The organism is Halanaerobium sp. MA284_MarDTE_T2 (genome assembly GCF_003337245.1).
GTDB lineage: Bacteria > Bacillota > Halanaerobiia > Halanaerobiales > Halanaerobiaceae > QPJE01.
The window spans coordinates 57,672-115,342 of the sequence record NZ_QPJE01000003.1 but is presented as its reverse complement, the minus strand read 5'-3'; the positions used below and the strand labels follow the sequence as shown (position 1 = coordinate 115,342).

59 protein-coding genes and 2 other annotated features (2 of these 61 cut by a window edge) are annotated in these 57,671 nt (G+C 34.1%); of the genes, 6 read left to right on the top strand and 53 right to left on the bottom strand.

The annotated features are described in order from the left end of the window. The 20 genes from amaP to DFR78_RS02510 all read right to left on the bottom strand — a co-directional run. Window positions 1-141, bottom strand: partial view of an alkaline shock response membrane anchor protein AmaP gene (gene amaP / locus DFR78_RS02605; RefSeq protein ID WP_114457282.1) — the start only. 399 nt of this gene lie to the left of the window's left edge; only the first 141 of its 540 coding nucleotides appear in the window; it begins with the start codon at window positions 139-141; its stop codon lies off the left edge, out of view. Window positions 142-175: 34 nt separating this feature from the next. Further along, window positions 176-598 (bottom strand): Asp23/Gls24 family envelope stress response protein, encoded by a 423-nt coding sequence (locus DFR78_RS02600; RefSeq protein ID WP_114457281.1) that lies wholly within the window; start codon window positions 596-598, stop codon window positions 176-178. Window positions 599-640: 42 nt separating this feature from the next. Beyond that, entirely contained in the window at window positions 641-1,777 is a 1,137-nt protein-coding gene (locus DFR78_RS02595) for an NAD(P)/FAD-dependent oxidoreductase (RefSeq protein WP_114457280.1), read from the bottom strand. Between the two features lie 181 nt (window positions 1,778-1,958). Further along, window positions 1,959-2,522 carry an elongation factor P gene (gene efp, locus DFR78_RS02590; RefSeq protein WP_114457279.1) on the bottom strand — a complete coding sequence of 188 codons (564 nt, stop codon included), beginning with the start codon at window positions 2,520-2,522 and terminating at the stop codon, window positions 1,959-1,961. A gap of 103 nt (window positions 2,523-2,625) precedes the next feature. Further along, window positions 2,626-3,693, bottom strand: coding sequence for a Xaa-Pro peptidase family protein (locus DFR78_RS02585; protein ID WP_114457278.1), 1,068 nt, complete (start codon window positions 3,691-3,693; stop codon window positions 2,626-2,628). Continuing rightward, on the bottom strand, window positions 3,694-4,140 hold the full coding sequence (aroQ, locus tag DFR78_RS02580; RefSeq protein WP_114457277.1) for a type II 3-dehydroquinate dehydratase: 447 nt from the start codon (window positions 4,138-4,140) through the stop codon (window positions 3,694-3,696). Then, window positions 4,122-5,726: a 3-dehydroquinate synthase gene (gene aroB, locus DFR78_RS02575; protein ID WP_114457276.1), complete on the bottom strand. Its 1,605-nt coding sequence runs from the start codon at window positions 5,724-5,726 to the stop codon at window positions 4,122-4,124. Before aroB ends, aroQ begins: the two co-directional genes overlap by 19 nt. 194 nt (window positions 5,727-5,920) lie before the next feature. Beyond that, window positions 5,921-7,291, bottom strand: coding sequence for a type II secretion system protein GspD (locus tag DFR78_RS02570; RefSeq protein WP_114457275.1), 1,371 nt, complete (start codon window positions 7,289-7,291; stop codon window positions 5,921-5,923). Continuing rightward, window positions 7,288-7,992: a hypothetical protein gene (locus tag DFR78_RS02565; protein ID WP_114457274.1), complete on the bottom strand. Its 705-nt coding sequence runs from the start codon at window positions 7,990-7,992 to the stop codon at window positions 7,288-7,290. Before DFR78_RS02565 ends, DFR78_RS02570 begins: the two co-directional genes overlap by 4 nt. Next, window positions 7,982-8,470 (bottom strand): hypothetical protein, encoded by a 489-nt coding sequence (locus DFR78_RS02560; RefSeq protein WP_114457273.1) that lies wholly within the window; start codon window positions 8,468-8,470, stop codon window positions 7,982-7,984. Before DFR78_RS02560 ends, DFR78_RS02565 begins: the two co-directional genes overlap by 11 nt. Further along, window positions 8,457-8,927 carry a hypothetical protein gene (locus DFR78_RS02555; protein ID WP_114457272.1) on the bottom strand — a complete coding sequence of 157 codons (471 nt, stop codon included), beginning with the start codon at window positions 8,925-8,927 and terminating at the stop codon, window positions 8,457-8,459. Before DFR78_RS02555 ends, DFR78_RS02560 begins: the two co-directional genes overlap by 14 nt. Continuing rightward, window positions 8,921-9,670 carry a hypothetical protein gene (locus DFR78_RS02550; RefSeq protein ID WP_114457271.1) on the bottom strand — a complete coding sequence of 250 codons (750 nt, stop codon included), beginning with the start codon at window positions 9,668-9,670 and terminating at the stop codon, window positions 8,921-8,923. Before DFR78_RS02550 ends, DFR78_RS02555 begins: the two co-directional genes overlap by 7 nt. Beyond that, the gene (locus DFR78_RS02545) at window positions 9,663-10,064 is read right to left on the bottom strand and encodes a hypothetical protein (protein ID WP_114457270.1); all 402 of its coding nucleotides are present in this window, start codon (window positions 10,062-10,064) and stop codon (window positions 9,663-9,665) included. Before DFR78_RS02545 ends, DFR78_RS02550 begins: the two co-directional genes overlap by 8 nt. A 31-nt stretch (window positions 10,065-10,095) precedes the next feature. Next, complete coding sequence (locus DFR78_RS02540) at window positions 10,096-10,605, bottom strand: type II secretion system protein J (RefSeq protein WP_114457269.1); 510 nt, start codon at window positions 10,603-10,605, stop codon at window positions 10,096-10,098. Window positions 10,606-10,608: 3 nt separating this feature from the next. Beyond that, window positions 10,609-11,031 carry a prepilin-type N-terminal cleavage/methylation domain-containing protein gene (locus DFR78_RS02535; RefSeq protein ID WP_114457268.1) on the bottom strand — a complete coding sequence of 141 codons (423 nt, stop codon included), beginning with the start codon at window positions 11,029-11,031 and terminating at the stop codon, window positions 10,609-10,611. Further along, window positions 11,021-11,506: a prepilin-type N-terminal cleavage/methylation domain-containing protein gene (locus tag DFR78_RS02530; RefSeq protein ID WP_114457267.1), complete on the bottom strand. Its 486-nt coding sequence runs from the start codon at window positions 11,504-11,506 to the stop codon at window positions 11,021-11,023. Before DFR78_RS02530 ends, DFR78_RS02535 begins: the two co-directional genes overlap by 11 nt. Before the next feature lie 12 nt (window positions 11,507-11,518). Then, window positions 11,519-11,938 carry a type IV pilin protein gene (locus DFR78_RS02525; protein WP_114457266.1) on the bottom strand — a complete coding sequence of 140 codons (420 nt, stop codon included), beginning with the start codon at window positions 11,936-11,938 and terminating at the stop codon, window positions 11,519-11,521. Window positions 11,939-12,129: 191 nt separating this feature from the next. Continuing rightward, window positions 12,130-13,179, bottom strand: a complete 1,050-nt coding sequence (locus tag DFR78_RS02520; RefSeq protein ID WP_158531696.1) for a type II secretion system F family protein — start codon at window positions 13,177-13,179, stop codon at window positions 12,130-12,132. Window positions 13,180-13,181: 2 nt separating this feature from the next. Further along, complete coding sequence (locus DFR78_RS02515) at window positions 13,182-14,855, bottom strand: GspE/PulE family protein (RefSeq protein ID WP_114457264.1); 1,674 nt, start codon at window positions 14,853-14,855, stop codon at window positions 13,182-13,184. Window positions 14,856-15,069: 214 nt separating this feature from the next. Next, window positions 15,070-15,795: an outer membrane beta-barrel protein gene (locus DFR78_RS02510; RefSeq protein ID WP_114457263.1), complete on the bottom strand. Its 726-nt coding sequence runs from the start codon at window positions 15,793-15,795 to the stop codon at window positions 15,070-15,072. 125 nt (window positions 15,796-15,920) lie between these two features. Here DFR78_RS02510 and DFR78_RS02505 point away from each other — a divergent pair, with 125 nt between their 5' ends. Continuing rightward, window positions 15,921-16,703, top strand: a complete 783-nt coding sequence (locus tag DFR78_RS02505; protein ID WP_114457262.1) for a response regulator transcription factor — start codon at window positions 15,921-15,923, stop codon at window positions 16,701-16,703. Here DFR78_RS02505 and tkt read toward each other — a convergent pair. After that, on the bottom strand, window positions 16,678-18,642 hold the full coding sequence (tkt, locus tag DFR78_RS02500; RefSeq protein WP_114457261.1) for a transketolase: 1,965 nt from the start codon (window positions 18,640-18,642) through the stop codon (window positions 16,678-16,680). The genes DFR78_RS02505 and tkt overlap by 26 nt on opposite strands. A 185-nt stretch (window positions 18,643-18,827) precedes the next feature. On the opposite strand from tkt, the gene DFR78_RS02495 reads away from it, so the two are divergent. From DFR78_RS02495 to DFR78_RS02485, 3 genes are all read left to right on the top strand, one after another. Next, entirely contained in the window at window positions 18,828-19,328 is a 501-nt protein-coding gene (locus DFR78_RS02495) for a hypothetical protein (RefSeq protein WP_199505531.1), read from the top strand. 61 nt (window positions 19,329-19,389) lie between these two features. After that, window positions 19,390-20,561 (top strand): IS3 family transposase gene (locus DFR78_RS02490; protein ID WP_114457260.1). Its coding sequence is split into 2 segments (ribosomal slippage): window positions 19,390-19,648 and window positions 19,648-20,561, totalling 1,173 coding nucleotides; the frame shifts between segments, so codons are not numbered across the junction. Window positions 20,562-20,726: 165 nt separating this feature from the next. Continuing rightward, on the top strand, window positions 20,727-21,446 hold the full coding sequence (locus DFR78_RS02485) for a DDE-type integrase/transposase/recombinase (RefSeq protein WP_233486948.1): 720 nt from the start codon (window positions 20,727-20,729) through the stop codon (window positions 21,444-21,446). A gap of 188 nt (window positions 21,447-21,634) precedes the next feature. On the opposite strand, the gene DFR78_RS02480 is transcribed toward DFR78_RS02485, so the two are convergent. The 9 genes from DFR78_RS02480 to DFR78_RS02440 all read right to left on the bottom strand — a co-directional run bounded on the left by DFR78_RS02480 (window position 21,635) and on the right by DFR78_RS02440 (window position 30,252). Continuing rightward, window positions 21,635-21,916, bottom strand: a complete 282-nt coding sequence (locus DFR78_RS02480; RefSeq protein ID WP_114457335.1) for an HPr family phosphocarrier protein — start codon at window positions 21,914-21,916, stop codon at window positions 21,635-21,637. A 52-nt stretch (window positions 21,917-21,968) separates the two neighbouring features. Continuing rightward, the gene (locus DFR78_RS02475) at window positions 21,969-24,191 is read right to left on the bottom strand and encodes a BglG family transcription antiterminator (RefSeq protein WP_114457259.1); all 2,223 of its coding nucleotides are present in this window, start codon (window positions 24,189-24,191) and stop codon (window positions 21,969-21,971) included. 2 nt (window positions 24,192-24,193) lie between these two features. Further along, window positions 24,194-25,471, bottom strand: coding sequence for a PTS ascorbate transporter subunit IIC (locus DFR78_RS02470; RefSeq protein WP_233486947.1), 1,278 nt, complete (start codon window positions 25,469-25,471; stop codon window positions 24,194-24,196). Window positions 25,472-25,485: 14 nt separating this feature from the next. Next, the gene (locus DFR78_RS02465; RefSeq protein WP_073158756.1) at window positions 25,486-25,755 is read right to left on the bottom strand and encodes a PTS sugar transporter subunit IIB; all 270 of its coding nucleotides are present in this window, start codon (window positions 25,753-25,755) and stop codon (window positions 25,486-25,488) included. Between the two features lie 69 nt (window positions 25,756-25,824). Continuing rightward, the gene (locus tag DFR78_RS02460) at window positions 25,825-26,280 is read right to left on the bottom strand and encodes a PTS sugar transporter subunit IIA (protein ID WP_114457258.1); all 456 of its coding nucleotides are present in this window, start codon (window positions 26,278-26,280) and stop codon (window positions 25,825-25,827) included. Between the two features lie 452 nt (window positions 26,281-26,732). Then, the gene (locus tag DFR78_RS02455; protein WP_114457257.1) at window positions 26,733-27,482 is read right to left on the bottom strand and encodes an A24 family peptidase; all 750 of its coding nucleotides are present in this window, start codon (window positions 27,480-27,482) and stop codon (window positions 26,733-26,735) included. 205 nt (window positions 27,483-27,687) lie between these two features. Further along, the gene (locus DFR78_RS02450) at window positions 27,688-28,581 is read right to left on the bottom strand and encodes a shikimate dehydrogenase (RefSeq protein ID WP_114457256.1); all 894 of its coding nucleotides are present in this window, start codon (window positions 28,579-28,581) and stop codon (window positions 27,688-27,690) included. A gap of 79 nt (window positions 28,582-28,660) precedes the next feature. Continuing rightward, a complete protein-coding gene (locus DFR78_RS02445) occupies window positions 28,661-29,356 on the bottom strand; it encodes a Crp/Fnr family transcriptional regulator (RefSeq protein WP_114457255.1) in 696 nt (231 codons plus the stop codon). Between the two features lie 455 nt (window positions 29,357-29,811). Further along, window positions 29,812-30,252: a Fur family transcriptional regulator gene (locus DFR78_RS02440; protein ID WP_114457254.1), complete on the bottom strand. Its 441-nt coding sequence runs from the start codon at window positions 30,250-30,252 to the stop codon at window positions 29,812-29,814. A gap of 201 nt (window positions 30,253-30,453) precedes the next feature. Here DFR78_RS02440 and DFR78_RS02435 point away from each other — a divergent pair, with 201 nt between their 5' ends. Next, window positions 30,454-30,717 carry an AbrB/MazE/SpoVT family DNA-binding domain-containing protein gene (locus tag DFR78_RS02435; protein ID WP_114457253.1) on the top strand — a complete coding sequence of 88 codons (264 nt, stop codon included), beginning with the start codon at window positions 30,454-30,456 and terminating at the stop codon, window positions 30,715-30,717. Between the two features lie 71 nt (window positions 30,718-30,788). On the opposite strand, the gene DFR78_RS02430 is transcribed toward DFR78_RS02435, so the two are convergent. The 10 genes from DFR78_RS02430 to tyrS form a co-directional block, all read right to left on the bottom strand. Continuing rightward, entirely contained in the window at window positions 30,789-31,481 is a 693-nt protein-coding gene (locus tag DFR78_RS02430; RefSeq protein ID WP_233486946.1) for a cell wall hydrolase, read from the bottom strand. Window positions 31,482-31,652: 171 nt separating this feature from the next. After that, window positions 31,653-31,871 (bottom strand): DUF4911 domain-containing protein, encoded by a 219-nt coding sequence (locus DFR78_RS02425; protein ID WP_114457252.1) that lies wholly within the window; start codon window positions 31,869-31,871, stop codon window positions 31,653-31,655. After that, window positions 31,872-33,104 (bottom strand): U32 family peptidase, encoded by a 1,233-nt coding sequence (locus DFR78_RS02420; RefSeq protein WP_114457251.1) that lies wholly within the window; start codon window positions 33,102-33,104, stop codon window positions 31,872-31,874. Next, on the bottom strand, window positions 33,091-33,741 hold the full coding sequence (locus tag DFR78_RS02415) for an O-methyltransferase (RefSeq protein WP_114457250.1): 651 nt from the start codon (window positions 33,739-33,741) through the stop codon (window positions 33,091-33,093). The genes DFR78_RS02420 and DFR78_RS02415 overlap by 14 nt, the downstream gene beginning before the upstream one ends. A 90-nt stretch (window positions 33,742-33,831) precedes the next feature. Next, window positions 33,832-34,854 (bottom strand): endolytic transglycosylase MltG, encoded by a 1,023-nt coding sequence (gene mltG / locus DFR78_RS02410; RefSeq protein ID WP_114457249.1) that lies wholly within the window; start codon window positions 34,852-34,854, stop codon window positions 33,832-33,834. 107 nt (window positions 34,855-34,961) lie between these two features. Beyond that, entirely contained in the window at window positions 34,962-35,228 is a 267-nt protein-coding gene (locus DFR78_RS02405; protein ID WP_114457248.1) for a DUF1292 domain-containing protein, read from the bottom strand. Window positions 35,229-35,282: 54 nt separating this feature from the next. Next, window positions 35,283-35,720 (bottom strand): Holliday junction resolvase RuvX, encoded by a 438-nt coding sequence (ruvX, locus tag DFR78_RS02400; protein WP_114457247.1) that lies wholly within the window; start codon window positions 35,718-35,720, stop codon window positions 35,283-35,285. A gap of 329 nt (window positions 35,721-36,049) precedes the next feature. Beyond that, window positions 36,050-36,313: an IreB family regulatory phosphoprotein gene (locus DFR78_RS02395; RefSeq protein WP_369834879.1), complete on the bottom strand. Its 264-nt coding sequence runs from the start codon at window positions 36,311-36,313 to the stop codon at window positions 36,050-36,052. Between the two features lie 69 nt (window positions 36,314-36,382). Beyond that, window positions 36,383-39,016, bottom strand: coding sequence for an alanine--tRNA ligase (gene alaS / locus DFR78_RS02390; protein ID WP_114457246.1), 2,634 nt, complete (start codon window positions 39,014-39,016; stop codon window positions 36,383-36,385). 316 nt (window positions 39,017-39,332) lie between these two features. Next, a complete protein-coding gene (gene tyrS, locus DFR78_RS02385) occupies window positions 39,333-40,553 on the bottom strand; it encodes a tyrosine--tRNA ligase (protein WP_114457331.1) in 1,221 nt (406 codons plus the stop codon). Between the two features lie 149 nt (window positions 40,554-40,702). Here tyrS and DFR78_RS02380 point away from each other — a divergent pair, with 149 nt between their 5' ends. Further along, on the top strand, window positions 40,703-43,111 hold the full coding sequence (locus DFR78_RS02380) for a penicillin-binding protein 1A (protein WP_114457245.1): 2,409 nt from the start codon (window positions 40,703-40,705) through the stop codon (window positions 43,109-43,111). 150 nt (window positions 43,112-43,261) lie between these two features. Here DFR78_RS02380 and DFR78_RS02375 read toward each other — a convergent pair whose 3' ends face one another. The 13 genes from DFR78_RS02375 to DFR78_RS02315 form a co-directional block, all read right to left on the bottom strand. Beyond that, the gene (locus tag DFR78_RS02375; RefSeq protein WP_114457244.1) at window positions 43,262-45,643 is read right to left on the bottom strand and encodes an endonuclease MutS2; all 2,382 of its coding nucleotides are present in this window, start codon (window positions 45,641-45,643) and stop codon (window positions 43,262-43,264) included. A gap of 2 nt (window positions 45,644-45,645) precedes the next feature. Continuing rightward, entirely contained in the window at window positions 45,646-47,385 is a 1,740-nt protein-coding gene (gene polX / locus DFR78_RS02370; protein ID WP_114457243.1) for a DNA polymerase/3'-5' exonuclease PolX, read from the bottom strand. 120 nt (window positions 47,386-47,505) lie between these two features. Next, window positions 47,506-47,997 carry a CvpA family protein gene (locus tag DFR78_RS02365; protein ID WP_114457242.1) on the bottom strand — a complete coding sequence of 164 codons (492 nt, stop codon included), beginning with the start codon at window positions 47,995-47,997 and terminating at the stop codon, window positions 47,506-47,508. After that, a complete protein-coding gene (locus DFR78_RS02360) occupies window positions 47,998-48,354 on the bottom strand; it encodes a cell division protein ZapA (RefSeq protein ID WP_114457241.1) in 357 nt (118 codons plus the stop codon). A 77-nt stretch (window positions 48,355-48,431) separates the two neighbouring features. Next, window positions 48,432-50,849, bottom strand: coding sequence for a phenylalanine--tRNA ligase subunit beta (gene pheT / locus DFR78_RS02355; RefSeq protein WP_114457240.1), 2,418 nt, complete (start codon window positions 50,847-50,849; stop codon window positions 48,432-48,434). 34 nt (window positions 50,850-50,883) lie between these two features. Then, the gene (gene pheS, locus DFR78_RS02350) at window positions 50,884-51,909 is read right to left on the bottom strand and encodes a phenylalanine--tRNA ligase subunit alpha (RefSeq protein WP_114457239.1); all 1,026 of its coding nucleotides are present in this window, start codon (window positions 51,907-51,909) and stop codon (window positions 50,884-50,886) included. Window positions 51,910-52,082: 173 nt separating this feature from the next. Next, window positions 52,083-52,323: a binding site (T-box leader), on the bottom strand. 72 nt (window positions 52,324-52,395) lie between these two features. Continuing rightward, on the bottom strand, window positions 52,396-52,497 hold the full coding sequence (locus DFR78_RS02345; RefSeq protein ID WP_114457238.1) for a YqzL family protein: 102 nt from the start codon (window positions 52,495-52,497) through the stop codon (window positions 52,396-52,398). 89 nt (window positions 52,498-52,586) lie between these two features. Continuing rightward, a complete protein-coding gene (locus DFR78_RS02340; protein WP_114457237.1) occupies window positions 52,587-53,387 on the bottom strand; it encodes an RNA methyltransferase in 801 nt (266 codons plus the stop codon). Window positions 53,388-53,392: 5 nt separating this feature from the next. Next, window positions 53,393-53,752, bottom strand: a complete 360-nt coding sequence (gene rplT, locus DFR78_RS02335; RefSeq protein WP_114457236.1) for a 50S ribosomal protein L20 — start codon at window positions 53,750-53,752, stop codon at window positions 53,393-53,395. 38 nt (window positions 53,753-53,790) lie between these two features. Next, window positions 53,791-53,988 carry a 50S ribosomal protein L35 gene (gene rpmI, locus DFR78_RS02330; protein ID WP_114457235.1) on the bottom strand — a complete coding sequence of 66 codons (198 nt, stop codon included), beginning with the start codon at window positions 53,986-53,988 and terminating at the stop codon, window positions 53,791-53,793. A gap of 49 nt (window positions 53,989-54,037) precedes the next feature. Further along, entirely contained in the window at window positions 54,038-54,604 is a 567-nt protein-coding gene (gene infC / locus DFR78_RS02325; protein ID WP_114457234.1) for a translation initiation factor IF-3, read from the bottom strand. Between the two features lie 240 nt (window positions 54,605-54,844). Further along, the gene (gene thrS, locus DFR78_RS02320; protein WP_114457233.1) at window positions 54,845-56,755 is read right to left on the bottom strand and encodes a threonine--tRNA ligase; all 1,911 of its coding nucleotides are present in this window, start codon (window positions 56,753-56,755) and stop codon (window positions 54,845-54,847) included. A gap of 241 nt (window positions 56,756-56,996) precedes the next feature. Next, window positions 56,997-57,206: a binding site (T-box leader), on the bottom strand. 392 nt (window positions 57,207-57,598) lie between these two features. Next, window positions 57,599-57,671, bottom strand: the 3' end of a protein-coding gene (locus DFR78_RS02315) for a type II toxin-antitoxin system MqsA family antitoxin (RefSeq protein WP_114457232.1). It continues 161 nt past the right edge of the window; 73 of the gene's 234 nt are visible here — the last part of the coding sequence; its start codon lies off the right edge, out of view; its stop codon occupies window positions 57,599-57,601.

The following is a 57,671-nucleotide window of genomic DNA, read 5'->3' as shown; positions in this document are numbered from 1 at the left end:
CCAGCTTCCATAAAGAGCAGCAAAAAAATCAGGTACAGCTGATTGAGATAGGAGTCCAAAAAAGTAAAGTGAGACAGTTATAGAAACTGCCATAACTATTAATGCCAGTAAAAATGAAATCAAATTATTAATTATCTTCATCTGATAACCTCCAGTCTATTTCAAATCTGGAATACTATTCCTTTTCAACTTCTTCTTCAACCTCTTCTACTTCAACCTCTTCTACCTGATCTTCTTCCTCATCCGGAAAGTTAACACCCTGTACATGTACATTAACTGATTTAACATCCAGTCCTGTCATTCCTTCAATCGCCTGTTTTACATTATTCTGAATTTCCCAGGCTACTTCTGGAATAGAATTACCATATTCGATAATAACAAAAATATCCACTTCCACAGTTTCTTCAGTTACTTCTACTTTTACACCTTTGCTTAAATTTTTCCGTCCCAGAAGATCTGCTATACCGCCTGCAATACCACCACTCATCCCAACTACACCTTCTACTTCTGTAGCAGCAAGACCTGTAATAATGCTTACAACTTCATCGGCAATTTTTATTTTCCCTTTTTCTTCATAATTTTTCTTATTCTCTGTCATTTTATTACCTCCTTTTATTTTGATAAAACTTAACCCTTTAAACTATCCCTTAATAGCATCAATAAGTGATTTTTTGTCCTTATATTCACCAACAATTATGGCTCCCACCTTTTCTCCATTTTCATCTTCTATAACCTTAACATATATGTCATTATCCAAAATAATTTCTTCCCTGTAATCTCCTCCTTTATTCAATTCTCCAATTGAAACCACATCAATGCCGGCTATTTTTAGAGAGTGAGAAGGAATAAAACCATTAAATTCTGCTTTCTGCCCTGTCATAATCTTTCCCGCCACCTTTCCTTCTTCCATTGAAGGTGTCCAAATTCCATAAACTCTACCTTGATATTCTGCTGCATCTCCAGCTGCAAATACAGAGTCCACATTTGTTTTCATTTTGCTGTCCACCACAATACCTCTGTTTGTTTCAATCGGAGTATCTGCTACCAGATCTATATTAGACCGTACACCTGTGGAAAGAAGTACAAGGTCAGTATCAATAGTACTGCCATCTTCTAATTTGACTGTTTCTACTTTATCACTGCCGATAAATTCTTCTGTTGATGCTTCTATCATAATTTCTATATTTTTGTCCTCCAGTTTTTTCTGCAGCAGTTTTCCACCCTTTTCGTCAAGCTGTTGTGATAAGAGATAGGGGGATTTCTCCAGGACATACGGTTTTAGTCCTGCTTTAGCAAAATTGTAGGCTGATTCCAGTCCCAGCAGTCCTCCACCAACTACAACAGCTGTTGAACAATTTTTTACTTTAGAGTAAATTTCCTCTGCATCTTTACCATTCCGCAGTGTAAATACATTTTTGAGTTTACATCCTTTTATAGGTGGTACAAAAGAATGTGCACCATTTGCCAGCAGCAGTTTATCATAATAATATGTTTTTGCTTTATCGCTTTCTACAAATTTTACCGATGTATCTATACTGAGTATTTTTTCTTCCAGATGCAGTTCAATATCATTATTTTCAAACCACGACTTATCATTTATAATTATATCGTCCACATCGACTTCTCCAGACAAACACTCTATCAGTCTGGGACGGTAATAAAATGGAAAAGGTTCTTCTGTAAAAACTACAATTTCATCTTTTCCGTCTCTTACCTTTATCATCTCTTTGATAGCTGATGTTCCCGCTACACCAGCACCAACTACTAAATATCTCATTATATGCCTCCTCTTTAAATTAAAGTTATCTCTTTAATACTCGCTCCTCACATTAGTAAAACAGACCAACTATTATTTTGAATTTCTTTCACTACTTTTCTCATCTTTGTAATGAACTACTTATCTATTAATTTTTAAAACAAAAATCAATAGATAAATATTTTTAGATTTCTCAATTTGTTCAGCTATTAACCCGCTCTATATATTCATCAGTTCTGCTGTCTATCTTAATTGTATCACCTTCATTAATAAATAAAGGTACCTGTACTACAAGACCTGTTTCCATTGTTGCTGGTTTACTTCCACCTGATACGGTATTTCCCTTTATACCAGGCTGAGTTTTTTCTACTTTCAACTCTACAAAGGTAGGAAGATCAATATCTATGGGACGCCCCTGATATATAGATATATCAAGCTCCATATTTTCTTTTAGATATTTAATTTTATCTCCCAGCTGTTCCTGATTGAGGTGGAATTGCTCATAGGTATCATTATCCATAAATATATAATCACTGCCATCCCAGTACAAAAACTGCATTTTCTTTTTTTCTACATGGGCGGTCTCTACTTTTTCTCCTGCTTTAAAAGTTTTATTTATTATATATCCTTCTTCCACATTGCGCAGTTTAGTTCTGACAAAAGCACTACCTCTGCCTGATTTTGAGTGCTGAAATTCAACAACCTGATATACTTCACCATCCAATTCTATAGTTAATCCTGTATTAAAATCATTTGTTGAGATCACTATATACACCTCCATAAAAATATACTGTATTTAATTCTACACTGCATTTCAATTATAGCAGAAATATCTTTTATAGACAAATCACAATATTTTTCTTATTTTCTTATAATATAATCAGTTCTTTGGGAGCAGAGTTTAAAACCTGACAACCATCTTCTTTTATCAGCAGATCATCCTCTATTCGTACTCCACCCAGTCCGCTGACATATATCCCTGGCTCATCAGTTACAATCATACCTTCTTTGAGTACATCATTAGAGCTGTAAGAAAGCCTGGGAGCTTCATGAATCTGAAGACCTACACCATGTCCAAGTCCATGCCCAAAATTATCTCCATAACCTGAATTTTTAATAAAATCTCTGGCAATACTATCAGCTTCAACAGCTGTCATGCCTGCTTTAATTTCTTCAATCACTTTTTTTTGAGCTGTAAAAACCAGATCATAAATTTCTTTTAATTTTTCATCAGGTTCACCAAGAGCTACTGTGCGTGTTATATCAGAATGATAACCTCTGTAGACTGTACCAAAATCCATTGTTATCAAATCACCCACTTCCAGCTTTTTATCTGCTGCAACTCCATGTGGCATTGCACCTCTTTTACCTGATGCTACTATAAAATCAAAGGCATTTGCTTCTCCTCCACCTTTTTTCATGCTGAATTCCAGCTCAAGTGATACTTCTTTTTCAGTAATTCCCGGTCTAATGAAATTTAAAATATGAAAAAAAGCTCTATCAGAAATTTCAACTGCCTTTTTAATAAGCTCAACTTCTGATGCTTCCTTTATAGTTCTAAGTTTTTCAACAATATTTTTCTGGGGAATCAGCTTTCCAATAGGAAATTTTTCTCTGTATTCCTGAAATTCGCTGTAAGTAGTGTGCTCTGACTCAAAAGCAAGTTCATCCACATCAGATTTTTTCAGCAGTTTACCAATCCCTTCCACAACTCTGCTGTTAATCACTTCTATTCTGCAGGCTTCTGTCTGCGCTTCCGCCTGCTCTGTATAGCGAGAATCTGTAATAAATATATTATCATTTTTAGTAATCAAAAGTCGTCCAGCTGTACCCGTAAAACCTGTTAAATATCTCACATTTTTTCTGGATGTTATAAAAAAAGCTTCTATTTCTTTTTCTTTCATTTTAGAACGCAGTTTATTTATTCTCTTTTCCATTTAATATTTCTCCTCTCTGAGCAGTTCATTCATTGCTTGTAAAGCTAAAAAATAACCTCTGACACCGAGGCCAGCAATCTGACCAACTGCAGCTGAGGCAGTTATAGATTTATGCCTGTAGTCCTCCCTGCGATAAATATTGCTGATATGTACTTCTATTACAGGAAGCCTCAGGGCAATAAGTGTATCTTTCAGCACTACACTGGTATGTGTTAGTCCGGCTGGATTTATAATAACACCTGCTGAATCATCAATCAAACCCTGCAGATAATCAACTATTTCTCCTTCATGATTGCTCTGAAATATATCTACTTCAAGCTCCAGCTCTTCTGCTTTCTGTTTTATTTGTTTATTCATTTCATTATAATTTGTTGTCCCATAAACTTCCGGTTCTCTAACTCCCAGAAGATTAATATTTGGTCCGTGAACTACTGCCACTTTCTGCATAGATATTCCTCCATATATTTTTTTATTTTTTCCTGACCAATATCAAAGGTAACAAACGGATTCCCAATTCCATTTAAAAGTATCCAGGGTTGTCTGCTGTCCACAATTTTTTTGTCATGTGTAAGATAATCTGCAAGTTCTTCTACTTCTATATCTTTAGAGGGAAATAGTTTGAAATTAAAATAACTTATGAGTTCTATAATATCTTCAAACTCTTTTTGGCTGAGTTCAGCTTCTCTAGTAGAAATATAGGCGGTAAAAGCCAGCCCAACTGCAACTGCTTCTCCATGACTCATCTCAAAATTTTCTGCTGCTTCTACAGCATGACCGAAGGTATGACCTAGATTTAACATTCTCCTCAAACCCTGATCTTTAATATCTTCAGAGACAAAGTGATTTTTAAGCTTTAATGCCTTTTTTGATATTTTCAGCATAAAGTCATCATCAAGATCCAGCAGTTCTTCTCTATTTGCTTTGACAAGCTGATAAAATTCTCCTCCTGCCAGCAGAGCATATTTTATTATCTCTCCTGTACCTGACCTGCGGTCTCTATCCTCAAGTGTTGACAGCCATTTTAACGAATAATAGACCATTTCTGGCTGATAGAATGTACCGATTAAATTTTTGGTATTTCTAAAATTAACAGCTGTTTTTCCTCCAACACTGCTATCAAGCTGAGAGATAATAGTTGTCGGCAGCTGTATTAATTTAAGACCTCTCAGATATGTGGAAGCAATTAAAGCCCCCAGATCACCAATTGTTCCACCACCAAATACTATTACATAATCACTTCTACTGAAATTATTATCATAAAGAATGTTATATGCTTTTTCTAAATTTTTTAGATCTTTTACATGTTCTCCACCTTTTAAAAAGAATTCAGAAACACTGCTGGCTGATCTATTGAACTGTTCCAGTATTTTTTCACCGTGGAGATTAATAACCTTTATATCTGCTGCCAGAAATACTTTCCTATCTTTAATTTTCTTTAAAATAGTATTAAATGAATTAAAGCTGAAATCACTGCTTATCAGCACAGGATAGCTGTTTTTCTTTTCACTGAGATGGATCTCAACTTTTTCTATTTTAAGTTTTTTAATTATAATTTCTGCCACCTCTTCTGCTGAATATTTTTTTGTATTTATATGTACCGGTAATTCCTGATATGATCTTTCTCTTTTTTTCATTAAATCATTTATATCTCCTGGTAAATCTATATTCTTTAAAAGTGGGCGCTTTTCTGATCTATCTGCAGTTCTTTTCAAAACCTCTTCTGCTGTCAGATCAAGACAGAAAATCTCTGTGCTGTTAATCAATTTATCTCTTAAGGTTTTATCCAGTACTGCACCACCGCCTACTGACATCACAAAATCTTCCTCTTTATCAAGCAGGTTCAAAATTATTTCTTTTTCCAATTTGCGAAAATAATCTTCACCTTTCTGGGCAAAAATATTTTCTACTGACATGCCGCTCTGTTTCTCAATTTCCTTATCACTATCATAAAATTTAAATCCTGTTTTAGCAGCAAGTATCCTTCCTGTAGTTGTCTTTCCGGCTGCCATAAATCCGGCTAATACTATTATCAAAATGATACCTCCCTCTATATCTTTAATATATGCAAACTGCCGCATCGAACTACCAGATTACATTAAAATATATTTTAGTCATTTTAGAGCTGCAAAAGGGGTATACAGAAATATTGAAATTTTTAGATTTATTAAAAAGAAAATTCAGGGTTTCCCCTGAATTATGCTTCTATAAAACTGATAAATATCCTCTATTACTGTTTTTGCAGCAGTTCTTTTATTTCTTTTTCTGTTAAATCAATAAATTCTTTCTTGTTATTTTTTGTTTTTTCACTCTCTTTTTTATTTTTATATTTCTTTATTATTGTTTCTGCTTTTGATGCAGAAAAACCGCCTTGTTTATCTTTATTAATTTCCTCTTTTTTATTGGTTTTATTGACATCTACTATTTTTTTTGTTTCTATAATTTTCGGAGTAATAAATATCATAAGCTCTGTGTGCATTTCTGATTTTTCTTCAGAACTAAATAATTTTCCCAATACAGGAATATCAGAAATTACCGGTATATCTATTTTGTTTTTAACAATGTTTTCTTTAATAAGCCCACCAATAGCAAATGTCTGCCCATCTTCAAGTATTACTGTTGTTTCTGCTTTGCGAGAATTAACAGCAGGCAGTCCCTCACTAAGCGTCTGTCCAATGCTGTTGACAGCCGGCTGTATATTGAGCATTATCTGTTTTTTGTTAATTATTCTGGGCAAAAATTCAAGTATTATACCTGCATCTATGTATTCTATTGTGGAGACAGTTTTATCTGATTCTACCCTCTCCAATTTAACAGGTATTTGATCTCCAATCAAAAGTTTGGCTTTTTTTCTATCTACTGTCATCAGAGACGGGTTTGCTAAAAGAGTGGCTGCCCCTTTTTCTTCCAGCATCTTTAAAGTTTCCGGCCAGCTTAATTCTAATTTTTCAATCTTTTCATTTTTATCTTTAATAATATTTAGTTTTGTCAGCTGATCGGGCTGTACTCCCAGCTCCTTTATTTTATTTCTGCTTATTTCTTCTACACGAGCTGTTATAAGAACCTGTTTTAGAGGAATATCTATCTCTTTAATAATCTTCCCGCATCTTTTTACTGCAAAATCGCTGCCTCTCATCAATATTCTTCCGTTTCTCAGTTCATAAAATTCTATCTGTTCAAACTGCTTTTTAAGCAGTTCTGCTGCATTTTCTGCAGTTATATATTTTAAAGTAAATATTTTTTCGACAGCAGTATTTTCTTTTTCTCTTATTTTATCTTCTGTACTAATAAATATCGTATTGTATGCTGTAGAATAATCCAGATCAAAGCTGCCTACAATCATTGTCAGCGCATCTTTAAAACTAACATCTTTAAGCTGCAGAGTAATAGTTCCTTTCACTGACTTATCACATATAAGATTTATATCAGCCAGATCTGCCAGCATCATAAAAGCTGTTTCTAATTCTACATCTCTCAAATTTAAATCTATTTTTTTGTTAAAATTATCAGGAGCAGATTCTGCTGGTATAATAATCAGAACCTGCAGGAATACTGTAATCAATATTATTATAATATATTTCCATATTAAATCAGCCGTCATTTTTGATGCCTCCAGATAAATATTTCATGTTTGTAATCTTGATATTCAATTTCAATACTGCTGTCTTTTATTTTTGTTATCAAAAAATAGTCTATCTTTTCATTGGCTTTTTTAACTTCAGTTCTGTCTTTATAAGATATAACAGCATATCTTTTATCCTTATCTCCAATTATTCCTTTTAAAACAAAAGGAATTTCTATAATCTTTTTTCTGGTATTTTTATTTTCATTTTCAATTTTATTTGTTTCTTCTGTGGATCTGTTCTGTTCTGTATTGTTTTTATCTTCTTTAATTTTTTCTTCTGCATAATTTTTATTATAATTTTCTTTTTTACTTTTTTCTGTATCTGAATCTTTAAAAAATGGATCTTTTTCATTGTGGAATGTATAGATAGCTTTTCTTAAAACTGCTTTTTCTTCTGTTTTATTATTAGTATTTTTAATATTAGCTCTGCTGCTTTTATCTTTTTCTTTTAAATCTTCTGAATCTAAAAAGTTTTTATCTGTATCTAGTTCTGAAGCAGTACTGGTATTCATATTTTCAGTTTTATCTCTGGACTTTCTGCTAATTTTCAAATTATTTTCTGGTGGTTTTTCCTGTATTAAATATTTTTCGCTATTCGAAAAATTACTGTAAAACAGATATGTTACTAAAATGAAAATCAAAATTGTAATTGAAATTATAAGTTTTTTATTTTTCATCAGACATCAGCTCTAAATATTCCAGCTGCAGATATATGTAAAGCGAATTTTTACCTTTTTTTAATTTAACTTTCTTACACTGTAGATTATCTTTTTGTTTTTCTATTTTATGAAGAAATCTAAGTATACTATTAAAATTACCGCGCAAATTTAAAATCAGCAATTTCTTATCAGAATCATAGGATATTAACTCCAGGTTGTTGTCTTCCAGCAGTTTTAGTATTTCATTTAAGTAATCTGCCCTGCTCTGAGCTGGAGTGTTATTTTGATTGTTTTTGCTATTATGTGATTTGCTGTTTTTAATTTTTTCTTTATATTTTGTTAAAATTATTTTTTCTTTTGTTAATTTTTTCTCAAAATGTATTTTTTTAGCATAGCTTTCTTTAAAATTAAATATCATTATAATAAGAAATGCAAAAAGAGCTGCTATCAGAATATAAATCAGATATGTTTTTGTTTTCGTATTATTTCCTTTCATTCAATGCAGCCTCCAGTGTAAACTGATAGCTGGTATATTTGTTAATTTTCTTGAGTTTTACACTTTTTATCATAGTGTTTGATTTTAACTGTTTTGTGTAGTTTAATATTTCCATTCTATTAACTGTTTTTCCCTGTATTTCAATTAATTTTGAGTCAACCAGCAGATAATCAAAACTCATCTTTTCCGGTATATTTATTATACTTTCGATAATATCACTTTTATCTAAGGCTTCTCCTTTTTTTATAGATGTTTTCTTGTTATTTTTTAACATATAGCTGTATTTATTTTTTAATGTGGAAACATGAGAAATTTGATTTTTTAAATTATCAACTCTATTTGCTATTATGTAATTAAAGATAAATACTGCGGCTGTTAAAATAACGAGCAATAGCACAACTACTTTTGTTATTATATCATGATAAGATATTTCTCTGCTCTTTAAAAGAACTACCATTCATTTACCCCCCAGAGCAGTGATGCCAAAAATATAAACTCATCTTTATCAATATTTTTGAATTTCCCTAAATTAAAAAGCTCAGGGCCTCCTTCAATTACTGCCATATCAGTATTTTTTTTGTTCAAATAATATTTTCTAATTTTTTTGATTTCGCGTTCTATATTTTCTTCTTTAATCTGTGAATGAAGCAAATCAAGGGTATTTTTATAATCTGCAGTAATTGTATAACTGCATCCGATTTTATAATAAAATATGTAATTATTCTGCTTTATAAATTTTTTGTTTAGTGAATATAGAGCTGTCGGAAGTGCTGTTACCAAATAATTATTTGGATATTTATCTAGATTTTTTGTCAGACTATCTATATATTCTTTTTCCACTGCCAGCAGTTTCAAATTTAAATTGTTTTTATTTTCTGGATCAGCAAAATGAATTGAATCATAATAATAATCATTTATTAAATCGATATTGTTCTTATTATACTTTTCATAAAATGATTTTTCAGCTACTTTTATGTCTTCATTTTCTTTCTTTTTAATAATATGAGATGAAAGATAAATCTTTTCCGCAGGTATTAAAATTACATGCCGGCAGTTTAAGTTCAATATCTTTAACTTTTCTAAAGAATTAATATTTTTTATTCCTTCTATTGAAGTTATTTTTTTATCATCATACTTTGCAGTCAAATACTTAATATCATCATTCATAGGAATTATAATCGATATATTTTTTTTAAACATTTCTATCACCTCTAGTTATTTTTTTATCGATTATTTTAAGGTTCTTTTTATTAATTACCATAGTAAGCTGACAGCAGTTTTTAGTATTGTTTCTGCATTTAAATATATATACTTCTTCTCCATTTAAATTATCACTATCAAAACTGCAGTCCAGACTAATATTTTTATCAACTGTTAAACTGAAATTTTTTTGAATTTCTAAATCATTTTCAAGTAGATATAATATGTATTCACCTCCTCCTTCAGCTGCCTGTATTTCGCGGGCAGATATATCTTTATTTTTACTCAGCTGATAATTTATATAATTATTCTGTGCCAGAACTGGAATAAATATTCCCAGAAGAGAAATGATTAGCATATTAAAAATCAATATATATCCATACTGCCTGTGCAAATTAATCACCCTGCTCTTATTTAAAGTATTATTAAAAAACAGAAGCTATTTTTTTATATGTATATTTTCTATTTTTATCTCTGTATTCAATTTCTATTAATACCAGCTCTTTATTACTTAATTTTTTAAATTTTACTTCTTCAATATTATCAATTATTGATGTTACACGAGAATAATCCCTGTTTTCTATACTGGCTGAACCCTGGCTCTGGCCCAATTTTTTTATACCTTCGCTCTGATATATATAAAATTTAAGCCACCTTTTTTCTCCATCAATATATGTATATACTTCCAGTGTGTTTTTATCCGGTATATCTACTATTTCTGCCATTTTTATTTTTGTAAATATGTAGTCTACTGCTAAATGACCGTCCATCTGATGGCCCAGCCTTTTATTTAGGAGATTATGATCTCTGTAGATCAGTGAAATAATCTGCAGAAATGAAATCGTTAAAACAGCAGTAATAGTTAATGCCAACAGTATTTCTAGAAGAGTAAAACCTTTATTATTACCAAATTTTAATCCATTATTATTTTCCATATATCAGCCCCCTTCGTTTCTGAGCAGAGTTATAAGGTGATACTTTTTTTCTTTGTTTTTACACCTGTAATTTACAGTAATCTTAAGTTTATAAAGTCCGCTGTAAATTCTGCCATCTGCTCTATAAGGAGTCACTTTTAATGAAGCGGCATCAATATCTTTTTCCAGTCCTGCTTCTTCCAAAATTTTTATATTTCTTACAGCAGATAATTTGTTATCACCGGTGTATTTTTGTAAATCAATTTTTTCTTTTCTTAAAGTTTCAATCACTGACTCAGCAAAATTAACCGCACTGTTTTTGTTTTCTAAAAATGTCTGTACATTAAGTCCTGTTTTTATAGTTCTACTGAAAACAGTCATTACAATTCCAGCAAGTGAAATTGAAATTATTACCTCCAGCAGACTAAATCCTCTACTATTTTTCACTTCTAACCCTCCCCAGCTGATTTACTGTCAGCGAATATATTTCTCCTCCGGGATAAGAAAGCCCTATAGTACCTCCTCTGGCCATACCTGAACCCATAAATCTTATCCATTCATAATATTCATCTTCTATCAGCTGCAAATTTATAGTTTTATATAAGAGGAGCTCAGCTGAATAATATCCTCTTCTCTTTATGATTTTCTGATCATTTTCTTCAGTATAAAAATAATATGGTATTTTATCTCCATTAGAAATGGTGTATATTCTAAAAACATATTTTTTATTTTTTAAAATAGCTTCAGCTCTGGCCCATCTTAAATCTGCTTTTAGCACAGATATTGTTCTTTTTAGCTCATAATTTTCTCTGCTTTCTTTTAGATTCGGAATAAAAATGCTGACAGTTCCGATAATTATAATTACCAGCATAACTTCTAAAAGTGTAAAACCGCTGTTTTTATTTAGTTTATTTTTTATCATTATTTTATTTACTTAAATTGCTGGTGCAGTTTCTGCTGGCCCTGCTACACTAGCTTCTTCTGTAGAAGTATAGTAAAATTTGCTGTCTTCTGTTTCATAATAAACCAGATATTTATCGGCTCCAGATGATTCTGAAGCACTGTCTGTCTGATACTGATAATTTTCTGCACTTTTCTTTAATTTCAAATCATCCAGATCTTCAGCAACAGCCGAGAGGGAAGATGCAGTAGATTGGACAGGGTAAGATTCATTATCAAGATAATATAATTCCAGACTATGCATAATATTGTGCAGATCGCTTTTTACCACAGCTAGATCTGCCCTTTTTTTAACACCTGTTAATCCAGGCACAGCAATACTGACAAGAATACCCAGCACAACAATTACAATTAATAGTTCAATCAGAGTAAAACCATTTTCTTTTTTTATCAATTTTATTCCATCCTTTCTTTTACATGAGTTTCTCCAAAATTAATTTTAGAACTATAAAAGAAATTTCGTTAAGATTCATATACTGAAAAATTCAATATTACTTCAACTTTTTTACAGCGTAGTTTGAAAAGCAGTAAACTTTAAATTTTTTACTATTGACTGCTAAATAAAATGATTAAAAAACATAGGAATTAAATAATCAAATAAAGCTGAAACATTGGCATAATTACTGCAGCTGATATAAGCCCAACACAGACTGCAGTAATAAATATAAGTGATGGTTCTAGATATTGTAATAAACCTTCAGTTTTTTTGCTTAAGAGTTCATAATAATAATCACCTGCCTTTTCCATCATATATTCTAAATTTCCGGTTTCTGCCCCCACTGCACTGAAATAATAAAATATATCGGGTATTAAACTGCTTTTTGCAAATATTTTAACAGGAGAAACTCCCTGTGAAATTTCTGCACTGCTTTTATGCAGAAACTCTCTATAAGCCTTGTTGTCTGTCATATCTGCAGCCATTTTTAATGTCTCAACCAGGCCAATACCACTGCCTAAAATAACTGCCATATAGGATGATAAACGAGCTATTATAGAAATTTTATAAATTTCTCCGATAATCGGTATTTTTAACAGATAAATTTTAAGTATATCTTCTGTTTTTTTGTCTGCAGTTAGCAAAATTAGCAGAATAATAATCAGGAATATAAGCAGCAGAATAATTAAAATATTGCCTTCCAGTAAGTCTGCAGTTTTAAGCATTATCTCTGTCAGCAGGGGAAGTTCTCCTTCAAACTCGGAAAATATATCAGAAAAAACCGGTAAAATATATGTCATCAAAAAAACCGCTGCTGTAAAAACAGTTATTAATACAGTTACAGGATAAAAACTGCTCTTTTTAATTTCTGATTTTAGTTTTTCCTGTCTTATATAGTAATTTTCTAAATTATGAAATACTTCTGCCAAACTGGCTGTTTTTTCACCAATTTTAACTATTTTTAGGTAAAAATTTGGAAAATTAAAGCTGGAACTCTGCAGAGAGATATTCAGTGACGACCCTGCCTCAACATTTTTGAGTATTTCATTGATTATCTTTTTTTCTTTATTGTTTTTAAACTGCTTTTTTAAAGCAAGTAAAGCTCTCCTGAGGTCAAGACCTGAATCAAGCAGAATATACATCTGTCCAGAAAAAAGCTTTAAATTAAATTTTTGTTTGAACAAATTTTTCAGATTCATTATTAACATCCTTTGGCTGCAATTACACGCATTAATTCCTGTCGAGAAGTTTTTCCATCTGCTAAAATATCCACACTGCTTTCTAATAATGTCTCCATACCATTAAGTTCTGCAGCTTGCTGAATAGCTGCTTCTGAAGCATTATTATTTATCAGTTTTCTTATCTTTTTATCAACTATTAATATTTCTGCTGCTGCAGTTCTACCTGTATAACCACTGCCTCCACATTCTGAACATCCTTTTTTTCTGTATATAATCTTTTTTTTTAAATGTGGAAATTTTTCACTCAACTTATCATCAACTTTATCTTTTATTTTACAGGCAGAACACAAAGTTCTTAACAGCCTCTGAGAAATAACTGCTGAAAGAGCTGTAGAAATTAAATAAGCAGGAATGCCAATATCAAGCAGCCTTTTTACTGCAGCAGCAGAATTAATTGTATGTATAGTACTGAAAACAAGATGCCCTGTTACAGCAGCCCGAACAGCTATTTCTGCACTTTCCTGATCTCTTATCTCCCCAATCATAATTATATCCGGATCCTGCCTCAAAAGAGATCTTAAAGCTATGTGGAATGTCATACCTCTTTTTTTATTTACCTCTATTTGATTTAAATTCTTCAACCTGTATTCAACAGGATCTTCAACTGTCATTATATTAATCCCTTCAGCTGTCAGTGCTCTAAGCATGGTAAATAATGTGGTGGTTTTTCCACTACCGGTTGGACCTGCAAAAAGAACAATACCTGATCCTATCTGTAATATTTTTTTCAGCTGCTTAATCTTTTTATTATTAAATCCAAGTTTTGAAAAAGACAGAAGTGAAAGGTCTTTGGATAAAAGACGCAAAACAGCTTTTTCTCCATATATAGTGGGGATTACTGAAATTCTTAAATCATAATTCATATTGTCAATAGGAATCTCTAATCGACCGTCCTGAGGGAGATGTCTTACAGTTATATCCATTCCAGAGATCACTTTTATGCGCGAAATCACTGCAGCAGCAATTTCTAATGGCAGCTCATAGTATTTTTTTAACATTCCATCTATTCTATATCGTATTTGAAATATATTTTCCTGTGGTTCAAGGTGAATGTCACTTGCCTTTAATGCAGCAGCTTCTTTTAAAATTCGATCCACAAGTTTTACAACAGGTGTATCTTTTATCATTTCTTTTAACTGTTCTATATCTGGATCACGGATATTTTTCATGCTGCCAAATTGATTTATAAGTTCAGATTGATCTATACTGAAATAATTTCCATATATTTTTTCTTTCATTTTTTTATAATTTTCTTCTGAAACTAAAACCTCTTCGATCCAAAAGTCGGTCAAATACTTCAGATTTTCTCTGATCTTTAAATCCAGTGGGATTGTCACAGCTAAATAAAGGGTGTCGTCTTTTTTATTTAATGGTAGTACTCCATATTTTTCTGACATTTCTAAAGATATATGTTCTGAACAGCTTTCTTCAAGGTTGAATTTTTCACTATTGTAAAGATATATATCAAAATAATTTGCTGTCAGAATCAGCAGCTCTTTTTCTTCTAAAAATTTATTCTTTTTAATAAAATTAATAATATCTGCAGGATCATTATAATGATTATCTTTTATTTTTAGATAATTTTTCTTTTTCATATCTGTGCTCTGATATAAAAATTCCAAAAAATTCTTCATATAATATTACCTCCCAAGTAAATTTATGGAACTATTATTTATATTATTCTTCCTGTATATGGAAAATCCTGCAAATAAATCAATATTTTTTTACAATATAATTGGTAATATCTTCAATTTTATTGATATAACAGTAAAAACAGGCATAAAAAAACTCCTCAAAAAATTTGAGGAGTCGGTTAAATTATTAATTTTTTAAGTTTTATTCCACTACTTAGAACTTATATGCCAGAGCTAAAGTGAATTTACTGTATTCAATATCAATATCAAAATCTTCTGTTGTTGGATTTCCATTATTATATACTGTATATTCACCTTCAACATTACCATTATTAACTGAATACATTAATTCCAGAGCTGTATTTGCACTTATATTTACTCCTGCCCCCAAACCATAATATAAGCCTCCTTCTTCATCAATTCCATTATTAGCATATCCAGTATCTTCTAAAGCATTTAAGAGGTCTATATTAAAAAAATTATAGCCTAAATGACCAAATAAATAAGGTTTATATTTATTTTCAGCTGCAAAATTATATTTAGCTGTTCCATAGACAGGTATAAAATTCCAGTCAGACATTCCCATCATAATAATTATATCATCACGTAAGCCTTCTAATACATCTTCATCGAAATTTTCATGCTCTTTTAATTCAGTAACTTCAGTTATATTTCTGTCCAGATGATAAGAAACTCCAAAACCAAATTCCCATCTTTCATTATATGGTCTGAAATACTCAAATCCTAAACTTATCTGATCTTCTACATCTGTCTCACCAGTAATTGACCCACTATCTGGATCGCTAAAATCACCATCCAATTCTGCTTCACCGGGAAAATCAAACTGCAGTTTAAAAACCGGATATCCCTCTGCTGCTGACAGGCCATTAACTAAAAACATTACAAAAATTAAAACACCTATAATATACACTTTTTTCATGCTAACTTCTCCTTTCCTCTTGCAGGATAATTTTTAATTCCCCAGAAATATATATTAGTATAGCATTTTTCGAATAATATTAATATTACCCAGAAGTATAATATTTGGCAGAGAGGGGGATTTCTTTGTATTCCTTAAATAAAAAAGACTGGGAAAAAATCTATATGTTTATTTTAAAAACCGGTCAGATTATAAATTATGAAAAATATCCCTATTTGTTTTTAAAAGAAATAGAAAAGATCATTCCATATTATGCGGCCAATTTCTTTCTTTTTGATGAAAAAGAAAATCCTGTCTGTGATCCAATCTGTATTAATATAAAAAAAGATACTGTAAATATGTATGAAAAATATTATTACAAACTTGATACAATAAGAGCAAAAGCATTTAATCAGCCAGACCCAATTCGCAGTACTGATCTGCTCAACTACAATCAATGGGTAAATACTGAATATTTTACTGATTTTATCTCACCAAATAATTTTTATTTTTCCTGTGGTATTGATATTATTTACAGAAATCAGCTTTTAGGTGCAGTAAGCCTTTTTAGAGAAAAAACAGATAAAAACTTTTCTTTAAAAGATCTTCTTGTCCTGGAATTTATAAGTAATCAGGCTGCCAATCAGCTTTTTAAACTGTCTGCAATAAATAAGCTTAATAAAACTGCACAAAGAAAAAAAGAGCAGTTAATTGCTCTCAGTGAAAAAAGATATAATTTAACTGCCCGGGAATCAGAGGTTCTTAATCTACTTATCTCAGGAAAAAACAACCGCGAAATCGCCGCTGAACTTTATATTTCCATTAATACTGTTAAAAAACATTTAAGTCATATTTATATGAAAACTAATGTTGACAACAGGACTGAACTTACTTCTGCTGTTTTTAAATGTGAAAAATATATTTTTTGATTTTTACTGCTAACTTTTCCGCCGTTATTCCAAATTCTGCTGCTATTTCTTTGCCAGCAGCACTAAAACCAAATTCTTCAATACCAAAAACTAAAGCACTTCCTCTCAGAATTCTGTACCAGCCAGTTGGATTACCAGCTTCTACCGCCACACTTAATTTAACATTTTGGAGCAGCAGCTCCAAATAATTTTGATTTTGATATAATTTTTCTTTTTCAGGTACAGAAATTATTCGGACTCTGTAATCTCTTTTTAGCAGTTCTTTAACCTCCAGAGCGGTTTCAATTTCACTACCGGAAGCCATAACAGCAATATCAGGTTCATCTTCATCCGAAACCACAAAAGCACCTTGATCAAATTCTGCTGCAGTTAATTCTTTTTTATAACCCTTTACACTCTGTCTAGCCATTACTAAAATTACTGGCCTATTCTTTTCCTCAACTGCAGCCTTCCAGGCAAACTTTACTTCAGCTGCTGTGGCCGGTCTAATAACTCTTATTCCAGGAATCATTCTTAAAGATTCAAGCTGCTCTACCGGCTGATGAGTAGAACCATCTTCACCAACATAGATAGAATCATGTGTAAACACGTAAATTACCGGTAACCCCATCAGAGCTGCCATCCTGATTGAAGGCCGCATATAATCAGAAAAGGTTAAATAAGTTGCAGTCACAGGTCTTAAACCGCCATGCAGCATTATTCCACCTGCTGCCGCTGCCATTGCATGTTCTCTAATTCCAAATTTAATGTTCCTGCCGGCAAAATAACCTCTTTTAATATCCGGATACTGATCCAGATTGATTCTTGTCGAAGCAGAGAGATCAGCTGTTCCTCCAACTAAATAAGGAAGCTTTTCGGCCAGCAGTTGATAATATTCACCTGCATAATTTCTAATCGGCTTCCCCTCTTTTTCCTGAATATCTAAAACATCTAAATCGAAATCTGCCTCAAGCTCAATTCCCGACATTAATTCCTGATATTCTTTCTCAAATTCTGCCTCATAGTTACTTTCAAGTTCCTTCCACTCAGCAAATTCTTTTTTCAGTTCAGCCAGGTAATCACTAAAATATTCATAGACCTTTTCTGGAACCTCAAAATCTCCTGTCGGCAGTCCGGCTTTCTTCTTCATTTCAATTATCTCTTCTTTCCCGAGTGGTGAGGCATGGGCGGAACTGTCACCTTCTTTGCCAGCAATTCCTTTTGCTATAACAGTATCTGCAACTATTAAAGTCGGTCTCTTCTGTTCTACTTTTGCTTTTTTAAATGCAGCTTCTAAATCAGAAAAGCTGCTCCCATCAACATCAGAAATAACCTGCCAGTTAGCAGACTCAAACCTTTTTTTAATATCATCTATAAAAGTTATTTCAGTTGGTCCATCAATTGAAACCCCATTATTATCATAAATAACAATTAATTTATCAAGCTCCAGACTACCTGCCAGCGAGGCTGCCTCATAGCTTATTCCTTCCATTAAATCTCCATCACCAGCTACCACATAGGTATAATGATCAATTAACTTATAATTCTCTTTATTGTATTTTTCAGCTAAAATTTCTTCAGCAAATGCAATTCCAACAGCATGAGCAAGCCCCTGACCTAAAGGTCCAGTAGTCATTTCAACTCCAGGAGTTAGTCCATATTCCGGATGTCCTGGAGTTTTAGAATGAAATTTCCTATACTTTTTTAGGTCTTCAAGACTCAAGTCATAACCGCTGAGATGAAGCAGTGAATAAAGCCAAATTGAACCGTGTCCGGCAGATAAAATCAGACGATCTCTATTAAACCAATCAGGGGCTTCAGGATTATATTTCATTTCCTCTGCAAAAAGATAGGCACCAATTTCTGCACATCCCAGAGGCATTCCAGCATGTCCAGAACCGGCATATTCAACTGCATCTGCAGAAAGAGCTCTAACTGTATCAGCAATTTTTTGCAGCATTTATTTCCCTCCTCTATTCTTCTGCATTACGTCAAATCTAATAGCTTTTTTAAAAATATTAATAGTTATCATAATTGTCAGGTTAGGAATCTGTATAAAATGCAGGAATCCCTCCCCCTGAGCTCGTAAATAGTAATTAAGAGAACCACAACTTACTACACCCAGAAAGGAAGGGATCCTAAGTTATGTTTTCTCGAAATTTACCTAATTTCCTGCTTAAACCTCTTATGAATTTTGTTCTTTTGGTCTATCTCTTTTTCTCCAGACTCTTTCACGTGGATTTTGAACCTAAAGAAAAACTTGATGACAATTATACTAAATTTAACAGTTTTGATGATCCACTGCCTGATATCGAGTATAATAATCCTGATTATCAGGAAATTCTAGCTGAAGCTAAAGAAAATGGTGAACCTATTAAAGCTGTTAATCGCCGCAAACCTCTAACTGTAGATGTTGAAAAGTGCTCTAAATGTGGAGCTCCCAAAGAATATCTCTACAGCTTTGGCCATGATAAAGATGGTTACCAGAAGTTCCAGTGCAAAGTCTGTGATCATCAATGGGCTCCTGAAAAGCCTGAGCAACCTAAAAATCATCCTACCTATCGCTGCCCTTTTTGCGGCTATGCTCTCTCTAAAGAGAAAGAACGCAAGAATTTTACCAAGTATAAGTGCCGCAATGATGACTGACCCTCCCCCAATTTGTAAGACACTGAGTTAAGATATATAATAAACTCAGGAGGTGCCCAAAATGGGAAAAAGAAGAAGTTACACTGAAGAATTCAAAAAAGATGCTGTTGAACTCAGTATAAATTCAAATAAGACAGTAAAAGAAATTGCTGATGATCTTGGGATAAATTACAGTAATTTAACCCGCTGGCGCAGAGAATATAGAAACAAAGGAAAACATGCTTTTCCTGGTAATGGAAAACAAAAATTAACACCTGAACAACAAAAAATAAAAGACCTTGAAGATGAACTTAGAGAAACTAAATTAGAACGTGATATATTAAAAAAAGCAGTGGGCATCTTTTCGAAAAAACCGACGTAATCTATGGTTTTATCCGGGATCACAGAAATCAATTTCCTGTGACGAAAATGTGCCAGGTATTAGAAGTTTCCCGGTCTACTTTCTATGATTGGCTGGATAGAGAACCCAGTCAGAGAGAACTTGAAAATGAGAAACTAAAACTAGAAATAGCTAAAATATACTGGCAGCATAAAGGCCGCTATGGAAGCCCTAGAATACACCGTCAACTGTTGAAAGAAGGCCACACTTGTAATATAAAAAGAGTTGTGAGACTTATGCAAGTAATGGGTCTTAAAGCAGTTCAGAAAAAGAAATTCAAAAAAACAACTGATTCAAATCACAACCTGCCCCTAAAAGAAAATTTGCTTAACAGAAATTTTGATATATCTAAGCCTAACAAAGTTTGGGTTTCAGATATTACATATATACCCACAGCCGAAGGCTGGCTTTACCTGGCTGTTGTAATAGATCTTTATTCCCGAAAAGTAGTTGGCTGGTCGATTAATAAAAGAATGACCAGGAAGCTTGTTATAGATGCTCTTAACATGGGAATTAAAAATAGAAATCCTAAAAAAGGTTTGATCTTTCATTCTGATAGAGGCAGCCAATATGCAAGTCATGATTTTCAAAAAGAACTATGGAAAAGTGGTATGAGGTCCTCAATGAGCCGCAAAGGAGACTGCTGGGATAATGCAGTAGCTGAAAGTTTCTTTTCCACCATAAAAACAGAATTAATTTATCAAAAAGATTACAAAACAAGAAAACAGGCAAGACAGGATATTTTTGAATATATCGCTGTTTATTACAACAGAATCAGAATGCATTCGACGTTAAATTATAAAAGTCCAGAAGACTACGAAAACGAGAGAAAACTATCTAAACTATGTGTCTAATTTAATGGGGGAAGCTCAGACTGTTCTAAATGGAAAAACGAACACAAAAGATATCGCTATAGAGCTTATGATTTTGATGTTGAAAACCTTGAAGTTTCAAGACCTGATAAAGAACCAGTTAATCTTGACTATTCCCAGTATGGGCAATTCATAATCTCCAAAGCTATGGACTTTTATGTCGGTCTTGGTCTTTCTTTAAGGCAGACTAAAAGGGCGCTTAAACTGGCCTATAATGTTTCACCATCAGCTCAGACTATCCAGAACTGGACTGTCTCTTTAGCCTACAGACTGGGTCCTAAAATTAATGACCTTGATCTGCCTTTATCTGGTATTGTTGCTGTTGACGAAACATATATCAAAATCAAAGGCAGCTGGCATTATCTCTTTACTGCCATTGATGGTAAAAATGGCTGTATCATTGCTCAGCATCTCTCAAAACATCGAGATGCTAAAGGTGCAATCACCATCCTCAAAAGGATTATTGACCAATATCAGGGTCAGAATTTTGTTCTTGTTTCTGATATGGCACCAATCTATAGAGCTGCTGTCCATGCTGCAAAGGCCTTTTTAAAGACCGATGTAGATCACAGACAGGTTAAAGGACTTTTTACTGATGATGATAATTCAGATGAAGTTTACAGACCCTATAAAAACATCATTGAGCGTTTCTTTGGCACCTATAAAGCTCATTACAAGCGTCATAAAAGCTTTAGTTCCTTTGATGGTGCTCTTGCTCATATAACTTTATATCAGCTTTATTTTAACTATATAAAACCTCATAGCTCTTTTGATAACAAAGCTCCTCTAGTAGTTGAAGATTCAAGAGGTCAGCCCATTGAATCCTGGGCTCAACTTATCAGGTGGATCAACAAAACTGATAAGTAACTAGATATTTTTTCTGAATAACTTTTAGAAAATCCTGTTTAAGTCTTTTAGATTTCTATATTTATTTGATTCCATTTTTTAGCATTATTTACATCTTCAAACTTTTGACATTCTGAAAATTTTTATTATAATTAAAATTAGTGGTGCTCTATTACTGTTTACTTACATTTTATGGTAACTATCATATTTTATTTGACGTTATCTTCTTCTGCCATCTGTTTATGAAGAAAGTTAACTAGTTCTTCCAGTGCAGTTTCTGCATCTTCACCTTTACATTTAATTATTATTTCATTACCCTGACTTACTCCCAGACTCAAAACCCCCATTATACTTTTGGCATTAACTTCTTTTTCTCCATAAATAATCGTTACATCAGATTTAAAAGTCCCTGCTTTTTGAACAAATTTTGAAGCAGGTCTGGCATGAAGTCCGGTTTCATTAGTTATTTCAACATTTTTTTCTACTGTCATTTTAACATCCTTTCTAGATTTAATTGAAGATCTCCATATTTTTAACATTATCTTATTTATTAAAATTATTCTGCAGCAGTTTATATGCAGCACCCTCAGATTCTGCCGCTAAAAGATCATCCATTAATTTTCTGTTGTTTGCAAATTCCATAATATCTGTCAGTGCCGGCATATGAGATTTTTTATCTATTGGTGCCAGCACAAAAATAAATTTTATTGGGTCAAATTGATGGCCGAGTTTAATTCCTTTTTTAATTACCAGCAGACTAATCGCTGACTCTTTGACACCATCTTCTATTCCAGCGTGGGCCAGACAGATTTCGGGAGCAATTGCAATATAGGGCCCCTTATCTTCTACAATTCTAATCATTTTTTTAATATAACGAGCTTTAATGAACTCTTTGTCTAAAAGCAGCCGACCGGCTTCCTCAATTGCCTTTTTCCAATCTGCTGTAGTTTTAATTATTTTAATCTGATCTCTTTTAAGCAGAGTTAAAAGATTCTTTTTCTGGTTTTCAACTTGACTTTCAGCCTGCTTACTCCTTTTTTCTGAAGCAAAATATGCCTTTAATTTCTCCAAGGCCGCAGATATCTGCTCCTGGTCTAAAAATGGACTTAGTAAATCTATAATTTCTTCCGACTTTATCTTATGATTTTTTGCAAGCATATTCTCAGAATTTAAAGGCATTTTATCTGCCCTGGTTTTATTTTTTGCTTCTGAAAAAATTCCATATTCCATTTTTCTCTGCTTAAGATAGGCTTTAATTTTTTCAATATCATTTTCCTCTAAAAATGGATTAACCTTAATCACATCAATCTCTTCCAGGCTCAGAGGAATAGTAGAAATCACAAAATCTATTTCTTTTAAAATATCATTGTCCTCCAAATCCAGACTGGATAGGCTGTCAATTATTTCAATTGCTTTAAACTCATTTTTAAGGCGAACTTCTAATAGATTGGTTGTTCCAACACCACTGGAGCAGACAATTGCCACCTTTGCCTTTGTCTTTTTCTGAAAATTAATTCTCTCCAGAGCAGCCCCAAAATGTATGGTTAGATAACCAACCTCGTCCTCACTAATTTCAACATAAAATTCACTCTGAATCAGCCTCGCTGCCAGTTTTGAAGCCTTAAAAACCTCGCTGTATTTTTCTTTAATATCTTCCAGCAGCGGATTTTGAATTGGTAGATTAAAAATGATCCGGTTGACAATTGCCTGCAGGTGGACAAGAAGACCTGAATATAGTTTCTGATCTCCAGCAAAACTGGTAGAAAAATATTTTTCTACAACTTTAATCATTTCTTTTACTAAGTATTCAAGATTATTTTCGCTTAACTCACTGTCAGCCTTTCCTTCTCTCATTTTTGCACCCAGCAAATGGATAGTAATAAATCCAATTTCATCTTCTGGAATTGCAACAGAAAATTTTTCCTCCAGTAAAAGAGATATTTTTTCAGCAGTCTTAAATTCTTTTTTCTTTTTAATAATCTTTAATCTTTCAGTTTCAATTTTTATATCTTGGTCTGCCAGCAGTCTTGAAATAGCAAAAGCAATATGAATAATCAGACCGGTAAAAGCACTATCAGTAAAGCGAATACCAAGCTCTTTTTCTGCCACTTTTACAACTGACTCAATTTCTTTTAAGTTGAGTTCTCCCAAAAGGTTTTTAATTTCTTTATTATAACCATGTTCCAGACGACTTTTAAAATTCACTTTTTTATTACTCTTATTTAAAAGCTCAATCATATTACCTGCCTCGTAAGATTCATTTAAAAGACTTTTCATTGCATGTCTGATATCAATTTCTGCACCTTCAATTTGTACTCCATAATTTCTTCGCCTAATTAAGGCAAGATCTCTTCTATTAAGCCACTTTTCTACTTGATCTAAATCCTTGCTGACCGTTGCTGAACTGACATCTAAAAGATCTGCCAGTTCAAAAATCAAAATTGGTTCTTTCTTTTGAAATAATCTATACAAAATTAAATATTTACGCATTTTGGCAGAACGAAAATGACGGCTGTTGTAAAAATCATTAAACTCTGCAAAAACTTTAAACTGCTCTTCTGCTTCTCCTTCTAAAAGCACACCGAAATTTGGTTTTTTAGTCAGCTTTAATTCATATTTTTGAATCAAATCTTCAATCTCATTCAGGTCATAGCGAATTGTTCTGCTGCTTACTTTTAAAATTTCAGAAAGAGCCTGTATCGATACAGGCTCTTTCTGATCAACTAGGTATTTGTATAACTCAAATAATCTGGTACTTTTTTTCATGTTTAAGCGAACAGCTTCGCTAGATAACCAATTATTATACCAACAACTCCGAAGTCGGCATCACCAAAGGTTGTATTTGCAAAACCAAGTGATCCTAAGACCGGTAATAAGAGCGCTGGTAAAAATGAGATTAAGACACCATTAACAAAGGCACCGAGCATTGCTCCCTTTTTACCACCTGTGGAATTACCAAATACTCCCGCAGTTGCTCCGGTAAAGAAGTGGGGAACCATGCCGGGAATAATTAAGGCCAGACCTAGAGGTCCAAGGAAGAACATGCTGACAAGCCCACCTAAAAAGCTGAATAAGAAACCAATGATTACCGCATTTGGTGCATAGGTAAAGGTTATCGGGCAGTCCAGTGCAGGCTTTGCATCGGGAACTAACTTTTCACCAATACCCTGGAAGGCAGGAACAATCTCACCAATGATCATTCTTACACCAGTTAAGATAATATGAACACCTGCTGCAAAAGTAATACCCTGCATCAGTGCAAACATAAAGATACTCTGTCCACCCGAATACTGAGAATAAATGTCACGACCAGCAATTAAAGAAACTATAAAGAAAATAATGATCATAGTCAGCATAGTAGAAAGAACTGATTCTTTTAAGAAGTTCAAATATTTAGGAACTTTAATATCTTCAGTGCTGTCTTCTGGATCTCCAACTAGCCTACCAACAAGACCTGCTGCAACATAGCCAGTTGTTCCAAAATGTCCAAGTGCAACATCAGTACCACCGGTAATTTTTTTCATAAATGGTTCTGCTAGAGCCGGGAAAAGCACCATTACAAAACCTAAAATTACAGCTCCAGAGGCTATTAAAGGTACTCCAGTTAATCCTGCTGTACTTAAAACTGCTGATAATAAGGCTGCCATAAAGAAAATATGGTGGCCGGTAAGAAATACATATTTTAATGGAGTAAACCTTGCAAAAAGCAAATTAGCTATAAAACCAAAAGCCATAATCAAAGCAGTTTCAGTACCAAGTGTCTGCTGTGCCAGAGCCACTATTGCCTCATTTGTAGGGATAACCCCTTGAATATTGAAAGCATCTTGAATCATTGGTCCTAAATTATTAAGACTGCCTATCAATACATTGGCACCGGCTCCTAAGATTACAAAACCTAAGATACTCTTTAAAGTTCCTGACATGATCTTAGAAAATGGTTTTTTCAATAAGGTCAGTCCTAAAAATGCCATTAAACCAACTAAAGTTGCCGGTTGATTTAAAACTTCATAAACTAAAAAATTAATAAAAGACATTAAAAAACCCATAAACTACTCCCTCCTTAAAGTTTTTTGTATGCTGCCAGAACTTTTTCCTTAATCTCTTTTTTATCTGTCATATTTTTGACACTTATTACTTCTGCCGGATGCTCAATTTTTTCCCCGATTTCTTCACTGGCAAAAATGTAATCTGCCTGTTCCCCCATAATAGATGAAAGATCCTTAACCTCAACTGAGCCTTCGATACCTTCCTGCTCCATAATTTTTTCTATATTCATTTTTAAAACCAGGCTGCTTCCCAGGCCCATTCCACATACTGCTAGTACTCTCATGCTTTTCTCCTCCTATTTTTTGTTGATTGATCAATAAATTTAAGAATCTTAAAATTATTTTAATTAAAATCACTGCTGTGCCAGAATATCCTCAATATAGTTTAAGATTTCTTCTGCACTTTCCTTTTCTGCAATATTGTCCACTGCAGATTCTTCCATTAAAACCACTGATAATTCCGAAATTGTTTTGACATGTTTTTCATTATCCACTGTGCCAAAAGCAAAGGCAATTTTTACAGGATCATTATTTTTATTTCCAAATTCTACCGGCTCAGCCAGAGTAATTAAGCTGAGACAGTTTTCTTTAACTCCATCTTCCGGTCTGGCATGTAAAAGAGCAATTCCCTTTCCAATAACTACATAGGGTCCATTATCAATTATTGACTGCTTCATTGCTTTTATATATCTCTCTTCAATTTGATCAGCTTCTAACAAAAGTTTCCCAGTTTCATCAACCACTTCTTCCCAATCATCTGCTTTTATATTTACTGCAATATTTTTCTTTTTCAAAAGGTCTAAAATCAAATCTTTTCACCTCCGAAATTGATTGCTTTTCTTAACTTCTATCTCTATTATACGCACATGATTCCTTAAATAGCAATTGTTAATAAACTACTTTTTTTCTGCCTATTGTGGCAAAAGACTTTATTTATTCAAAAAAGCACTTAAAAACTGATTAATTTCAAGTTCTAAGTGCTTTTTTAATCTTCGAGTATTAATTTGATTTAAGTTTTTTAAAAATATAGACTTTAAGTGTTTTTATTCTCGAATTTTCAATATTTTTTTTAAAAAATAAATTCCCAGTTTTAGCCGTTTCTTAAGAAAAGCATATATTTAAGCATCAAGTGATATTAATATGTTTTTAATTTTTAAAATGCTAATAGTTATCATAATTGTCATGTTTATAGGTAATCCACTACTATTTACTTGTGTTTTATGATAACAATCATATTTTTTTGACGTTATCCAGTAATCAGCTAGAAAAACAAGGACAAATACCAGTCGAATAATACATCACCAAAAAATATAATAATTACAGTTCCAATACAGATAAATGGACCAAAAGGAATTCTGCTCTTTCTGTCAAGCATACCTAAAGCCATCATGGTTAATCCAATAATAGACCCTAAAAAAGAACCTACAAAAATACCAGCTAAAGCAAATTCAAATCCTAAAAATGCACCAAGCATTGCCGCTAACTTAACATCTCCCATTCCCATACCACCTTTGAAAATAAATGCAACTAGTAAAAGTAATAATGAAGGAATAAAGATTCCAAGCAGTGAATCATATATACTAATATAATCTAATACAATTGAAGATAAAAACCCGATCACAATACCTGGATAAGTAATATAGTTTGGAATAATCATATATTTATAGTCTATAAAAGAAATAACAATAAGAGCAGAAATCAATAAAAACATAATAAATAATTCAACAGAAATACCTAATTTTAGATAAGTAAATAAAAAGAAAAAACCAGTCAGTAATTCAACAAAAGGATATTGAAAAGATATTTTAGTATCACAATAACGACACTTCCCACCTACTGCCAAATAACTTAGAACCGGTATTAGATCAAATGTTTTTAATTTAGTTTTACAGTGAGGGCAGTGAGATGGAGGTTTTACAATTGATTTTCCTTCAGGCAATCTAAAAATAACAACATTTAAAAAGCTGCCAACTATTAGTCCAAATATAAAAATGTATATTACTGTAAACATAAACTCACCTACTCATCCGGAAATCATCTTTCAAAAATTACTGGAATTAAAACTAAATTCCTGGTGGATGAGTCTCCATTTAAAATAAATGGAGACTGTCACACTAAATAAAAAACGTAAATAATTTACATAGTATAGTTTTATTGCTATATTTTTAAAATTTTTTATGGTAAGATAATATCATAAAAATGGATAAAAATCAATATCAACCATCATCTTTCGTCATTTTTTTTATTTCCTCTTCTGCAATTTTATGCCAGTCTTTTTTGTCCGGCATTTTCTGTATCCAGAGTTTAAAAGCTGCTTCTGCCTGATATATAAGAGTTGGCAAACCATTTGCGGTTTGTGCACCAATTTCTTCTGCTTTTTTGAGCAGTGGTGTTTTAAGAGGGTTATAGACCATATCAAAAACAAATTGATTTTCATTTAAGTAATCAGTATTAATTACTATTTCTTTTTTAGTAATATTATCATACATTCCCACTGGTGTTGTATCAATAATTAAATCAGCTTTTTCGACCATTTCAGCATAATCTTCCTCGTTGAGGCTTGCTGACTTGTATATTATATCAGTTTCCCTATTTTCAAAAATACTAACCAGTTCTTCTGCTCTGCTAACATTTCTATTTATCACTGCTACTTCAGCTAAATTTAACTGTTCTAAGGCAACTAGTACTGCCCTTGCCGCTCCACCAGCTCCTATAACAGCTGCTTTTCTTCCTTTAACAGGAAATCCACCTTCTTCTATCTGTCTCTGTATTCCAATGACATCTGTATTATAACCTGTCAGCCTCCCTCTTCTATTTAAGACAGTATTAACTGCTCCCGCATCACGGGCGAGAGAAGAAAATCCATCTAAATGAACCATAATTTCCTCTTTATAAGGAATGGTAACATTCCAGCCGCTGAAATTTAAGGTCCTCAGTGCAGACACATATTTTCCCAGGCTACCTTTTTCCACCTCAAGCATAAGATAAACAGCATTATAATCAAGCTTTCTAAAACCATTATTATGGAAAACTGCTGAAATTGAATGACTCAGTTTTTCGCCAATCAGTCCATATAATTCGGTTTCCGTGTCAGGTATAAAAGTATTCATTTTTTGCCTCCTTTAAACAGTAAAACACGTTGGTGATCTTCCAACGTGTCTTCTGTAATTTCTATGTACTATCATCAAACTAAAACAATGTCTGTAGCTTATCCCCCAATTTTTCGTGATCTGTTATAATTATTTTTCTCTTTACTATCTTAATTATTCCATCATCTATAAATCTATTTATCAGTTTTGTAACAGTTACTCTGGAAGAACCTATCAAATTGGCCAGTTCCTGGTGAGTAAGCACCAGATCAATTACTGTTCCCTGATCTACTTCCCGGCCAAAATCATCGGAAAGCCTTGCCAGCAGACTAGCTAATCGCCCGGCTGCATCCTGAAATACAAGCTCTCTCACCTGACTTGTAAGAAGTCTTGTTTTTTTAGAAAGAGCCTCAATAATTTTAATTGCTAAACTCGGCCTTTCCAGAATAATATTTTCCATATCTTTCCATGGAATAATCAGCAGTCTGGCATCATCTAACGTCTCTGCTGTCAGAGGATGAGGATCTTCATCAAACAATGATATTTCACCAAAAATATCTCCTTCCTGCAAAATGGTAAGAACTTTTTCTTTCCCTTCTTCAGAAAGCATAGTAAGCTTAACTTTACCATTTATCAGCATATAGAGTTTCTTGACACTGTCATTTTCAAAAAAAATAACTTCACCTTTTTTATATATTTTGGCATAAGATTTTTCGCATATCAATCGCAGCTCTTCAGGATCAAGTCTTGCAAAAACAGTAAGTTCTTTTAAACATTTTTCTGTGTTTTCTTCCATATTCAACCTACCTCTCTGAACTTCTTAAAACTATAATATAAAATATTTTCTTTACTATTTATTATTATATTCTCCAAATACCAATAAAAACCTTTTAAAATTTTTAAAGTTAAACTTTTTAAATATCAAGACTAAATAAATATCAGGCTTTCCTCATTTTTATATTACTCTGCAGAAAAGGAAGATTCAGGAATATTAAATTTTTTAGATATATCTAAAATTTAGTTCATGGCAATATATGATTGAACTGCGAAAAGTCAATTTTGGTCATTTTAACAATTTGACACTCTTGTCATAATAGGGATTGTGAAATTCAAAAATTGCTGATTAAGACTTTTCGCAGTGTAGCCATATATTCTTTTTGCAATTCTAAAGATAACTTGACAGAATTTCAGAAAATAAGTAGTTTATTTGTATCATCAGTATAAAAGTACCAGTTCTTATATGTTTAACAGCTATTTTTTAGATATGCACTCTTTACATAAACCATAAAATCTCAATTTATGTTCTGTTATCCTAAAATTATATTTTATTTCCAGTTTTTTTTCAAAATATTCAAGATCCTGATCATTGAATTCTATCAGTTTACCGCATTTTTTGCATATTAAATGATGGTGATGTTGGGTTTCTAAAAAACTCAGCTCATATTGTCTGGAACCTTCACCAAAATCGAGCATATGTACAATCCCCAGATTTTGGAAAAGCTCTAAAGTTCTATAGATAGTAGCCATACCAATATCCGGATAATTTTCTTTTACAGCTGAAAAGAGTTCTTCTGCAGTAAAATGCCAGTTTTTTCTTGAAATTATAGTTCCCAGTATAATTTCTCTCTGCTTGGTCAATTTATAATTGTTTTCCATCAAAATATTTTTAAACTTTGATTTTAATTTTTCCATATTATACCCCTTTTTGCTGTCATACAACTATTTTATCATATCTTTTTACAATTTTTAATTTTTTTTTATAGTTTAACCATTATAATTATCCAAAAATTACTTGAAAAAATAACTTTTTACTATTGACTACTTTTCTAATAAATAGTATAATGTAATAAATAAGAATAATTTGTCGAAAATTGTTAAGAAAGGAGAATTAACATGAAATCCACTGGTATTGTCCGCAAAATTGACGATCTGGGTAGAATGGTAATTCCAATTGAACTCAGGAAAACTATGAATATCAATAAAAAAGATCCTATGGAGATATTTGTTGATGAAGAGAAGATTATTCTTAAGAAGTATGAACCGGCCTGTATTTTTTGTGGAAGTGCAGATGACACAATAGAATTTAAAGGAAGAACAATCTGCGGTGAATGCATGGAAAAAATGCAGGATCTTAAGAAAAAATCGGAAAAAGAATAATGCTTAACAAAAAATGTAAATAATGTTCGCAAAAAAATAGCACCTGCAATGGTGCTATTTTCTTTATTTAATTAGCGGAGAAAAACATGTTCTCCTATTCTTTTTACATAATTTCTTCTGGAAATCCAGCCTATATTTGTTGCAACTTTCGGATTATAAAAATACAGTGACCCCAAGGATGGATCATAACCTATTAGAGCTGCTCTTGCTGCAGCAACCTCTTCTTTCCCTGGATAATAGTTTGCCTGACCATCCATTAAACTGCTAAATTGACCTTTCTGCAGTATAACTTCTCTTATTGTATCTGGAAACAGGCTGCTTTTTACCCTGTTCATTATAACTGCACCAACTGCAACCTTACCCAAAAAATCTTCCCCTCTGGCCTCTCCATGAATAACACGGGCCAGCAGTATAACATCATCTCTAGAAATAGAATTGCGGTCAAATAGTTCCTGCCTTGGGAGACTGTTAAAACAGCTTTCCCTAAATATTCCATCTGCTTTTATATTATTGGCCTCCTGAAATTTCCGTACTGCAGCCACAGTCTTTCCTCCATAAACTCCATCAATATGACCCTGATAAAAATTAAGCTTTTTTAATTTTTTCTGTAAAATAGCTACATCTGTTCCTTCATCACCTGGACGAAGAATCCTGCTGCCAAACTCATCAATATAGGCAGCTTCTACCTTATCCGGATTTATCAGTGTAATCATAAAAAGGAGCATGATAACCGAGATATAAACTTTCCATTTACTCAGCACCATAATATCCCTCCTTAGCTAAAACCTAAAAACTTATCAATAATTATTATCAAAAATCTAACTATATTAATAATAAACAAAAAAAGCTCAAAAGTCAAATTTTATTTAATTATACAATTTTACTTAAAGGAATTTCTCCATTTTAAAATTACGCTGTTAAATATAAGATACAGATCAGTAAATTTTCTCTATTTTAAACTTTTTTCCCAAATCTTCCATTATATCTCTTACTTCTTTTTCTGTACTTTCTGTTACCATTATCCATATTTCCCCCGGGTTATCTTGATCAACCTTTACAGTTCCCAGACCTTCATATGATTTTATTACCATATCTATAAATACTATTTCCTCTTTTGGAACCCGGTATTTTATCTTTTTTGTATCAATTTCCATCTAAGTCCTGCTCCTTTCTCTTCTCAGCAGAGAACCTGCTTTAATTTCCTTTTCATATGGAATTTTTATCAATTCTTTCGGATGGGGAGCTGTTTCTACCTCTTTACCATCTGAATTGATTATATAGTCAACTTCAAGCTCCAGTCCATATTCTCCTGGAGCAATAATTTCCAGCTTATCACCAGTGAATATCTTATTTCTAACCTCAACCAGTACTTCACCATCTTTCGGAAAATAATCTTTTACAACTCCCATAAAATCATATGTTCTCATGTAGGAAGAGCTTTCATATCTCTGGCCTTCTTCTCCTGGCTTTCCATAATAAAATCCAGTTGTATAATCTCTGTGGCTTATCTTCCTCAGCTCTGAAAAAAGTTCAGGCTCATATTCATAACCATCCGGATCTTCACAATAGCTATCTATTGCTTTTCTGTAAGTATTGACCACTCCAGCAAGATAATGTATACTCTTCATTCTGCCTTCGATTTTTAAACTCATAATACCTGACTCTATAATTTCGGGAATTTCTTTTATCAAACACAAATCCCGCGAATTCATTATAAAGGTACCTTTTTCTTTTTCTACTACAGGATAATATTCTCCAGGCCGCTTTTCTTCCACTAGATGATATTTCCATCGGCAGGAATGGGCACAATCACCGCGGTTGGCATCTCTACCCACAAAATAATTACTCAAAAGACAGCGTCCGGAATAAGATATACACATCGCTCCATGTATAAAAACTTCCAGATCCAGCTCCCCCCCTACTTTGGCTGCAATTTCTCTCATTTCTTTTCCAGAAAGTTCCCGGGCCAGAATTATCCTGTCAGCTCCAAGCTCTTTCCAGAACAGTGCAGAGCGCCAGTTAACATTATTTGCCTGTGTGCTGATATGAATCGACATCTCTGGCATTTTTTCCCGTACAAGTTTAAACACACCTGGATCAGAAATAATAAGGGCATCCAGATTCAGCTTTTTAAGGTCTTCAATATATTTAGGCAGCTTTTCCATATCATCATTGTGAGGAATCATATTAAGTGTTAAATATACCTTTTTGCCTCTGGAATGAGCAAATTCACTCCCTTCTTTCAGTTCTTCTATCGTAAAATTATCTGCTCCAGCTCTGAGACCAAAGTTAGCACCACCACAGTAGACAGCATCTGCACCAAAAAATAAAGCAGTTTTAAGTTTTTCCAGGTTACCTGCAGGGGCCAGCAGTTCAACTTTTTTCATTTTCTAATTTCCTCCTACTTAGAGCTATTCCATCACCTGCTTCAATTATAGTGGAATCCAGCTCCGGATGATTCATAATTATTTTTAAATATTTTCTTAAATTATTGACAATTGTTCTAATCTTATGTCTTACTTCATCATCTGTCAGGACTTCTGCTTTATAGAGCACATTATCTGATACAAGCAGACCACCAGGTTTTAGCAGCTCAAATATATAATCAAAAAGATAAAGATACTGCCCTTTAGCAGCATCCAGAAAAATAAAATTAAACTTTCGCCGCAGATACTGAAGAATATCCAGTGCATCACCAATTTTGACATCAACTTTATCTGTAAAACCATATTTCTTCAAAAATTTCCTGGCGGTTACTGCCCTCTGCTCATCAATCTCTATTGTGGTTATCCTGCTAGATGCAGGAGTATATTTTGCCATAAGAAGAGCAGAAAATCCATATGCTGTACCAATTTCAAGTATATGTTTGGGGTTTAAAATCTGCAGCTGAATTTTTAAAAAATCGGCTGCATCTCGATTAATGATAGGAATATAATCTTTTCTGCAGAGCTGTTCCAGCTCCGCAAACTCCGGCTCTATTGTCTGTTTTTTGGAAAATAAGCTGTTGAGCTCAGTTTTTATCATTTTAACTCCTCAACTTTGGTACCAGGTACTTATACCGCTTTTTGTACCGGGTACATGTGATTTTATTCATTTGTTCATTTGTACCAGGTACTAAAGCAGCTTTTTGTACCCGGTACCCTTTTTTTGCTTCTGCAGGTGTTCTTCATAACTATTTGTAAATACATGGCTTCCATCTTCTCTGGCAAAATAAAACAAAAAATCGCTTTCAGCAGGATATGCTGCAGCTTCTATGGCTGCAGCACCAGGACTGCTGATCGGTCCTGGTGGTAGTCCACTGTATTTATAGGTATTATAGGGTGAGTCAATCTCTAAATCACTGTACAGTATTCTTGCTTTCCTCTCTGTAAAGACATACTGTACAGAAGCATCTATCTGCAGCAGCATATCTCTTTCCATACGGTTATATATTACAGATGCTATAATTGGTTTTTCTTCATCCAGTTTTGCCTCTTCTTCGATTAAAGAAGCAATAATAAGCAGCTCATAATAATTATACGGACTTTTTTCAGCATATTTTTTCAGCTTCGGCAGTCTATATTTAAAGAATACATCCAGCAGTTCATCTATGATCTGTTTTTCTGTATAGCTTTTAGGGAAATAATAAGTTTCAGGTACTATCAGACCTTCAATAGGGTTAACAGTAATTTCCAGCTCTGATAAATATTCTATCTTATCACTTAAATCAAGATTAAGTATCACACTAACAAATTTACCATATTCATAAAGACCGCCGGAAGCAGAATTTATTCTGTCCAAAATTTCTACAGAAGTCAACCCTTCAGGAATAGTAACTTTAAACCTTTCCTCACTGCCGGAAATTATCTTAGAAAGTATATCCTGCATTGTATCAGCTGTGGAAAAGGAATAATAGCCTGCCTTTAAGTTTTGATCTTCCTGCATTAGCCTGAGCAGCACATAAAAAGCAAGAGAAGATTTAATAATTCCCTTTTCTTTCAGCTTTTCTCCAATAGCCATTCCACTCATTCCTGGTTTGATCTTAACCATATGCTTTTCTGGATTAGCACTATCAACCGGCTGAATAAGAGAATAAGATTTAACTGCAGCTGCTGTTATTAAGATAAATATAAGAAAAATGACGGCTGTTTTTTTCAAAATAAACTCCTTTTAAAATTAATTAAATTTATTTATAGGTTTGTCACCCCGCAGAGGAGGTGTTTGCAGGTAAGATCTTTTTGAATATAAAATCCTCTAAAATTAGATTAATCATTTTCTTCTTCGAATTTTTTTCTTACCTTAGCAAATTCATCTTCATCAGTAACCGGTTCTATATATTCTTTTCCATTTTCATTGACTATTTTGATCGGCAGAGCTTCGGTATTTTCATCTGCATCAGATTCTATAACTATTAAATATTTAACACCATCTATAACAAAATCACTTTCAATATAAAATCTGGATTCCCCCTTATCATCCTTAAGAACCAGCTCCTTACTATCCTTATCAACCCAGAACGTTGCATCACTCATAATTAACAGCTCCTCATATAAATATTTAGAGATATTTTAAATCTCAATTAAATTTTAATCCTTATTAAAGTTCAATAATTTATTAGAAAGTGAGTCAAGATAGGACTGAAGTATCAGTGCTGCAGCCAATTTATCGATCACTTTTTTTCTCTTCTGACGGCTCATATCAGCTTTAAGAAGTACATTTTCTGCCTGACTTGTGGTAAGTCTTTCATCCCAGCGTATAATGGGCAGATCCAGATTGTTTTCTAAAAATCGGATAAAAGCCTCAGTAATCTCAGCTCTTTTCCCACTTGATCCATCCATATTATATGGCATTCCAACCACTATTTTTTCTATTCCGTATTCATTTATATATTTATTTATTTCTTTAAGCACCTCCTGATGACCGTGCATATCTATCACAGTCAGCGGCTGAGCAGTCCAGCCCAGCTCATCACTCAAAGCAGCACCTATTCTCCTGTTGCCGTAATCCAGCCCTAATATTCTCAATATTTCTCCTCCATTAAAATAATTAATTGACTCAATATTATCTTCAATTACTTATTATATAATTATATCATTTTATAAGCAAGTAGTCTGCTTTTTAAAAAAAGTTTCCCTATTGTTAAATTCAGCTGCAAAAAAGGGAGAAACGGGAATATAATTGAGTTTCAGATAAATTTAAAATTTCAGTTATAACGAAATCCCCTTTTTTATAACTCTAAAATAATTTTAACAAAACTCCTTGTATACCTTAAGCTGACCCTTTTAATATTTCCCATTTTACACAAAAATACGCCTACTTCAGCTGTAGAAATAGGCGCATCAAAATATATTTTTTAATCTCTATCGAGATATTTTCTCAAAAGTTCCTCAATTATCTTATCTCTGTCTATAGTTCTTATCATCATCCTTGCATCTTTATAACTGGTTATATAAGCAGGATCACCGGAAAGAAGATAACCTACAACCTGATTAATAGAATTATAACCCTTTTCCTCAAGTGCCTTACAGACTTTTTTTAGTACAAATCCAGCTTCACTAAGTTCTTCTTTTTCAATTTTAAAACGCATCGTTTTATCATTAATGTCTTCTCGGGCCACCTTGATCACATCCTGTCTATTTTTTAGTCTTAAATATATAATTCTCCAGGAAGAGGTTAAATCCTGTTTTTATTTCATATTTTTCACTAATTCCTCGGCAGCAGCAAGTGCTTCAGTCAGTTTTTCCGGGTTTTTCCCACCTGCCTGGGCCATATCTGGACGGCCACCTCCTCCACCACCTACTATTTTGGCAATTTCCCCAATTAGTTTGCCGGCATGATAACCTTCTTTAACCAGATCATCTGTCACAGAAGCAACAAAAATAACTTTGTTTTTATCTCTGCTTCCCAGCACAATTATTCCCGAATCCATTTTTTCTTTCAGCTGATCAGAAATATTTCTCAATCCCTGGTTATCCATGGCTTCTATTTCCTCTGCCAGCAGTTTTACACCATCAGCATCTTTAACTCTGGAAATAAGGTCATCTTTTTTAAAACTGGCAAGCCTTTTTTTGAGAGAATCTATTTCTTTTTCCATCTCTTTTTCCTTAATCTGAAGCTGTTTAATCCTGTTTAAAAGATTAGATCTGTCTGTTTTTAGCTCAGCAGCAGCACTGTCGAGCAGATTAAGCTGATAATTGAAGTAATCAAGGGCATAATCTCCTGTGACAGCTTCAATTCTCCTTACCCCTGCAGCAATACCACTTTCACTGGTGATCTTAAATGGACCGATATCACCGGTTCTATCAACATGGGTTCCTCCACATAATTCCATACTAAAATCACCCATAGAAACAACTCTCACTTCTTCTCCATATTTTTCTCCAAATAAAGCTGTAGCTCCCATTTCTTTTGCTTCATCAAGCTCTTTAATATCGGTTTCCACTGCATAATTTTCCATAACAGCCTGATTTACCTCTGCTTCTATTTTTCTCAGCTCTTCAGCTGAAACTGCAGAAAAATGGGTAAAATCAAAACGCAGTCTTTCTGGTGCTACAAGAGAACCTGATTGATTTACATGGTCTCCAAGTACATCTTTTAAAGCTTTATGAAGCAGATGGGTTGCTGAGTGGTTACGTGCTGCTGCCATTCTTTTATCTTTATAAACAACTGCTTCAACTTTATCTCCAGTACTTACCTCACCTGCATTTACAAAGATTCTGTGTACAGTAAGCCCTGCCCGCTGATAGGTATCAAGAACTTCAGCTTCAAAATTATCATTTTTAACCGCACCTTTATCACCGATCTGTCCACCACTTTCAGCATAAAATGGTGTTTTATTAAGTATCAGTTCACCTTCCTGACCCTCACTTAACTTTTCTTTTATATCATTATCTTTAACAAGTCCAAGTATTTCTGTTTTTTCGGAAAGAGATTTATAGCCGGTAAATTCAACCTCTGTTATTTTATCCTTAAATTCAGCATAAATTTTTTCCATTTCTCCACTGCTGAAAGAAGTTTCTTCCCGGGCTTCTCTGGCTCTTCTTCGCTGTTCTTCCATTTTTTCGTTGAATTTCTCTTCATCCAGGGCCAGCCCCTGTTCATTAAGCAGATCCCTGGTTATATCAAGCGGAAATCCATAAGTATCATAAAGACGGAATGCATCTTCACCGGAAAGTATATCTTCACCTTCCTCTTTAAGTTCTGCCACCATAGTTTCCAGAATTTCAAGTCCCTGTTCCAGTGTCTGCAGGAAACTATTTTCTTCTGATTTAATAACATTTTTTATATGCTCTATTCTATCAGCTACATTAGGAGAAATCCCCTTTACAACTTCTGCAGCTGTATCAGCAAGTTTATATAAAAACGGCTCTTCAAAGCCGAGCTTTCTTCCATAGCGGGATGCTCTCCTAATAAGTCTTCTAATAACATACCCGCGGCCTTCATTAGAAGGTAGTGCTCCATCTGCCACTGCAACAGACACCGAGCGGCTGTGGTCGGCAATAACTCTGTAGGCGGTCATAACTTCTTCATTTTCTTTATATGGTATGCCTGTTTTTTCAACAGCAGCATCGATAATCGGTTTTATGAGATCTGTTTCAAAATTAGAATCAGTATCCTGTAGAATAGAAGCTACTCTTTCCAGCCCCATTCCTGTATCAATGTTTTTGCTGGGCAGGTTTAAATATTCTCCATCTTCTGTAAAATTATACTGTGTAAATACAAGATTCCAGATTTCTAGAAATCTATCACCTTCACCACCAATTACATCTTCTTCGGAATTACCGTATTCTTCTCCTCTATCATAATGTATCTCAGAGCAGGGACCACATGGACCGGTGCCAATCTGCCAGAAATTATCTTTTTTACCCATTCTGACTATCTTTTCTTTTGGAATACCTATTTTATCATGCCAGATATTAAATGCTTCGTCATCATCTTTATAAATGGTAATCCAGAGTTTCTCTTCTTCCAGATTTAAGACTTCTGTCACAAATTCCCAGGCCCACTCTACAGCCTCTTCTTTAAAATAATCGCCAAAAGAAAAGTTTCCAAGCATCTCAAAAAATGTATGGTGTCTGGCCGTCTTACCTACATGTTCTATATCATTTGTACGGATACACTTCTGACTTGTAGCAATACGGGTATGTGGTGGTTCAAGACTGCCGTCAAAATATGGTTTAAATGGAGCCATCCCGGCATTGATCCAGAGCAGACTCGGATCATTTTTGGGAACTAAAGGAGCACTGTCCAGTATAAGGTGGTCTTTGCTTTCAAAAAAATCCAGATATGCTTTCCGTATTTCATCTCCACTTTTTATCATCTATTTACCTTCCCTTCTGCATATATCTGCGGTTTTATCGATAAACTTAATTATCATATACGTCCTATCAGTTTGTGAAATTATTAATCATTTTTCTATGATTTTATTAATCAACCAACTTTTTATTATTATATTCTTATTTAAAAACAATTTCAACTTTAACTTAAAAAGAAGTTTCTCCTTTTTTATATTAAACTGAAAAAAAGAAGTTACAGAAATATTTAAATTTACAGCCAATACAACTTAACAAAACCCTCTTTTCTGCAGCTTGAAAATAAAATTTAGGCAAATCCTAAAATTCTCAGCTGCTGCAAAATTAAACTAATCTAATTTTAGCAAAGCGCCTTTTCCCAATCTGTATAATCATACCATCTTTTACTTTAATATTAAGATTTATCTTTTCATATTTTTTGTCATCAATGGTAACAGCACCCTGTTTGATCATCCTTCTTGCCTGACTGTTGCTGTCCACCAAGCCGGTAGCAGCCACCAGTTTTACTATCCAGAGTTCTCCATCTTCCAGATCAGAGCTGTCTATTTCTATCACCGGAATATCTTCAGGCAAATTCCCTTTAGAAAAAACATTTTCAAATTCAGCTGCTGCATTTTCTGCTGCATCTTTATCATGATATTCTTTTACTATCATGTAAGCCAGTTCTTTTTTGAAACTCATTGGATTAAAATTATCCTGATTTAATTTTTCTTTTATCTCTGCCAGCTTTTCTGAAGATACATCTGTTAGCAGTTCAAAATAACGTAAAATTAGATCATCCGGAATAGACATGATCTTTCCATACATATCAGATGGTTTATCATAAATACCGATATAGTTGCCCAGACTTTTGCTCATCTTATTTACTCCATCTAGTCCTTCAAGTAAAGGCATCATAATAACAACCTGCGGTTTCTGACCGTATTCTTTTTGCAGATTTCTGCCCACCAGAAGATTAAACCGCTGATCTGTACCCCCAAGTTCAACATCTGCATTAATTGCAACAGAATCATAACCCTGCATCAGCGGATAGAAAAATTCATGAATTCCAATCGGCTTTTCCTGCTGATAGCGTTTAGAAAAATCATCTCTTTCTAACATCCGGGCCACCGTATACTTAGAAGAAAGTTCAAGCACATCTGCAAAATTAAGTTCACCCAGCCAGTCTCCATTAAACACAAGCTTTGTCTTATCTCTATCTAAAACTTTCGAAAACTGTTCCTTGTATGTACGGGCATTTTCTACCACTTCTTCTCGTGTAAGCTGTTTTCTTGTTTCCGATTTACCACTTGGATCTCCAATCATTCCGGTAAAATCACCGATAATTAAATATACTTCATGTCCCAAATCCTGGAACTGCTTTAACTTTCTCAGCACAACTGTATGGCCGAGATGAATATCCGGGGCGGTCGGGTCCAGCCCCAATTTAACTTTCAGCGGTCTTTCCTCTTTTTCTGCTTCGATAAGTTTTTCTTTCAGTTCTTCTTCTGAAATAAGGTCACTTACACCTCTTTTTAATATTTCCACCTGCTTATTAATATCCATAAATAACACCTGTCCAGCCTCAAGGCTGACAGGCACTTCACCTCCTGTATCCTTGTCATATAATTATAACAGATAGTTTAACTGCTAACAAGGGCTACCATAAACAGCTGTTTTATGTTATAATATTTATTTGACAGGAGGCTTGATTAATGAAGAAACGAACCAAAGGAATCTTACTTATTACTATTATAATGATTTTTGCCCTGGGAGCAGGTGCTTTTTTGGGTGCTGTAACCTGGATTATTAAGGATACTCCTGATATTTCAAATTATAAGGGGTCCAGTGAAGCCACCCTAATCTACACTGCAGATGGTGAGCTTCTGACAAAATTGTTTAAAGAAAACAGAGTCTATGTTCCTCTAGAAAGAATTCCCCAGCACTTAAAAGATGCAATTATAGCAATTGAAGATACTAATTTTTATGTTCACCATGGAATTGATTTCTGGGGTATAGGTAGAGCAATGATTACAAATATTAAGGAGGGAAGGCTGGCCCAGGGAGCGAGTACAATAACTCAGCAGCTGGCCAGAAATGCACTTCTCAGCCACAAAAAGACAATTTACAGAAAAATTCAGGAAGCATATTTAGCTTTACAATTTGAAAGAATCTACACAAAACCAGAAATTCTAGAGATGTATTTAAATGAAATATTTTTGGGACACAGTGCATATGGAATTGAAACTGCTGCCCAGCAGTATTTTGGCAAACATGTCTGGGAGCTAAATCTTGCCGAATCAGCTTTAATTGCCGGACTGCCCAAGGCTCCAAATTATTACTCTCCTTTTAATAATCTTGAAGCAGCTAAAAGAAGGAGAAATACAGTTCTAACCCGGATGGAAGAACTCGGCTATATAACAGCACAGGAAGCTCAAAATGCTAAAAATCAGCCGATCAATGTTAAACAAAAAACCAAAAAAGAGCTGGAAAGAGCACATTATTTTATCCTCTATGTCAGAGATCAGCTAATAGATAAATTTGGTGCTTCTATGGTCTACAGCGGCGGACTTAAAGTTTATACTACCATAGATATAGATCTGCAGAAAAAAGCAGAAGATGTAATAAATGCCAAGATAAAAAATGGCTATCTTCCTTCAATCAAAAGATCCAATTCGAAAAATGTACAGCCACAGATGTCTCTGATAACACTTGATGTAAAATCAGGAGCAATAAGGGCCATGATAGGTGGGCGGGGAACAGATCAGTTCAACAGAGCTCATCAGGCTTTAAGACAGCCGGGATCTACCTTTAAACCATTTGTCTATGCTGCAGCAATTAAAAATGGTTATTCACTGGCTACTGTGGTCAATGATATGCCCATGCTGGCATCAGACAGCGGCAAAACCGGCTATAATTTAAATATCTGGCCGCGCAATTATGGAGATAAATATTATGGGCTGGTTAACTTAAATACTGCCCTGACCAACTCTTTGAATTCAGCGACAGTCAAATTGATAAAAAATATAGGTGTCAAAGAAACGATCGATCTGACCGAAAAAATGGGAATAACAACCTTTGAAAAAGAAGATTATTATGATGAACACTACTCTCTTGCACTCGGTGGTCTGCACAGAGGTGTAAAACCTATAGAAATGGCAAGTGCTTATGGTGTCTTTGCTAACAGAGGAGTATATATTAAACCATATGCAATAAGCAGAGTACTTGACAAAAGAGATAATGTAATTTTTGAAGCTAAACCGGAAAAAAGAATAGTTATGACAGAAGAAGAAAGTTATCTTATGACTTCAATGCTGAAAAGTGTAATTCAGAATGGAACAGGCTGGAGAGCAGGAATGGACCGCCCTGTTGCAGGGAAAACAGGAACAACAAATGATTATACCGATGCCTGGTTTGTAGGCTATACACCTCAAATTGTAACTGCTGTCTGGATAGGTGAAGACAATGTAAGATCTATGGAATATGATGACAAAGATGCAGATGGCAATTATATATATCCAGAAAACAACAGTTTTCTCACGATTTCCAGTGCAGAAGCTGCACAAATATGGGGGGAATACATGCGGAAAGCTGTAAAAAATATGCCTGTACTTGATTTTACAAAACCAAGTACTATAACTGATGTTCCTATAGATCCAATGACAGGACTTAAACCAAATGATTATTCTCCACGGATTGAGGAAATGCCGTTTAGACAGGAAAATATTCCACAAAAAGAAGAAACACTACATACACCAGTAGAATCAGTAAAAATAGATAAAGAAAGTGGCCTACTTGCCACCAGCAATTGTCCTAAAGATCAGGTTGTAAAAAAGTATTATCTCAGCAAATCTGGAATAAAGATTGGTCCGGGAACATTTTACTTCAGAGAAAATGCACCAAACAAAGATCCAAAAGATAGAGTGAAGGGAAGTTATATAGTTGAAACCGGAGAACCAGTACAGCTTTTTGATCATGAATACGGAATACCAAAAAAAGACAGAAACGGGGAGGTTCGTTATCAAACCAAACCCACCCGTAAGTGTAATCTTCATCCCGAAAAATCAAGCTCAAGCAGCGTGATTTTAAAAGATATATTCGATATTTTCAAAAGTGATGATTAAATAAAATTCCAGCAGCTATTTAAAATTAAACGTTTAAATTACAATTAAATATTATCGATAAATTTAACTACTGTTTAGTTGAATTACTGTGATCAGACTTAAATATTTTTTTATTAAATTAAAGTAATGAATGATTGAATAAATTAGATTTTAATTAATTCTGGCAATTGTAACCCCTGTGCCTCCTTCTTCCTGACGTCCAAGTCGGAAGTCTGAGATATGGGGGTTTTTTTCTAATACAGCTCCTACAGCATCTCTGAGTGCCCCTGTACCTTTACCGTGGACTATCTCTACCTCTTTAATTCCTGCCAAAAAAACATCATCCAGGTATTTATCCAGCTTTCGTTGAGCTTCCTCATATCTGTCTCCCCTTAGATCAATTTTTGGAGAAACATGCTGTGATTTCTGCACCCGATAGTTTTTAATCATCTCTTCTTTGTGGTCTTCAGGTATTTCAGCCTTAACAAGATCTAAAATATCAGCAGTTATTTTAATTATTCCAGCCTGGACAACAGCTTCATTTTTCTTTTTATCCAAAGAAATAATTTCTCCTTTTCTGCCCAGACTGCGGATTCTTACCTGATCACCAATTTCAAATTCTTCTTCAGAAATTTTTTTATCAGCCTGATCATTACTTTTAGTTTCTTCTAAAACACTTTTCAGATTCTTTAATTCTTTATTTGCTTCAGTCTGTGCTCTATCAACTTCAGAACGCTGTACATAATCCTTATCTTTTAACTCAGATATAATTCTATGTGCTTCTTTTTTAGTTTCCCTTAAAATTTCTTCTGCTTTATTTTTAGCAGCTTCTATTTCTTTATTATGCCTATCTTTCTGATCTGATATCAATTTTTCGTATTTTTCCTTAAGTTCTTTTTCTCTGTTCCTGTATTCTTCCATTTCCTGCCTCAGCTTCTGATATCTATTTCTTTCAGAATTGAGTTCCTTTATTATTTCTTCAACTTTAATTTCATCTTCACTCAGCAGTGAACGAGCCCTATCTATAATTTCCAGTGGTATGCCCAGTTTTAAAGCTATCTCAAAAGCATTACTGCCGCCAGGCACTCCCATTATCAGCCTGTAGGTAGGTTTTAATGTCTCTATATCAAATTCAACAGAAGCATTTTCCACATTTTCAGCAGAATATGCATAGCTTTTTAGCTGGCTGTAATGAGTTGTGGCCACAGTAACCGCATTTTTCTCCTGCAGTTTTTCTAGTATAGCAATACCCAGTGCTGCTCCTTCTTCTGGATCAGTGCCGACACCAAGTTCATCCATCAAAACAAGAGTTCTGTTTCCGGCAGAGTGCAGAAATTCCTTTATTTTATTCATATGAGAAGAAAATGTACTCAGATTCTGTTCAATGCTCTGTTCATCACCTATATCCGCAAAAATTTCTACAAATACAGGTAGGGTGGAATTTGCTTCAGCAGGTATGTGTAAACCTGTCTGTGCCATAAGAGTCAGCAGACCAATAGTTTTTAATGCAACAGTTTTACCACCTGTATTAGGTCCTGTAATAACAAGGGTGGATATCTTATCACCCACCTGTACATCTATTGGGACAGGGTCATTTTTAAGCAGTGGATGTTTGGCCTGTTTTAAATCAATCAGAGCTTTTTCGTTCATCACCGGCTGACTGCATTCAAAATCAAGGCTGAATCGAGCAGAAGCTGAAATAACATCCAGGTGAGAAATTATAATAAGATTGTTCTTTATAACTTCCGACTGTGCAGCTATTAGAGCTGTTAGTTTCTGCAAAATTCTGTGCACTTCTGCTTCTTCTTTTGCTTTTACCTCTCTCAACTCATTGTTCATTTTAACAACTGCTATAGGTTCCATAAATACTGTCATACCACTGGCAGACTGTCCGTGTACTATACCATCAAAATTACTGCGCTGTTCCTGTTTTACAGGGACAACATAGCGGTTTTCGCGTCTTGTTACAAGGCTCTCCTGCAGCATATCCTCATATCTGCTGCTTTTTATAATTGATTCCAGTTTATCTCTAATTCCATTTTCTATAGAATCAATTTTGTCTCTGAATGATTTCAGAGCACTGCTGGCATTATCATCAACTTCTCCATAATCATTTATACATCTATCTATCTCCCTCTCCAGCTGTGGAATAGTTCTGAGTGGTTCTATAAAATCATAGATTATCCCATATTCTTTTTCTATCAGCCGGGGATCCAGTTCTGATTCAATATTTGAAAAATGTTTTTTCATTTCCGAAAATCCCCGCAAAGTTGATCTAACATCAACAATTTGAGAGGTCGAAAGGGTAACACCTTTAACTGATTTTTTAATTTCATCTCTGATATCTCTGGTTCCACTAAACGGAAGATTCCCATATTCAGAAATCAATCCCTTAACAGCGGTAATTTCCCGCTGTTTTTTTTCTATATATGAACGGTTGGAAACAGGCTCCAGCTTTTTAATTATTTCTTTTCCTATATTTGTAGCAGACCTGTCTGCAATCATATCAATTATTTTTCTATATTCAAGTACCTTAAGTGTGTGTTTTTTCAACTTTAGTCCTCCCTGAGAAATTTCATTAATTTATCCAGGTCAAATGTATTTATGACATCATCTTTTTCCAGCCAGCCTCTCCTGGCTACTGAAACACCATATTTAATATCATTAAATTCCCGATAATGGTGTGCATCTGTGTTAATTGTTAGTAAAGCACCTGCTTCTTTTGCCCGTCTGGACCACTTATCATCCAGATCCAGCCTGTGAGGAGAAGAATTGATCTCCAGAGCAGTGTTGGACTCTAATGCAGCCTCAATGACCTGATTCATGTCAACTTTGTAGGCCGCTCTGCCGCCTAAAATTCTCCCTCGTGGATGGGCAAGAATATTTACTTCTGTATTTTTGACAGCTTTAATTATTCTGGCAGTCATTTCCTCTTCAGTCATAGCAAAACTGCTGTGAACAGATGCAATTACAAGATCCAGCTCTGATAAAATTTCATCTTCAAAATCAAGACTTCCATCAGGCATAATATCAACTTCAATACCCTTTAAGATTCGGAAACCATCCATTTTTTTATTGACTTCATCTATTTCCTGCAGCTGTTTTTTTAGTCTTTCTACAGACATACCATTGGCAACTTTGAGAGATTTAGAATGATCCGTAATGGCAATATAGCTGTATCCTCTTTTTCGGGCAGCTTCTCCCATCTCTTCAATGGTAAATGCACCATCACTATAGCGTGAGTGCATGTGCAGATCTCCTTTTATGTCACTTACTTCAATACTGACAGGCAGCCTGTCTTCTGCAGCAGCTTCTATCTCTCCACTGTCTTCTCTTAACTCAGGAATAATATATTTTAATCCGAGATGTACAAAAATATCCTCTTCACTTTTTATATCAATCCTAGAATCATCATTTTTTATAAGTCCGTATTCGTTCAGCTTAAGGTTGTGATCTTTAGCAAGCTGCCTCATCCTTACATTATGAGCTTGAGAACCGGTAAAGTAGTGAAGTGCAGACGGAAATTCTTCACTGCTGACAAGTCTAAAATCTACCTGCAGTCCATCACAGGTTATGATACTTACTTTTTTATCACCTGCTCCAATAATTTCATCTGTCAGCTCAAGTTCTGTTATTTTTTTACTCAAGCTTTCTTTATCTTCTGCAGCACAGGCAACTAGAATATCTATATCTCCAATCATTTCTTTTCTTCTTCTGGTGCTGCCGCATACTTCTATATTTTTAATAATACCTTCTTCAACACTGTTTTTTAAAGCATTTATCAGTTTATCTGCTTCTTCCACTGCCTGACTGATTATTATCCTGTCTACATACTTTTTATAATTTTGCAGTCCTTTGAGCAGTTTTTGTTCAGACTTAGGGCCAAAACCTTTCAGTTCCCTAACTTTATTATTTTCCAGTGCCTCTCTTAATTCAGCTACACTTTTTAAACCCAGCTCATAATACAGCTGATGAGCCCGTTTTGGTCCGAGATTGGGAATCTTAGTCATTTCCAGCACTCCTGACGGCAGTTCTCTTTTTAGCTCCTCCATCTCCTGAGAAAATCCATTTTCAAAAATTTCTTTAATTGTTCCGGCAATCCCTTTTCCTATTCCTTTTATATCCTCAAGGCTGTCTTCTTTTATCAGCTCACTTAAATTTGCTTCCAGAGACTGAATTTTGCGGGCAGCATTATTATATGCTCTAATTTTAAATTCATTTTCTCCATTAATTGCCAGGAGATCTCCAAACTCCGCAAGCAGTTTAGAAACCTCTTTATTTGTTAATTTTTCCATATCACTACCTCCAAACTTAACTCCCCCAAAATTAGATTCAACCTATTTCTGGGGTGAAAATTCACATCTGTTTAGCGATAAAACAATCAGCACAATACTAAAAAGGCCATGAAGTGATTATCATGGCCGAAAAATATCTCCTATTTTTTCCTGTATAATTGGTGTCATTTCCAGGATTCTTCCTGCTAAAAACGAAGAATCGACTGCATTTAAAACTCTCTGATAGGGGATCTGAGCCATAATAAGCACCAGCAGGTAGACGATTATACCACCTTTAAAAACACCAAAAAAAAGTCCGGCCGCCCTATCAACCGGCTGCAGAAATACAGCATCAACCATTCTCTTTAAGACTATACCAAGTACATGAATTACAATATTTACCACAACAAAAATGACAGCAAAACTAATAAACTGAATCAGTGAGGTAGATAAATCTAGATATGGCTCCAGATAGGACTGAAAGTATTCGTACTGTCTGACTGCTGCTATTAAAGCAATAATCAAACCCAGTATGGTGCTTGTCTGATCTATAAATCCCCGACGCAGACCATTATAACCAAAAAACAGAAATACTACCAGTATAATGATATCTAAGAAATTAATAGTATCCAATTACTCTACCTCCTCTAGTAGAGTCATCAATTCTTTGTTTTCCTGCCTCAGTTTTTTTAACTCATCATGAAGGCTCTGATTAGCTTCACGCAGCCTTTCTTTTTCCCGAGAAAGGTCAATACAGTCACTGCGCAGCTTAAAATACTCATCAGCCAGGTTGATCATAGTGAGATTTGCCAGCCTTCTGTATGGAAGTTCAGGATAGGTATTCCTAATATCTCTGCTTACTTTTTCTACATATTCGGCCAGCTTTTTTATATAATTTTCGTCAAATTCTCCTATTACTGTAAAAGTATCGCCAAGTATTTTAACTTTTATTTTATTTTTATTCTGTTGAAAATTTTTTTCTGCTGTCATAAGCAACATCTCCAAGTATTATATTCTACTTTATAATACTATTTCATTACAAATGGCTAAAATCCTGCATTTATAATTTAATTTCCCCGTATTTCTGCAGAAAATTTATCTGATATATAATTGATAATCTTTTTGAACTGTTTATTTACCTCATCATCTCTTAAAGTTTTCTCTTCAGATTGGAATTTTAATTTAAAAGCAATGCTTTTATGACCTTCTTTAATCTGATTACCATGGTATAGATCAAATATATCCAGGTCTTTAAGAATTTCTCCACCCTTTTCTTTAATAGCATTTAATATTTCAGCAACTTCTATATCATCTTTAACAACAACGGCCAGATCACGAAAAACAGAAGGATATTTGGGCAGTTTTTTATAATGATAATTTACTTTCGGTGTAGCTTTATATAAGCTGTCAAAATCAATTTCAAAAACTGTTGTTCCGGCTGGAAGATCACTTTTTTCGGCAATTTCTGGATGTATTTCTCCAATAAAGCCCAAAAGTTCTCTGCCGCTGTATATTTCAGCGGTTCGGCCCGGATGCAGATATTCTCTGCTGTCATCAGAAACAAATCTATAATTTTTGAGCTGTATTTTATCAAAGAGAATCTCAAGTATTCCTTTTAAATGGTAGAATTCCGGAGCATTTTCCTGCCAGATATTTTCCTCTATACCAAAAATACCTCCACCCAAAAGCTGCTTTTCTTTAGGTCGGCTGCTGTTTCCATTATAATAGAAGGCAGTACCAATTTCAAAAACTCCCATCTGAGATGTCTGCCTTCTTGCATTTGCAGCAAGTGTATTAATTATACCAACCAGTATAGTTGTCCTCATAATAGCAAAAGCCTCACTTAAAGGATTTTTAATGCTGACAAATTTACCAAATTGTGAATCACTGTTCAGCTTTAAATCTGAATAATTTTTTTTGTCCTGAAGGCTGTAGGTGATTATTTCATCCAGTCCTCCGGCTTTAAGAATCCTTTCTACTCTTTTTTTGAACTTTTGTTTTACTGTTCTCCGGCCGAGCTGTTTACTGATAGGCGTTGTAGAGGGGATATTATTGTACCCGTACACTCTTGCAATCTCTTCCACAAGATCTGCCGGCTGACTTACATCTGTTCTAAAAGACGGTACTTTTACATTAATTATACCTTCTTTAACTTTAACAGGAAAATCTAATTTTTCCAGCATTCCTGCAATTTTAGCAGTCTCAAGTTCTAGTCCCAACAGCTGATTAACTCTTTTTGTTTCCAGTTCCAGTTCTGCAGACTCATATTTAAGTGGATACTGATCTATTACACCCGGTACAATTGTACCGTCTGCATATTTTTCCAGCAGCTGACAGGCTCTATTATTTGCTTCAACTGCTTTCTCAATATCCACCCCTCTTTCAAAGCGGTGTGATGATTCACTGTGTAGGCCCAATTTTTTTGCAGTTTTTCTGATGCTGATTGGATTAAAATAAGCAGACTCAATAAGTACATTGTTAGTTTTTTCTGTTACTTCACTCTCATAGCCGCCCATTACTCCTGCTACAGCAAGAGGACCATCTTCATCTGTAATTACCAGCATCTCATCATCCAGAACTCTTGTTTTTTCATCAAGTGTTAGTATTTCTTCTTCTGATTCGGCTCTGCGTACAATTATTTTGCTGTTTTTAATTTTATCAAAGTCAAATGCATGCAGTGGCTGATTATATTCCATCAGTACATAATTGGTAATATCAACCACATTGTTAATTGATCTTATTCCGGCAGCTTTAAGTTTACGCTTCATCCAGAGTGGTGATGCTTTAATTTTTACATCCTTTACCAGCCGCCCTGTATATCTCGGACAGAGATCAGGATCTTCTATTATAATTTCTGCCTGCTGATTGATATTTTTTTCTTCTTTTGATTCTGTAAATTTTATCTCCGGAAGATTTAGTTCACCACCTGTAAAAAGAGATTTTATTTCTCTTGCTATACCAATCATGCCCAGACAGCGAGCATAATTTGGAGTCAAGTCCAGTTTTAAAATATAGTCATCGAGCTTCAGATGATCAATTATACTGCCTCCAAGAGGAGCATTATCTGATAAAATCATTATACCATCTGCGCGCTCTTCTGCCAGGCCCAGTTCATCAATTGAACAGATCATACCTTCTGATATAACTCCACGCAGATCTGATTTTTCTATCCTCATTCCATTAGGAAGCACCGTCCCGGCCTCAGCTACAGGTACCATCTTACCTTCTTCCACATTTGGAGCACCTGTAACAACTGTCATCACCTTACCCTGTTTGTTTAACATTACCCGGCAGATAACCAGTTTATCTGCATTAGGGTGCTCTTCAATTTTTTCTATTTTTCCGATAATTATATCTTCCAGACCTTCCCCCAGATATTCCATACCTTCAACTTCCAGTCCGGCCATGGTTAACTTTTCAGTTAATTCGTCCGGTGTATAATTAAAATCCACATATTCTTTTAACCATTTATATGAAATCTGCAAATCAGATCATCCTTTCTTATTATATATTAATTTTTTAAAATTGATGCAGAAACCTTTTATCATTTTCGTATAATACACGTATATCATCTATACCATATTTCAACAGTGCCAGCCTGTCTAGACCAACCCCAAAAGCAAAACCACTGTAGTAATCTGCATCATAACCTGACATCTCCAGCACATTTGGATGGACCATTCCTGAACCCATTATCTCCAGCCAGCCGGTGTGAGAGCAGAGTGGACAACCTTCTCCTTCACAAACAATACAGGAAACATCTACCTCTGCACTCGGTTCTGTAAAGGGAAAATAGCTGGGGCGGAAACGCACGTCGCGGTCAGCTCCAAATAAAGCTTCTACTATAAGTTCTATGGTTCCCTTCAGATCACTAAAAGAAATATCTCTATCAATGACCAGTCCTTCAGCCTGATGAAATATAGGAGAATGAGAAGCATCAAGTTCATCTGAACGATAGACTCGACCAGGTGCGATTATCCTTACAGGTGGTTCCTGTGCCTCCATCGTCCGCACCTGAACAGGTGAAGTATGTGTTCTAAGCAGATAATTATCATTTATATAGAGTGTATCCTGAAGATCTCTTGCCGGATGGTGTTCCGGAATATTGAGTGCTTCAAAATTATAATACTCACTCTCTATTTCCGGTCCTTCTGCAATACTAAATCCAAGACCAATAAAAATTTCCTCCAGTTCTTCTGTTATTAAAGAAAGAGGATGTGTTGTTCCTGCTTTTATCTCTTTTCCCGGCAGTGTGACATCTATTTTTTCTTTTTTAAATCTCTCTGCTGCAGCTTTTTTTTCCAGTTTTTCCTTATGTTCACTCAGCCATTTTTCTATCTTCTGTTTAAGTTTGTTGGCATTTTTACCTACAGCAGGACGCTGCTCAGCATCAATTTTACCCATCTGATTAAAAATTGACTGTACAGCTCCTTTTTTGCCCAGATATTTAATACGCATTTCTTCCAGCATATCCAGGTTTTTAATTTCTTTTAATTCTTCTTCTGCTTTTTTTTCGATTTCTTTAAGATCTTTTAATAGATCCAAACCAAACACCTCCATAAAATATTAAAATTTTGTCAGTAAGAACCAAATGTCCTTCGGACTTCTTTATTACAGTAAGATAAAATTTTGTTGATGTCGGAAATTATGAATCCATAAATTTTATCCATAATAAACCATCTAGTATAATTTCCTAAACATTAAAAAAATCCCGCCCAAAAAGGGACGAGATTACCGTGTTACCACCCTGATTATCCCACCAATATGATGGGATCACTTTACTTTGTTAACGAAAACTATGTCTTCATGGCGTCAGTTTCCGGACCAGCCTACTCAATTGTTCAGCCTTCAGCTCTAGAGTGAATTTCAGTATTAGTTTCAGTACAGCTGTTTTCAGTCACTGACAGCTGTTCCCTATTAAAGAAACAAAATAATTACTCTCTCCTTCAGCGCTGTTAATATATTTTGATGTAAAAAAATCTGCTGAATTCATTTCTGAATTCAGATAAAATTTGCCTTGGAAATCTAATTTTAAGCTCTACTAAAAACAAAAAACTGTTTATAGGCCAGATAAGCATCAACAGAACCGGTATTCTCAAAAATTTTCCAGAATAATTTTGCGTTTAAACCCACAAAAATCACTCCCTTTCAGGAATTGCTAAAGCTTTATATAATTATATCATAACCGGTGCATTATTGACAAGTAGCTGATCTGTCAATTTTCAGATTATATAATCTTTTTTTGCAATTTCATAGCACAATATTGCTGCTGCAACTGCTGCATTTAATGATTCAATATCGGCAGCAAGTGGAATTTTCACCTCTGCAGAAGCAAGTTCTAGATAATTTTTATCAAGTCCGTTTGCTTCATTACCTATTAACACAATTACCTTATCTTTATAGCTGTGCTGAAAGTAATATTCTTCTGCATTCACATCTGCAGCAATAATTTCAAATTCATCTGACTTAGATTTTAAAATATCAATTATCCTTTTTCTGTCAACCTTCTGCCAGATAGGGAGAGAAAAAATAGCCCCCATTGTAGCACGCAAAACTTTCTGATTATATATATCTACTGAACCTTTAGCTGCAATTATGCCGTCAAAACCTGAAGCTGCTGCTGTCCTAATAATTGTTCCCATATTACCGGGATCCTGTATTCTATCAAGCAGAAGTATTCTTTTCACCTTTTTTAAAAAAGTACTTTTGTCAAATTCTGTTTCTTTAACTACTGCCATTATTCCCTGTGGGTTAACAGTATCAGCACTTTGATTAAATATATCTTCATCAACTACATTCAGAACTGCTTTTTTTTGAAGTATATCCAGCAGATTTTTATTTTCTTTCTGCCGAAAAAAAGCAGGAGTAACAAATATTTCTTCAAAATCTGCTCCTCCTGCTGCAGCCTCAATAAGTCTTTTACCTTCCAGAACAAAGCATCCTTCTTTTCTCCTGGCTCTGCTCCGGTAAAGCTTATTTAAATATTTAATTTTACTGTTGTTGGGGCTGCTTATTCTATTCATAATAACTACATATCCAATCCATTTTTTGCAACAGAAACCAGTTCACTGAATGCATTTTCGTCATTAACTGCCAGATCTGCAAGCATTTTTCTGTCAATTTCTACATCTGCCTGTTTTAATCCATTGATAAAACGGCTGTAGGAAAGACCTTCTTTTCTTGCAGCTGCATTTATTCTGGTAATCCATAGTCTTCTAAAATTACGTTTTTTGTTTCTTCTATCTCTATATGCATAATGAAGTGACTTCATTACTGCCTGATTTGCAGGACGATAAAGCTTACTTCTGGAACCAAAATATCCCTTTGCAAGCTTGAGCACCTTTTTTCTGCGGTTTCTTGCTTTATTACCTCTTTTTATTCGCGGCATCTTTAACACTCCCTCCAGATTATATCTATATTATATATTTATTTATATGGTAGTAATCTTTTATATCTTTTTTGATATGTTTTATCTATTAGAGTAGCTTTGCGGAGCTTCCGCTTTCTACTTCCAGATTTTTTGGTTAAAATATGACTGTGGAAACCTTTGTGGCGCTTTAATTTACCGTTTGCAGTTGTCTTAACTCTCTTAGCAATACCTTTGTGAGTTTTAAGCTTTGGCATTATTTAACCTCCCTTTTCCAATTAAAATAATGGCTGTATTTGTTTATTTCTACTGTTTTTCACTTTTAGGAGTCAGGAACATCATCATATTCCTGCCTTCCATTTTAGGCTTGCTTTCTACCTGCCCAATATCTTCTGTTTCTTCAATGAGGCGGTCCATCAGATCATAGCCAAGCTCCTTATGCATCATTTCTCTACCCCTAAATCTAATTCTCACCTTAACTTTATCCTTATTATTTAGAAATCTTCGGGCCTGCTTTAATTTAACATTAAAGTCATGGTCCTCGATTTTTACACCCATTTGAACTTCTTTTACATTCATTACATTCTGATTTTTCTTAGCTTCTTTTTCTTTCTTAGCCTGTTCATACTTATATTTTCCGTAATCCATAATTCTACATACAGGTGGATTTGCCTGTGGAGCAACTTCAACCAGATCAAGTCCTCTTTCTGCAGAAATATCAAGTGCTTCATTTATAGACTTAATACCAATCTGTTCACCTTCTTGATCGATCAAACGTACTTTCTTTGCCCTGATTTGATTGTTTACCTTTAAATCATTAACGATATTTACGCACCTCCTAAGTATTTGGAAAAAACTGTGTAAATAAAAAATACGGGTGTTTTAAAACACCCGCTGTAAATAGTCAGTAAAATAACATTTTAAATTAAATCTTCTGTCCAAATTTAAAATGTCTTTCAAAACAGGAGATAGTTATTCCACATGGAATAAAATCCGCTGTCTGCTGCCTATTAACCATAATTAACTGGTGAGAAACAGGTGTTTCCTCTTTATTTTCCTATAAAAGTATACCACAGTTATACAGAGTTTGTCAATTTTTTTGAGGTATTTAATTTATCCAGCTTTTTCTTCAATTTCTTTCAGCAGCCTCTTTTTAAATTCAGCTACACTGCTCTCACCTAAATCTCCTTCTCTTCTATCTCTTACAGATACAGTTTCATTTTCCTCTTCTCTTCCACCAACAATCAGCATATACGGAACCTGCTGTAATTGAGCCTCTCTAATCTTATAACCAACCTTTTCGGAACGGCTGTCAACTTCAACTCTAACTTTTTCTTTAAACAGCTCTTCCTTAACTTTATATGCATAATTAACCTGATCATCAGAAACAGGAATAATTTGCACCTGAATCGGAGCAAGCCAGGTTGGAAATGCTCCCGCATAATGTTCTATTAGAATTCCTATAAATCTTTCCAGACTTCCGTAAAGAGCTCTGTGTATCATAACAGGTCTGTGTTCTTCACCATCCTGTCCAATATATGTCAGATCAAACCTTTCCGGCATCTGGAAATCAAGCTGAATTGTTCCACACTGCCAGGTTCTTCCCAGACAGTCCTCAAGATGAAAATCTATTTTAGGCCCATAAAATGCTCCATCACCTTCATTTACTTCATACGCCAGGCCTTTTTTTTCTACTGCTTTTCTGAGCGCATCTGTTGCTTTATCCCAGAGTTCCTCAGACCCCATAGCTTTTTCTGGCTTTGTACTCAGTTCAACACTATATTTAAATCCAAATGCACCGTAAAGAATATCTACCAGATCTATTACACCTATTAATTCATCTTCAATTTGTGAAGGCAGACAGTAGATATGTGCATCATCCTGGGTAAAGCTTCTAACTCTCATCAGACCATGCAGGACACCGGACATTTCATGTCTGTGTACAAGTCCCAGCTCTCCCATTCTAATCGGCAGGTCACGATAGCTGTGCATACTATTTTTGTAGACTAAAAGTCCGCCCGGACAATTCATAGGCTTAACAGCATGTGTTTCTCCATCTATCTCGGTAAAGTACATATTATCTTTATAGTGATCCCAGTGACCTGAACGCTTCCAGAGGGATTGATTTAATATAATTGGAGTACTAATTTCTTTGTAGCCAGCTTTACGGTGCTCTTCTTTCCAGAAATTTATTAATTCATTTCTGATGGCCATACCTTTTGGATGGAAAAATGGAAAACCTCTTCCTTCATCCTGCAGGCTGAACAGATCCATTTCTTTACCTATTTTTCTGTGATCTCTCTTTTTGGCTTCTTCAATTCTTTCTAAATATTTCTGCAGATCTTTTTCTGATGCAAAGGCTGTACCATAAATTCTCTGCAGCATTTTATTGTTTTCATCACCACGCCAGTAAGCTCCGGCTGTATTTAAAAGTTTAACTGCCTTAATATAGCCTGTAGAAGGAAGATGTGGCCCACGGCAGAGATCCACAAAATCCCCCTGCTGATAGAGGCTTATCATTTCATCATCTAGACCTTCAATAAGCTCTATTTTGTATTCTTCTCCTCTTTTTTTCATCAGTTCAATAGCTTCTTCTCTCGGCAGAAGTTTGCGTTCAACCTCTATATCCTCATCAATAATTTTCCTCATTTCCTCTTCTATCTTATCTAAAGATTCCTGATTAAATGTTTCCTCTAAATCAAAATCATAATAAAAACCATCTTCTATTGAAGGTCCTATAGCAACTTTGACATCATCATAAAGACGCTTCACGGCCTGTGCCATTACATGAGAGGCAGTGTGTCTAATTATATCAAGACATTCTTCACTGTCAACTGTAATAATTGAAAGTTCCACATCATTTTCGATTTTATAATCTGCATCAACTTTCTTACCATCAACTACTCCAGCAACTGCATCACGACCCAGCCGACTACCAATAGAATAAGCCACATCTTTTACGGTAATTCCAGAATCATATTCCTTTACCGAACCATCTGGAAGAGTTACTTTTACTTTCTCCATTATAATTCCCTCCTTAAAATTTCTCCGTTACGTCAAATCTAATAGTCTAATATCAGTATCTTAATTTTGTTAGAACATTAATTTTAAAAAGTTTATTCAAAAGAACAAAATGTCTTTCGGATTCTTTATTACAGTAAGATAAAGTTTTGTTGATGCCGGAAATTATGAATCCATAAATTTTATCCAAAATAAACCATCTGGTGTGATTCCCTAGACATTAAAAAATCCGTCCATCTCAATAAATAGAGACGACGGGTCGCGGTTCCACTCTAGTTGCCAGATCAACTGACCACTTTCAAATTTTTAACGAGTTATCCGAGCAGGAATACTTAATTCCTCCTGCCTACTCCAGGGTGGTTTTCAGTTAAGATAAATTCTATGTGCTTTCAGCCAAAGGCACAATTCTCTTTTAGAATTAGCAAAACTTACTCTTCCCTCTCAGCGTATTTAATAATATAAATTTTTTATAATTATATTATTTTATTTAGTAAATGTCAAGTGAAATTACTAAAAACCAGCAATAAAGAGTAAAAATTAATTGCAGAATTATATAAGCTAAAATCTTTAATCTTTTATTTCTATTTATGGGTTTTTATTACAATTAGTATTTCTCTTTTTTTGCTGTTAATTTGTTAAAACTATTTATTTTATTGTTGTTTTGTGGCAAACTCATATCAGAATCTCCTTTTTGGTTTTGGTATGGTTTTTTATCCTAAAAACATTTTACCACAAACCTTAAGGGAGATTCTATTTTTTTATTCAAAAAAATTTGAACTAGATTTACTGTTTAAAGGCTATCATAACGGGATTCGGTATTTTACTTGCGAATTCAAGTTAAATTTGTTAAGCAACTAAATCAAAATAATTAATAATTATCACTTCAGCAGCATTTTCTCTATAATTATCAATAATCTTT

Excerpts from the sequence above, each read along its gene's own strand:
- DFR78_RS02600 (WP_114457281.1), bottom strand. The coding sequence starts at position 598 with ATGACAGAGAATAAGAAAAATTATGAAGAAAAAGGGAAAATAAAAATT.
- DFR78_RS02595 (WP_114457280.1), bottom strand. The coding sequence starts at position 1,777 with ATGAGATATTTAGTAGTTGGTGCTGGTGTAGCGGGAACATCAGCTATC.
- DFR78_RS02585 (WP_114457278.1), bottom strand. The coding sequence starts at position 3,693 with ATGGAAAAGAGAATAAATAAACTGCGTTCTAAAATGAAAGAAAAAGAA.
- aroQ (WP_114457277.1), bottom strand. The coding sequence starts at position 4,140 with ATGCAGAAAGTGGCAGTAGTTCACGGACCAAATATTAATCTTCTGGGA.
- DFR78_RS02570 (WP_114457275.1), bottom strand. The coding sequence starts at position 7,291 with ATGACGGCTGATTTAATATGGAAATATATTATAATAATATTGATTACA.
- DFR78_RS02565 (WP_114457274.1), bottom strand. The coding sequence starts at position 7,992 with ATGAAAAATAAAAAACTTATAATTTCAATTACAATTTTGATTTTCATT.
- DFR78_RS02560 (WP_114457273.1), bottom strand. The coding sequence starts at position 8,470 with ATGAAAGGAAATAATACGAAAACAAAAACATATCTGATTTATATTCTG.
- DFR78_RS02555 (WP_114457272.1), bottom strand. The coding sequence starts at position 8,927 with ATGGTAGTTCTTTTAAAGAGCAGAGAAATATCTTATCATGATATAATA.
- DFR78_RS02550 (WP_114457271.1), bottom strand. The coding sequence starts at position 9,670 with ATGTTTAAAAAAAATATATCGATTATAATTCCTATGAATGATGATATT.
- DFR78_RS02540 (WP_114457269.1), bottom strand. The coding sequence starts at position 10,605 with ATGGAAAATAATAATGGATTAAAATTTGGTAATAATAAAGGTTTTACT.
- DFR78_RS02530 (WP_114457267.1), bottom strand. The coding sequence starts at position 11,506 with ATGATAAAAAATAAACTAAATAAAAACAGCGGTTTTACACTTTTAGAA.
- DFR78_RS02520 (WP_158531696.1), bottom strand. The coding sequence starts at position 13,179 with ATGAATCTGAAAAATTTGTTCAAACAAAAATTTAATTTAAAGCTTTTT.
- DFR78_RS02515 (WP_114457264.1), bottom strand. The coding sequence starts at position 14,855 with ATGAAGAATTTTTTGGAATTTTTATATCAGAGCACAGATATGAAAAAG.
- DFR78_RS02510 (WP_114457263.1), bottom strand. The coding sequence starts at position 15,795 with ATGAAAAAAGTGTATATTATAGGTGTTTTAATTTTTGTAATGTTTTTA.
- tkt (WP_114457261.1), bottom strand. The coding sequence starts at position 18,642 with ATGCTGCAAAAAATTGCTGATACAGTTAGAGCTCTTTCTGCAGATGCA.
- DFR78_RS02495 (WP_199505531.1), top strand. The coding sequence starts at position 18,828 with ATGTTTTCTCGAAATTTACCTAATTTCCTGCTTAAACCTCTTATGAAT.
- DFR78_RS02485 (WP_233486948.1), top strand. The coding sequence starts at position 20,727 with ATGGACTTTTATGTCGGTCTTGGTCTTTCTTTAAGGCAGACTAAAAGG.
- DFR78_RS02480 (WP_114457335.1), bottom strand. The coding sequence starts at position 21,916 with ATGACAGTAGAAAAAAATGTTGAAATAACTAATGAAACCGGACTTCAT.
- DFR78_RS02475 (WP_114457259.1), bottom strand. The coding sequence starts at position 24,191 with ATGAAAAAAAGTACCAGATTATTTGAGTTATACAAATACCTAGTTGAT.
- DFR78_RS02470 (WP_233486947.1), bottom strand. The coding sequence starts at position 25,471 with ATGGGTTTTTTAATGTCTTTTATTAATTTTTTAGTTTATGAAGTTTTA.
- DFR78_RS02465 (WP_073158756.1), bottom strand. The coding sequence starts at position 25,755 with ATGAGAGTACTAGCAGTATGTGGAATGGGCCTGGGAAGCAGCCTGGTT.
- DFR78_RS02455 (WP_114457257.1), bottom strand. The coding sequence starts at position 27,482 with ATGTTTACAGTAATATACATTTTTATATTTGGACTAATAGTTGGCAGC.
- DFR78_RS02450 (WP_114457256.1), bottom strand. The coding sequence starts at position 28,581 with ATGAATACTTTTATACCTGACACGGAAACCGAATTATATGGACTGATT.
- DFR78_RS02445 (WP_114457255.1), bottom strand. The coding sequence starts at position 29,356 with ATGGAAGAAAACACAGAAAAATGTTTAAAAGAACTTACTGTTTTTGCA.
- DFR78_RS02440 (WP_114457254.1), bottom strand. The coding sequence starts at position 30,252 with ATGGAAAAATTAAAATCAAAGTTTAAAAATATTTTGATGGAAAACAAT.
- DFR78_RS02435 (WP_114457253.1), top strand. The coding sequence starts at position 30,454 with ATGAAATCCACTGGTATTGTCCGCAAAATTGACGATCTGGGTAGAATG.
- DFR78_RS02430 (WP_233486946.1), bottom strand. The coding sequence starts at position 31,481 with ATGGTGCTGAGTAAATGGAAAGTTTATATCTCGGTTATCATGCTCCTT.
- DFR78_RS02425 (WP_114457252.1), bottom strand. The coding sequence starts at position 31,871 with ATGGAAATTGATACAAAAAAGATAAAATACCGGGTTCCAAAAGAGGAA.
- DFR78_RS02420 (WP_114457251.1), bottom strand. The coding sequence starts at position 33,104 with ATGAAAAAAGTTGAACTGCTGGCCCCTGCAGGTAACCTGGAAAAACTT.
- DFR78_RS02415 (WP_114457250.1), bottom strand. The coding sequence starts at position 33,741 with ATGATAAAAACTGAGCTCAACAGCTTATTTTCCAAAAAACAGACAATA.
- DFR78_RS02405 (WP_114457248.1), bottom strand. The coding sequence starts at position 35,228 with ATGAGTGATGCAACGTTCTGGGTTGATAAGGATAGTAAGGAGCTGGTT.
- alaS (WP_114457246.1), bottom strand. The coding sequence starts at position 39,016 with ATGATAAAAAGTGGAGATGAAATACGGAAAGCATATCTGGATTTTTTT.
- tyrS (WP_114457331.1), bottom strand. The coding sequence starts at position 40,553 with ATGGATATTAATAAGCAGGTGGAAATATTAAAAAGAGGTGTAAGTGAC.
- DFR78_RS02380 (WP_114457245.1), top strand. The coding sequence starts at position 40,703 with ATGAAGAAACGAACCAAAGGAATCTTACTTATTACTATTATAATGATT.
- polX (WP_114457243.1), bottom strand. The coding sequence starts at position 47,385 with ATGGAAAAATTAACAAATAAAGAGGTTTCTAAACTGCTTGCGGAGTTT.
- DFR78_RS02360 (WP_114457241.1), bottom strand. The coding sequence starts at position 48,354 with ATGACAGCAGAAAAAAATTTTCAACAGAATAAAAATAAAATAAAAGTT.
- DFR78_RS02340 (WP_114457237.1), bottom strand. The coding sequence starts at position 53,387 with ATGAATAGAATAAGCAGCCCCAACAACAGTAAAATTAAATATTTAAAT.
- rplT (WP_114457236.1), bottom strand. The coding sequence starts at position 53,752 with ATGCCGCGAATAAAAAGAGGTAATAAAGCAAGAAACCGCAGAAAAAAG.
- rpmI (WP_114457235.1), bottom strand. The coding sequence starts at position 53,988 with ATGCCAAAGCTTAAAACTCACAAAGGTATTGCTAAGAGAGTTAAGACA.
- thrS (WP_114457233.1), bottom strand. The coding sequence starts at position 56,755 with ATGGAGAAAGTAAAAGTAACTCTTCCAGATGGTTCGGTAAAGGAATAT.